Annotated in this window: 53 protein-coding genes (1 of these 53 running past the window's edge); all 53 read left to right on the top strand. The window is 51.7% G+C overall.

Translation table 11 applies throughout. The annotated features are described in order from the left end of the window. On the top strand, window positions 1-675 hold a 675-nt coding region (locus IM700_RS15630; protein WP_204801174.1), incomplete at its 5' end, for a CheB methylesterase domain-containing protein. 28 nt (window positions 676-703) lie between these two features. After that, window positions 704-2,782: a chemotaxis protein CheA gene (locus tag IM700_RS15635; RefSeq protein ID WP_193415225.1), complete on the top strand. Its 2,079-nt coding sequence runs from the start codon at window positions 704-706 to the stop codon at window positions 2,780-2,782. A 32-nt stretch (window positions 2,783-2,814) separates the two neighbouring features. Continuing rightward, window positions 2,815-3,276, top strand: coding sequence for a chemotaxis protein CheW (locus IM700_RS15640; protein ID WP_155608034.1), 462 nt, complete (start codon window positions 2,815-2,817; stop codon window positions 3,274-3,276). 36 nt (window positions 3,277-3,312) lie between these two features. Then, the gene (locus IM700_RS15645) at window positions 3,313-3,909 is read left to right on the top strand and encodes a chemotaxis protein CheC (protein ID WP_155608046.1); all 597 of its coding nucleotides are present in this window, start codon (window positions 3,313-3,315) and stop codon (window positions 3,907-3,909) included. After that, window positions 3,899-4,396 (top strand): chemotaxis protein CheD, encoded by a 498-nt coding sequence (locus IM700_RS15650; RefSeq protein ID WP_155608033.1) that lies wholly within the window; start codon window positions 3,899-3,901, stop codon window positions 4,394-4,396. The genes IM700_RS15645 and IM700_RS15650 overlap by 11 nt, the downstream gene beginning before the upstream one ends. Window positions 4,397-4,398: 2 nt before the next feature. Further along, entirely contained in the window at window positions 4,399-4,821 is a 423-nt protein-coding gene (locus IM700_RS15655; RefSeq protein ID WP_155608032.1) for a hypothetical protein, read from the top strand. A 15-nt stretch (window positions 4,822-4,836) separates the two neighbouring features. Continuing rightward, complete coding sequence (locus tag IM700_RS15660; protein ID WP_155608031.1) at window positions 4,837-5,625, top strand: FliA/WhiG family RNA polymerase sigma factor; 789 nt, start codon at window positions 4,837-4,839, stop codon at window positions 5,623-5,625. A gap of 45 nt (window positions 5,626-5,670) precedes the next feature. After that, window positions 5,671-7,080: a DUF342 domain-containing protein gene (locus tag IM700_RS15665; RefSeq protein WP_193415227.1), complete on the top strand. Its 1,410-nt coding sequence runs from the start codon at window positions 5,671-5,673 to the stop codon at window positions 7,078-7,080. Between the two features lie 65 nt (window positions 7,081-7,145). Then, window positions 7,146-7,466, top strand: coding sequence for a hypothetical protein (locus tag IM700_RS15670; protein ID WP_155608030.1), 321 nt, complete (start codon window positions 7,146-7,148; stop codon window positions 7,464-7,466). Window positions 7,467-7,501: 35 nt separating this feature from the next. Further along, window positions 7,502-8,122 carry a hypothetical protein gene (locus tag IM700_RS15675; protein WP_193415228.1) on the top strand — a complete coding sequence of 207 codons (621 nt, stop codon included), beginning with the start codon at window positions 7,502-7,504 and terminating at the stop codon, window positions 8,120-8,122. Further along, window positions 8,119-8,733, top strand: a complete 615-nt coding sequence (locus IM700_RS15680) for an MltG/YceG/YrrL family protein (RefSeq protein WP_193415229.1) — start codon at window positions 8,119-8,121, stop codon at window positions 8,731-8,733. Before IM700_RS15675 ends, IM700_RS15680 begins: the two co-directional genes overlap by 4 nt. A 224-nt stretch (window positions 8,734-8,957) precedes the next feature. Beyond that, window positions 8,958-9,656 (top strand): 30S ribosomal protein S2, encoded by a 699-nt coding sequence (gene rpsB / locus IM700_RS15685; RefSeq protein ID WP_155608027.1) that lies wholly within the window; start codon window positions 8,958-8,960, stop codon window positions 9,654-9,656. A gap of 200 nt (window positions 9,657-9,856) precedes the next feature. Then, window positions 9,857-10,507, top strand: coding sequence for a translation elongation factor Ts (gene tsf / locus IM700_RS15690; RefSeq protein WP_155608026.1), 651 nt, complete (start codon window positions 9,857-9,859; stop codon window positions 10,505-10,507). A 93-nt stretch (window positions 10,508-10,600) separates the two neighbouring features. Next, entirely contained in the window at window positions 10,601-11,329 is a 729-nt protein-coding gene (pyrH, locus tag IM700_RS15695) for a UMP kinase (RefSeq protein ID WP_155608025.1), read from the top strand. Further along, window positions 11,329-11,883 (top strand): ribosome recycling factor, encoded by a 555-nt coding sequence (frr, locus tag IM700_RS15700; RefSeq protein ID WP_155608024.1) that lies wholly within the window; start codon window positions 11,329-11,331, stop codon window positions 11,881-11,883. Before pyrH ends, frr begins: the two co-directional genes overlap by 1 nt. Window positions 11,884-11,954: 71 nt before the next feature. Beyond that, window positions 11,955-12,722: an isoprenyl transferase gene (locus tag IM700_RS15705; protein WP_193415230.1), complete on the top strand. Its 768-nt coding sequence runs from the start codon at window positions 11,955-11,957 to the stop codon at window positions 12,720-12,722. Between the two features lie 19 nt (window positions 12,723-12,741). Beyond that, window positions 12,742-13,539, top strand: coding sequence for a phosphatidate cytidylyltransferase (locus IM700_RS15710; RefSeq protein ID WP_193415231.1), 798 nt, complete (start codon window positions 12,742-12,744; stop codon window positions 13,537-13,539). 536 nt (window positions 13,540-14,075) lie between these two features. Then, entirely contained in the window at window positions 14,076-15,215 is a 1,140-nt protein-coding gene (locus IM700_RS15715; RefSeq protein ID WP_155608021.1) for a 1-deoxy-D-xylulose-5-phosphate reductoisomerase, read from the top strand. Between the two features lie 182 nt (window positions 15,216-15,397). After that, window positions 15,398-16,672: an RIP metalloprotease RseP gene (gene rseP / locus IM700_RS15720; RefSeq protein ID WP_155608020.1), complete on the top strand. Its 1,275-nt coding sequence runs from the start codon at window positions 15,398-15,400 to the stop codon at window positions 16,670-16,672. Window positions 16,673-16,746: 74 nt separating this feature from the next. Continuing rightward, complete coding sequence (gene proS, locus IM700_RS15725) at window positions 16,747-18,198, top strand: proline--tRNA ligase (RefSeq protein WP_155608019.1); 1,452 nt, start codon at window positions 16,747-16,749, stop codon at window positions 18,196-18,198. A 186-nt stretch (window positions 18,199-18,384) separates the two neighbouring features. After that, window positions 18,385-22,701, top strand: coding sequence for a PolC-type DNA polymerase III (locus tag IM700_RS15730; RefSeq protein ID WP_193415232.1), 4,317 nt, complete (start codon window positions 18,385-18,387; stop codon window positions 22,699-22,701). Between the two features lie 406 nt (window positions 22,702-23,107). Beyond that, window positions 23,108-23,569, top strand: a complete 462-nt coding sequence (rimP, locus tag IM700_RS15735) for a ribosome maturation factor RimP (RefSeq protein ID WP_193415233.1) — start codon at window positions 23,108-23,110, stop codon at window positions 23,567-23,569. 84 nt (window positions 23,570-23,653) lie between these two features. Next, complete coding sequence (nusA, locus tag IM700_RS15740) at window positions 23,654-24,751, top strand: transcription termination factor NusA (protein WP_155608016.1); 1,098 nt, start codon at window positions 23,654-23,656, stop codon at window positions 24,749-24,751. A gap of 16 nt (window positions 24,752-24,767) precedes the next feature. Then, window positions 24,768-25,088 carry an RNase P modulator RnpM gene (gene rnpM, locus IM700_RS15745; protein WP_193415234.1) on the top strand — a complete coding sequence of 107 codons (321 nt, stop codon included), beginning with the start codon at window positions 24,768-24,770 and terminating at the stop codon, window positions 25,086-25,088. After that, window positions 25,081-25,410, top strand: a complete 330-nt coding sequence (locus tag IM700_RS15750; RefSeq protein WP_155608014.1) for a L7Ae/L30e/S12e/Gadd45 family ribosomal protein — start codon at window positions 25,081-25,083, stop codon at window positions 25,408-25,410. Before rnpM ends, IM700_RS15750 begins: the two co-directional genes overlap by 8 nt. Beyond that, the gene (gene infB, locus IM700_RS15755; RefSeq protein WP_193415235.1) at window positions 25,403-28,039 is read left to right on the top strand and encodes a translation initiation factor IF-2; all 2,637 of its coding nucleotides are present in this window, start codon (window positions 25,403-25,405) and stop codon (window positions 28,037-28,039) included. Before IM700_RS15750 ends, infB begins: the two co-directional genes overlap by 8 nt. A 14-nt stretch (window positions 28,040-28,053) precedes the next feature. Next, window positions 28,054-28,407 carry a 30S ribosome-binding factor RbfA gene (rbfA, locus tag IM700_RS15760; protein WP_155608012.1) on the top strand — a complete coding sequence of 118 codons (354 nt, stop codon included), beginning with the start codon at window positions 28,054-28,056 and terminating at the stop codon, window positions 28,405-28,407. A gap of 216 nt (window positions 28,408-28,623) precedes the next feature. After that, on the top strand, window positions 28,624-29,604 hold the full coding sequence (locus tag IM700_RS15765) for a DHH family phosphoesterase (RefSeq protein WP_193415236.1): 981 nt from the start codon (window positions 28,624-28,626) through the stop codon (window positions 29,602-29,604). Next, a complete protein-coding gene (gene truB, locus IM700_RS15770; protein WP_155608010.1) occupies window positions 29,601-30,518 on the top strand; it encodes a tRNA pseudouridine(55) synthase TruB in 918 nt (305 codons plus the stop codon). Before IM700_RS15765 ends, truB begins: the two co-directional genes overlap by 4 nt. A gap of 46 nt (window positions 30,519-30,564) precedes the next feature. Then, the gene (locus IM700_RS15775; RefSeq protein ID WP_155608009.1) at window positions 30,565-31,512 is read left to right on the top strand and encodes a bifunctional riboflavin kinase/FAD synthetase; all 948 of its coding nucleotides are present in this window, start codon (window positions 30,565-30,567) and stop codon (window positions 31,510-31,512) included. A gap of 170 nt (window positions 31,513-31,682) precedes the next feature. Next, window positions 31,683-31,952: a 30S ribosomal protein S15 gene (gene rpsO, locus IM700_RS15780; RefSeq protein ID WP_018752384.1), complete on the top strand. Its 270-nt coding sequence runs from the start codon at window positions 31,683-31,685 to the stop codon at window positions 31,950-31,952. Window positions 31,953-32,197: 245 nt separating this feature from the next. After that, window positions 32,198-34,306 carry a polyribonucleotide nucleotidyltransferase gene (gene pnp / locus IM700_RS15785; RefSeq protein WP_193415237.1) on the top strand — a complete coding sequence of 703 codons (2,109 nt, stop codon included), beginning with the start codon at window positions 32,198-32,200 and terminating at the stop codon, window positions 34,304-34,306. A 154-nt stretch (window positions 34,307-34,460) separates the two neighbouring features. Then, window positions 34,461-35,507, top strand: coding sequence for a polysaccharide deacetylase family protein (locus IM700_RS15790; protein ID WP_193415238.1), 1,047 nt, complete (start codon window positions 34,461-34,463; stop codon window positions 35,505-35,507). A gap of 85 nt (window positions 35,508-35,592) precedes the next feature. Continuing rightward, the gene (locus IM700_RS15795; protein ID WP_193415239.1) at window positions 35,593-36,846 is read left to right on the top strand and encodes a M16 family metallopeptidase; all 1,254 of its coding nucleotides are present in this window, start codon (window positions 35,593-35,595) and stop codon (window positions 36,844-36,846) included. Beyond that, window positions 36,830-37,285, top strand: coding sequence for a dUTP diphosphatase (dut, locus tag IM700_RS15800; RefSeq protein ID WP_418888791.1), 456 nt, complete (start codon window positions 36,830-36,832; stop codon window positions 37,283-37,285). Before IM700_RS15795 ends, dut begins: the two co-directional genes overlap by 17 nt. 856 nt (window positions 37,286-38,141) lie before the next feature. Continuing rightward, window positions 38,142-39,041 (top strand): dipicolinate synthase subunit DpsA, encoded by a 900-nt coding sequence (gene dpsA / locus IM700_RS15805; protein ID WP_193415241.1) that lies wholly within the window; start codon window positions 38,142-38,144, stop codon window positions 39,039-39,041. Continuing rightward, window positions 39,038-39,631: a dipicolinate synthase subunit B gene (locus tag IM700_RS15810; RefSeq protein ID WP_193415242.1), complete on the top strand. Its 594-nt coding sequence runs from the start codon at window positions 39,038-39,040 to the stop codon at window positions 39,629-39,631. The genes dpsA and IM700_RS15810 overlap by 4 nt, the downstream gene beginning before the upstream one ends. A gap of 262 nt (window positions 39,632-39,893) precedes the next feature. After that, entirely contained in the window at window positions 39,894-41,114 is a 1,221-nt protein-coding gene (gene dapG / locus IM700_RS15815; RefSeq protein ID WP_155608006.1) for an aspartate kinase, read from the top strand. 97 nt (window positions 41,115-41,211) lie between these two features. Continuing rightward, the gene (gene dapA, locus IM700_RS15820) at window positions 41,212-42,072 is read left to right on the top strand and encodes a 4-hydroxy-tetrahydrodipicolinate synthase (protein WP_193415393.1); all 861 of its coding nucleotides are present in this window, start codon (window positions 41,212-41,214) and stop codon (window positions 42,070-42,072) included. A gap of 461 nt (window positions 42,073-42,533) precedes the next feature. Next, entirely contained in the window at window positions 42,534-44,213 is a 1,680-nt protein-coding gene (locus IM700_RS15825; RefSeq protein WP_155608005.1) for a ribonuclease J, read from the top strand. Between the two features lie 173 nt (window positions 44,214-44,386). Further along, window positions 44,387-45,136, top strand: a complete 750-nt coding sequence (locus IM700_RS15830; protein WP_239483948.1) for a ClpP family protease — start codon at window positions 44,387-44,389, stop codon at window positions 45,134-45,136. Next, window positions 45,133-45,357 carry a YlzJ-like family protein gene (locus IM700_RS15835; RefSeq protein ID WP_155608003.1) on the top strand — a complete coding sequence of 75 codons (225 nt, stop codon included), beginning with the start codon at window positions 45,133-45,135 and terminating at the stop codon, window positions 45,355-45,357. The genes IM700_RS15830 and IM700_RS15835 overlap by 4 nt, the downstream gene beginning before the upstream one ends. 80 nt (window positions 45,358-45,437) lie before the next feature. Beyond that, entirely contained in the window at window positions 45,438-48,092 is a 2,655-nt protein-coding gene (locus tag IM700_RS15840; RefSeq protein WP_193415243.1) for an FtsK/SpoIIIE family DNA translocase, read from the top strand. A 144-nt stretch (window positions 48,093-48,236) separates the two neighbouring features. Beyond that, window positions 48,237-49,085: a spore cortex-lytic enzyme gene (gene sleB, locus IM700_RS15845; RefSeq protein WP_155608001.1), complete on the top strand. Its 849-nt coding sequence runs from the start codon at window positions 48,237-48,239 to the stop codon at window positions 49,083-49,085. A gap of 100 nt (window positions 49,086-49,185) precedes the next feature. Next, window positions 49,186-50,466 (top strand): EF-P 5-aminopentanol modification-associated protein YfmF, encoded by a 1,281-nt coding sequence (yfmF, locus tag IM700_RS15850; RefSeq protein ID WP_193415244.1) that lies wholly within the window; start codon window positions 49,186-49,188, stop codon window positions 50,464-50,466. A 4-nt stretch (window positions 50,467-50,470) separates the two neighbouring features. Next, window positions 50,471-51,751 carry an EF-P 5-aminopentanol modification-associated protein YfmH gene (gene yfmH, locus IM700_RS15855; RefSeq protein WP_193415245.1) on the top strand — a complete coding sequence of 427 codons (1,281 nt, stop codon included), beginning with the start codon at window positions 50,471-50,473 and terminating at the stop codon, window positions 51,749-51,751. Beyond that, on the top strand, window positions 51,752-52,519 hold the full coding sequence (gene ymfI / locus IM700_RS15860) for an elongation factor P 5-aminopentanone reductase (protein ID WP_155607998.1): 768 nt from the start codon (window positions 51,752-51,754) through the stop codon (window positions 52,517-52,519). It begins immediately after the preceding gene. 121 nt (window positions 52,520-52,640) lie between these two features. After that, complete coding sequence (locus IM700_RS15865; RefSeq protein WP_155607997.1) at window positions 52,641-52,895, top strand: DUF3243 domain-containing protein; 255 nt, start codon at window positions 52,641-52,643, stop codon at window positions 52,893-52,895. Window positions 52,896-53,106: 211 nt separating this feature from the next. Beyond that, window positions 53,107-53,874 (top strand): DUF3388 domain-containing protein, encoded by a 768-nt coding sequence (locus tag IM700_RS15870; RefSeq protein ID WP_193415246.1) that lies wholly within the window; start codon window positions 53,107-53,109, stop codon window positions 53,872-53,874. 45 nt (window positions 53,875-53,919) lie between these two features. Further along, window positions 53,920-54,954, top strand: a complete 1,035-nt coding sequence (locus IM700_RS15875; RefSeq protein ID WP_193415247.1) for a helix-turn-helix domain-containing protein — start codon at window positions 53,920-53,922, stop codon at window positions 54,952-54,954. Window positions 54,955-55,137: 183 nt separating this feature from the next. Then, complete coding sequence (locus IM700_RS15880) at window positions 55,138-55,629, top strand: YajQ family cyclic di-GMP-binding protein (protein WP_155607994.1); 492 nt, start codon at window positions 55,138-55,140, stop codon at window positions 55,627-55,629. Window positions 55,630-55,797: 168 nt separating this feature from the next. Continuing rightward, on the top strand, window positions 55,798-57,126 hold the full coding sequence (gene rimO / locus IM700_RS15885; RefSeq protein WP_155607993.1) for a 30S ribosomal protein S12 methylthiotransferase RimO: 1,329 nt from the start codon (window positions 55,798-55,800) through the stop codon (window positions 57,124-57,126). Further along, on the top strand, window positions 57,123-57,671 hold the 5' portion of the coding sequence (gene pgsA, locus IM700_RS15890) for a CDP-diacylglycerol--glycerol-3-phosphate 3-phosphatidyltransferase (protein WP_193415248.1). It continues 39 nt past the right edge of the window; only the first 549 of its 588 coding nucleotides appear in the window; it begins with the start codon at window positions 57,123-57,125; its stop codon lies beyond the right edge, outside the window. Before rimO ends, pgsA begins: the two co-directional genes overlap by 4 nt.

Raw genomic sequence — 57,671 nt, forward strand, 5'->3', positions numbered from 1 at the left:
CCGCCGGCTTCTGCGGCGGCGGAAGTGGCCGCCGCCCGTGAAACGGCGGGCGGCGCTGCCGCCAGAGGGCGGCCAGAGCTCCGCCGCTCTCCGGCAGGGTTCACCGATCTGGTTGCGATCGGTACATCTACCGGCGGCCCCAAGGCGCTGAAAGCGGTCTTGGAGAAAATTCCGGGCGACTTTCCGTCCCCCATCGTCATCGTGCAGCATATGCCGCCGAACTTCACCAAGTCGCTCGCTCAACGACTCAACAGCTTATGTGAATTGAACGTCGTTGAGGCTGAGGAAGGCCAGGAATTGCAGAGTGGTACGGCATACATTGCTCCGGGAGGTTTCCATCTGAACGTTGTGCCTGGTTCTGCGGGCGGTTACCGCGTCCATCTGACGAGAACCGAACCCTGCAACGGACATCGACCTTCGGTGGACGTCTTGTATGAATCGCTGCTCCCGCTGCAAGCGCTAAAACGTCATATCGTACTGCTAACCGGGATGGGCAGCGACGGGGCGAAAGCCATGAAGCGGCTGTATGACGCTGGCGTGACTTCCACCATTGCCGAGAGCGAAGAGACCTGCGTCGTATTCGGAATGCCGCGCTCGGCAATCGAACAGAAATGCGTCAGTCATGTATTACCGCTATACGAAATCGGCCCCAAGCTTGTACAAGTTGTGAAATAACGGAATCTCTTGGAGGAGGTGCCTCACCATGGACATGAATCAGTATCTATCCATGTTTATCGATGAGTCGAACGATCATTTGCAATCATTAAACGAAAAAATGCTGGAGCTGGAGAGCAACCCTGACGATATCAGCATCGTTCAGGTGATTTTCCGGTCGGCCCATACGCTGAAAGGCATGGCGGCGACAATGGGCTTCGAGGATTTGTCATCGCTCACGCACCAGATGGAAAACGTGCTTGACCTGGTCCGGAACGAAAAGCTGAAAATGCAGGAGTTTATTTTCGATACCCTGTTCAAGAGTCTGGATGCCTTGCAAATGATGGTGCAGGACATTACCCAAGGCGGCGAAGGGAAAGCAGACGTAAGCGAGATCGTCGCTTCGCTGCAATCGATCGTGCGCGGGGACTTCGCAGGAGGCGGAAGCTCCGCTGCGAGCAAGCCAGCAGCGACGGGGACAGCTGCTTCCGGCCCATCGGCCATCCAGCTGGATCAATATCAATTCTCCGTATTGGAGCAGTCCATTACGGAAGGACATAAAGTGATGTACATCGATGTGGCGATTCGGGAAGATTGCCAATTGAAGGCAGCACGCGCTTACCTCGTCTTCGACCTCCTGGAAAGATACGGGGAAATCGTGAAATCTTCGCCATCCGTTCAAGATATCGAGCAAGAAAAATTCGAACGCAGCTTCTCTCTTTATTACATAACGCAAAAAGAGGCTGCCGAGATCCAAAGCATGATCCTAAATCTGTCGGAAATCGATTCCGCCCAGGTTGCCCCGCTGGACCATGAGACCTTGGCGCAGCTCACTTCCGGTGTGAAGGAGACGGCCGCGACTGCGGAGGCCGCAGCCCCTGCGCCTACCCCTTCTCCAAGCAAAGAGGCACCAGCCAAACCGACTGCGTCTGCTGAGGCGAAGAATAATGCCCGCCCTGCAGGGGGATCCTCAGCTCCTTCCCGGACGATCCGGGTCGATATCGATCGCCTGGACGTACTGATGAACCTGCTGAGTGAGTTGTTGATTGACCGTGCTCGATTAGAGCAGCTAGCCGACGAAGTGAAACGCGGCGATTTGACGGAAACGGTCGAGCATATGAGTCGTGTCGGCAGCGATTTGCAGAACATCGTATTGAAACTGCGGATGGTGCCGGTCGATACCGTGTTCAACCGCTTCCCGCGGATGGTTCGCGATTTGGCAAAATCGCTCGACAAGAAGATCGACCTTCAGATCGTTGGTGCGGAAACGGAGATGGATCGCACGGTCATCGACGAGATCGGCGATCCCTTGGTGCATTTACTTCGGAATGCGGTGGACCACGGGGTGGAATCTACGGAAGAACGAATTGCAGCAGGTAAGTCGGAAACCGGAACGGTTCAGCTTCGCGCTTTCCACAGCGGCAATCACGTGTTTATCGAAATCGAAGATGACGGACACGGCATCGATCGTAGCAAGGTTCTGCAAAAAGCGCTCAAAAATGGCGTTGTGAAAGAAAGCGAAGCCGCCTCGATGACGGATGAGCAGGTGTTTATGTTGTTGTTCGCTCCGGGATTTAGTACGGCGGAGGTCATCTCCGATATTTCCGGTCGTGGCGTTGGACTTGACGTCGTCAAATCCAAAATCGAATCCTTAAGCGGTGTCGTTTCTGTCGAATCGAAGTTAGGCTCAGGTACGAAGTTCTCGGTTCAACTCCCGCTGACCTTATCGATCATTTCGGCGATGCTGATCAAGGTTGGGACAGAAAAATATGCGATTCCGTTGTCCTCGATCGTCGAAACCGGCTTAATCCGACGCGACCAAGTTCGGGAAGTTCACGGCTATACGATGGTGGCTTATCGCGATACGCATATTCCTTTGATGTCGCTCGCCAAGTTGTTTGACATTCCAGGCTTCTCCGAGAACGACGAAGAGGAAACGGAAATCGTCGTCATTCGCAAAGGCGATCGGTTGGCTGCCTTAACGGTAGAAGATTTCATCGGTCAAAGCGAAATCGTTATTAAGAATCTCGGTAAGTACCTGCCATCGGTGCAAGGGGTTGCCGGAGCAACGATTTTGGGCGACGGCCAAGTTGCACTCATCATCGATCCGAATGCTTTCATTAAATAAGGCCAGTTTTACACTCTAAGGAGGGTTTCCACATGGGAGAGGAATTGAAAGTCATCGTATTTAAATTGGGTCATGAGGAATACGGTATCGACGTGGACAAGGTCCAAACGATTGAGCGCATGATGCCGATTACTCGCGTTCCCAAAACGTATGCGTTCGTCAAAGGGGTTATCAATTTGCGCGGCGTGGTTATTCCGGTGATCGACTTGCGCGGCCGGTTCGGACTTCCGGAGGCTGAATACAGCGATCAAACCCGGATTATTATCGTAGCGGCAAACGAGATGGAAGTGGGATTCATCGTGGATTCCGCCAATGACGTTATCGATCTGGATTCCGATCTGATCGACTCCCCACCGGATGTAGTCGGGGGCATCAAAGCCAAATATCTTCATGGGGTTGCCCGTATTTCCGAGGAACGCCTGCTCGTCATGTTGAATCTATCGGAAGTCTTAAGCCGGAAGGAAATCATTCAATTGGAAAGCTTAGAGGGCTAAACCGTGGATTTGTTCAAAGGGTTTGAAGACTTCAAAATGGACATTTTAAAGGAAGTAGGCAATATCGGAGCGGGAAACGCCGCTACCGCGCTGTCCAAGCTATTGGACAAGCCGATCGATATGGCCGTTCCCAAGGTCCAAATGCTACCGTTTGAAGCGATTGCGGATCGCGTCGGCGGTGCGGAGAACCTGGTGCTGGCGGTGTTCTTTCGCGTGGAAGGTGACGCGCCAGGCAATCTGTTCTTCATCCTAAGCCCAGAAGCGGCGAAGAAGCTGCTGCATCGTTTGGCCGGCATCACCGTGGAGAACGAAGAAACCTTCTCGGAGATGGAGTGGTCGGCGCTGTCGGAAATCGGGAATATTTTGGCCGGGTCGTATTTGTCTTCGCTGGCCGATTTCACTTCCTTGTCGATGTCGCCTACCGTTCCTGCCCTGGCCCTAGATATGGCGGGCGCAATCTTAAGTTACGGACTCCTGCAGTTTGGTGAAATGGGAGATTCCGCCCTGCTGATTGATACCACATTCATCGAAGGTCATCATGAGGTGGAGGGCCAGTTCTTCCTCATTCCTGATCCGGATTCATTCGCTAAAATCTTTGCTGCACTTGGGGTACCGATTGATCATGATCAATGAGCAATATATCGTTAAGGTAGGCATGGCCGAGTTGAATGTCATTACTCAGCAGGGACTGATACGAACAACCGGCCTAGGCTCTTGTGTAGGGCTGACTTTGTTTGACCCGCAGCTCAAGGTTGCCGGTCTTGCACATGTGATGCTGCCTTCCTCAGATATCGCCCGGGAAGGGGCGTTGAATATCGCTAAATATGCGGACACCGCAATTCCGGCGCTTTACCGGAAGTTGCTGGAGCTCGGTGCGGCGCCTGGCCGGCTCGTCGCTAAAATGGCCGGCGGTTCACAAATGTTTACCTTTGCCAGCAGCGGCGACTCGATGAGAATCGGTCCGCGAAATGTAGAATCTTGCAAGCAACAGCTGTCCGAGCTAAGCATCCCGTTGCTATCGGAAGATACGGGCGGCAATTATGGCCGAACCATCGAATTGGACAGCATGACGGGGATCTTATATGTGCGAAGTGTACAAATGGGGATAAAGGAATTGTAGCCATGCCAGGAAAATTGAGATATTACTTGTTGTCGGGCTTTATCGGATTTCTGATCACGTTTGCCGTTTCGGCGGGGAATAATTTGTTCATGACCAGCTTTATCCGGGGTCTCATTTCGTTTGCCGTCTGGTTTCTGCTTGCGTTTGCGGCAAGCTGGATGCTGGGTTTCCTGAAGGAAATGCCGGGAGATTATGCTCCGGTTCGCGAGGCAGGTTTGGTAGCCGAAGAGGGCATAGGCGGGAATCTCGACTTGTTGACACCTGATGAAAGTGAGCAGCTGGGCGATCTGTTAAAGCCTGCTCCGGCCGCTTCGGATGAGGAAATGCCATTTGCGCCACTGAATCCGCCAAAATTAGTAAAGACACCTGACGACAAAGATCCTGAAGAGCTGGTTAAGATCGTTCGTCACCTGACAGAACAATAAGGAGGGTGAAGGCAATTGAACGAGCGGAAGACATCCACTCTGAATCATGCCGACCTTTGGGAAAGTTGGAAAGAGCACGGCGATTTAGAGGCCAAGAAACAACTTATCGAGAAATATCTGTCAATTGTCGACTACGTTTCAGGACGTCTCGCTGTCGGCTTGCCCAAAAACGTATCCAAGGACGATCTCGCCAGTAACGGTGTCATGGGATTGATCGATGCGGTCGAAAAGTTTGATTACAAACGAGGACTTCAATTCGAAACCTATGCCTCTTGGCGGGTTCGGGGCGCAATTTTGGATGGCCTGCGGCAAGGGGACTGGGTTCCCCGATCCGTGAGAGAGAAAGCCAAGAAAATCGAAGAGGGATACCAGCATTTGGAACAGCAATATCTCCGCTCTGTCACTGATACCGAGATGAGTTCCTATTTAAATATCAGCGAGAAGGAATTTCAAAGCATGCTCCAAGATGTTGCCGTCATGACGCTTTGTTCCCTAGAGGATCCGATACGTGAAGAAGAATCGGAGACTCGTCTTACTTTACTCGTTGACGAAAAAGCAAAAAACCCGGATTATAAAGTCAGGGAGTTTTATCTGCGTGATTCCCTCGCGAAAGGGATCGAGAAATTGACCGAGAAAGAACGTACGGTCGTCTCCCTGTTGTATTACGAGGATTTATCCCTGAGCGAAATCGCCGAGGTCATGTCTTTATCACCCTCGCGGATTTCGCAGCTGCATTCCAAGGCGATATTGCGCCTGCGCGGCAGCTTGGAGAAGCAACGCGATCTGTTGATGCGTGAAGACTGACGGGTTATTTTTAAGCGAGTGTATGATGGAGGGAGGAACGGCTTCGTGGAGCTTCTGGATGATTTAAAGCAGATCCTGAGCGTGACGCTGAACGATGATAAGACGGTGGCCTATTTGCAGTTTTTAAAGAAGGAAGATGATTTTGCCTGTACGGCGGATGCGCTGCTTCAATTCCTGAAAAGCGAGGGTTTGAAGTTTGGAATTCAAGAGGATATCGTTAAGCGCTTTGCGGCGAATCCAAAAGAGTACTTTTTTAGCAAAACCCCGATCGCCATGGGTCAAGAACCGATTCACGGGGAGAACGGCTTTATCCGTCACGCGATTTCTCTGGATGATGACAATCAGCATCGACCGGTAGAATCCGAAGACGGTAAAGTGGATTTGAAGGATGTCACGCGGCTCAATAATATCCGTAAAGGACAACTGATCGCGGAGCTTGTGCCTCCTGTTCCGGGCCGCCCCGGCACGGCCGTGACGGGTGAACCGATCCCTTGCCGTGAAGGCAAAGAAGCCCGGTTCAAAATTGGTAAGAACGTCGTGTTGAACCCTGAACAAGTCGCGATGTATGCCGCAATTGACGGATTGGTGACGCGAACAGAGAAAGGCAAGCTGAATGTGTTCCCGGTGTATGAAATTAACGGGGACGTGGATTACAGTATCGGCAATATTGATTTCGTAGGAACGGTCGTTGTCCGCGGGAATGTGCTGACGGGTTTTCGTATCAGCGCTGCCGGGGACATTCGCGTCGTTGGCGGGGTTGAGGGGGCTGAATTGATCGCGGACGGTTCCATCGAGATTACCGGAGGCATTATCGGTTACAACAAAGGTCTGATCAAAGCGGGACATAACATTAAGAGCTCGTTCATCCAGGACGGTAACGTCCAAGCGGGTGAAGATGTGATCGTTTCACAGAGCATTATGCACTCCAATATCCGCGCTGGACGTGACGTGATCTGCAGCGGAGCTAAAGGCTTGATCGTTGGAGGAAACATACAGGCAGGCGAGAAGGTGGTCGCGCGGATCATCGGCAACCCGATGTCAACAACAACCTCGATCGAAGTAGGGGCTTTGCCGGAGCTGCGGGGCGAGTTGCAGGAACTTCGCCAACAGGTGAAGGATCAGCTTGCTAATTTGGACAAGACGGAGAAGGCGCTTACTTTGCTGGATCAGCTCGCTTCTATGGGGAAATTGACCCCGGATAAGGTAGAGATGCGGTCAAAGCTTAATATGACCAAGAAATCCAATATGCAGGAATTGAACCTGATGAAGGAGCGAATGCTCTCGATTGAAAAGGCTCTCGAGGATACCGGCAAAGCTCGGGTTGACGTCCTTAAAATGATTTACGGCGGTTCAAAAATCGTCATCGGGAGATATACCAAGTATATTAAGGAGCCCATCTCGCGAATGTCCTTTTATTTTAGCGAAGGGGATATTTCCATGTCGGCTTACATCTAGTAGCGGCACTCATAGGAACGATATTCGAATTATCCATTCCCTTCGTTTTTAAATGAGGTGATCCCATGAATATGAAATCCGTGGAAATGCAAATCGCGGTCCCTCGGACCAGTGAGGCGGGACGTGTTCAGCATGATCAGCAGCATCGACCTCTTCTCGACCAAAGTCTGTTATCGGCTCAAGCCTTAAAGGACAGCGAGATAGAGCGCCGGCGAAGTGCCGGCGTGGATGAGAGCGCCCATAATACGACCGTAAGGCGGGAAGGAAATGGTTCTTTCGCGCGGGAACAGGAACACGGAGGCTCCGGGGACAAGTCGGATGAGCAAGGACAGGAGCATAAAGCGGAACACCCTTATAAGGGCCGGCACATCGACCTGTCTTTATAGAAGAGATCACATCAACGCAAAAGGTGAGGATTACATTGTCATTTGGAGAGCCTTGGTTTTACATCGTATTGCTTGGAGCGGCGGCACTTGTCTATGCCCTGCTGCTTCCGGGGCGTCAATCTGCGGCACCTAAAGCGGATATGGCCAGAGAGCTGGAAGCCACTTTGGAGCAGTACATGGCGGAAATCGAAAATGAAAACCAAGAATTGATCGATATGGTCGCACAGATGAAGCAGGATTTCGTCTCGAAGCAGTTGGCCGGGCAGGAGCAAATCGCTGAGCTTCGACGTCGTCTGGGCGATACAGAAGCTTCCGCAAAGCAAGCCGAAACGCGACTTGCTCTCCTGGAAAGTGCCATGGAGAAGTCGGCCGTCGTTACTGACTTGGTGCCAGGGGGGACAACTCACGCGTTACCCGGCATGTTGCCACAGCTTGAAACTGCGGCTACCGTGACGTCCGAAAGCCTGCCCATATTTGAGTCGCCATTGCCGGAGGAAGCGGAGCCGCCGCAAGAACAGGTTAGGGATCGGTATCCCGAGCTGTTCGAGCTATATGGCAAGGGGAAATCGATCGATATGATCGCCAAAACGATGGGTCTTCAACGCGGTGAGGTTCAGCTGATTTTGCAGTTGGCCAAGAAGGAGGAGTCCCGATGATGAAGAACCGCCAGTTTATGCTAGGATTGGGGTGCGGACTCATCGCAGGAGCTTTGCTTCTCCAATTGATGTTGATTGGGCAAGGCAACAACAAAGAACTCTATACGAGAGAGCAGATTGAACGCGCTGCGGTGCTAGCGGGTTTAAAGGTCGTGGAAGTGGATCAAGAGCTCTTAACGGAAGAGGAATGGCAGGAGCGATCCGGTCAAGCATCGGATATGTCTGAGAACGGGACCGGGAATTCTCCGGTTACGCCGGTCGATCCAACGAAGCCTAATTCGCCAACGGCTCCCAATACTCCAAACGATCCTGGAGCCAGCGATGGACAAGCCTTGTCCGGCGCTAAGACTGGAGAAACGAGCCAACCCGTGGACCCGGAATCGCCTCAGCCGGCGACGGTGGAATACAAGATCGTCGGAGGCACGACGTTGGAAGGCGTAGCGCAAGGATTGGAGCAGGCTGGGGTCATCGCGGACAAGAGCGCGTTTTTGAAGACGGCCGTATCCAAGAAGATCAACTATAAGGTTCGAGCGGGTACGTATCGTTTTCAAGTTGGCGAGGACTTCGATTCCATCATTTCAAAGATCTCCCCGAAGGCTTCCGGGAGCTAAGGAATAATATATAGAGAGGCACCTAGCGTGCCTTTTTCTTTTGCCGTCAATTTACGCCAAACTTCGGTTGCATCCCCTTTTTACTTATGGTATAGTAATTGACGGTGTTATAACGCACGCGGGATGATTTCGCCAAGGGTGCTCGCTCTAACGAGGGAGTCTTGGCGGGAAATGAAACCTGCGGAGGAAGCATCAAAAAAACCAAACTTAGGAGGTGCGTGAAGATGGCAGTAATCTCCATGAAACAACTGCTTGAAGCAGGCGTTCACTTCGGTCACCAGACTCGTCGCTGGAACCCGAAAATGGATCGTTATATCTTCACTGAAAGAAACGGTATTTATATCATTGACCTGCAAAAGACGGTCAAGAAAGTGGAAGAAGCTTATAACTTCGTTAAGAGCGTAGCAGAAGAGAATGGTACGATTCTGTTCGTAGGCACGAAGAAACAAGCTCAAGACTCCGTGAAAGAAGAAGCAGAACGCGCGGGTCAATTCTACATCAACCAACGTTGGTTGGGCGGTACGCTGACCAACTTCCAAACGATTCAAAAACGGATCGACCGTTTGAAGAAGCTGGAAGCTTGGGAAGAAGACGGAACGTTCACCGTATTGCCGAAGAAAGAGGTTATCATTCTTCGCAAAGAGAAAGATCGTCTTGAGAAGTTCCTTGGCGGGATTAAGAACATGAAGGGCTTGCCTAGCGCTCTGTTCGTTATCGATCCTCGCAAAGAACGCATCGCGGTTGCCGAAGCCCGCAAATTGGGTATCCCAATTGTAGGTATCGTCGACACGAACTGCGATCCGGACGAAATCGACTATGTCATCCCAGGTAACGACGACGCGATTCGCGCGGTTAAACTGTTGACTGGTAAGATGGCTGATGCTGTGATCGAAGCTCATCAAGGCGAGCAAACGACGGCTTAATTGCAATAGCTTAGGCTAAATCGATAAATTAAATGAAAAGGGTGGTTGGTAGGTGTCAAACCTCTCACTACCCTTTTTTTAAAGTGAAGAAGACGGTATAAAATCGGCTGGCCCATAAGATGTTATTACATATGCGGATGGTTTTATATCTTTAGTTTGAAGGGGAAAACCCCTATATATCGATATGGAGGGAATTAAACATGGCTGTTGATGCAAAATCGGTTAAAGAACTACGTGAAAAAACCGGCGCGGGGATGCTGGATTGTAAAAAGGCGCTGGAAGAATCAAACGGCGATATGACGAAAGCAATTGAATTTTTGCGTGAAAAAGGACTTGCTGCCGCTGCTAATAAAGCGGGCCGTATCGCAACGGAAGGCGTAGTTGAATCTTATATCCACGCAGGGGGCCGCATCGGCGTTCTCGTTGAGATCAACAGTGAAACGGACTTTGTAGCCAAGAACGAACAATTCAAGGAGTTTGCTCGCGACGTTGCGATGCATATCGCGGCTATGAGCCCACGTTACGTACGTCGGGAAGAGGTTCCTCAAGAGGAAATCGAGAAAGAAAAGGAAATCTTGAAAGCTCAAGCCTTGAATGAAGGCAAGCCGGAAAAGATCGTCGAAAAAATGGTCGAAGGCCGTATCGGCAAGTACTACGAAGAGTTCTGTTTGTTGGAACAACCTTTCGTTAAAGACCCGGACAAAACGATCGCTCAGCTGTTGAATGAAAAAATCAGCACGATCGGTGAAAATATCACCATCCGTCGTTTCGCTCGTTATGAACTCGGCGAAGGCTTGGAGAAAAAGGTGGACAACTTCGTAGAAGAAGTGATGTCCCAAGTGAACAAATAAGCAAACCATCTCACATACATGTGAAGGAAAGTTGGAACACGCCGTGTTCCTTCTTTTTTAACCCGCGAATGAGTTCAATGTGGAGGTATACATTTGGAACAGCCAGTGTTTAAACGAGTTGTCTTAAAGGTCAGCGGAGAGTCGTTATCCGGTCAAAACGGTTACGGCATCGACGCCGAGACGATCGCATCCATCGCCGAGCAGGTGAAGGAAGTGGTAGAGCTGGGCGTGCAGGTGGCCATCGTTTGCGGCGGCGGCAACATTTGGCGCGGGATTGCCGGCAGTGCCAAAGGCATTGATCGTGCTACCGCGGACTATATGGGGATGCTTGCCACGGTGATGAATTCCCTGGCTTTGCAGGATGCGCTCGAGCAAATCGAGGTACCGACCCGAGTGCAAACTTCGATCGCGATGCAGCAAATCGCCGAACCGTACATCCGTCGCCGGGCGATTCGCCATTTGGAGAAAGGTCGGGTCGTGATTTTTGCGGCCGGCACGGGCAATCCGTTCTTTTCCACCGATACAACGGCAGCTCTTCGCGCCGCTGAAATCGAAGCGGAAGTTATCTTGATGGCGAAGAATAAAGTCGATGGCGTCTATTCCGCCGATCCGTTTGTTGATCCAAACGCGGTGAAGTATGAATCCCTCACTTATTTGGAAGTACTGAATAAAAACCTGGGTGTCATGGACTCGACAGCTTCCTCGCTGTGTATGGACAATGATATCCCGTTGATTGTTTTTGCCATTACGGAACAAGGGAACATTAAGCGCGTCGTTCTCGGTGAGAAAATCGGGACGATCGTCAAAGGGAGTGTAGATTAATGCCGCAAACGATTAAGAAACATGCCGAAGACCGTATGGACAAAGCGATCCAGGCCTTGAAGAGAGACCTGGCGACGCTGCGTGCCGGAAGAGCTACGCCTTCGCTGCTTGATCGGGTTCAGGTTGATTACTATGGTTCGCCGACACCGATCAACCAATTGGCTAATATTAACACGCCGGATTCTCGGACGTTGATGATCCAACCTTGGGACAAATCGTCGCTATCGGAGATCGAGCGGGCGATTCAGAAATCCGATCTCGGTTTAACCCCGGCGAACGATGGTACGATGATTCGCTTGTCGATCCCAGCCTTGACCGAAGAACGTCGGGTAGAACTCGTGAAGATGACGAAGAAATTCGGTGAAGAAGCGAAGGTTGCCATCCGCAACATCCGCCGCGACGCGAACGATGACATCAAGAAGCTGGAGAAAACCGATATTTCCGAGGATGAATCGCGCCGACATCAAGAAGATATTCAGAAAACGACGGATAAGTTTATCGCGGAAGTGGATAAGGTCCTCGCTGCGAAAGAAAAAGAGATCATGGAAGTTTAAGAGACAAAAAGCGGCCCCTCCTATTACGGTGGGGTTTTGTCTCTTTTTCATCATCGGCTGGAGGAAAAGGAATGATCAAGTTATTTCAACCCTGGCGGAAAAAGAAGAATCCTGGGGCATCCGTCAGCCTGTCCCCGGACAATATCCCGAAACACGTCGCTATTATTATGGACGGTAACGGAAGATGGGCACGCAGGCTGGGTTTGCCGCGAATTGTCGGTCATCGATCGGGGATGAAAGCCGTCAAGCGGGCCACGATTGCGGCGGACGAACTTGGCATTTCCATTTTGACCCTGTATGCTTTCTCGACGGAAAACTGGAAACGGCCGAAGGATGAAGTGGATTATCTGATGTCGCTCCCGCAGGAGTTTCTGGCGATCGAACTGGAAGAGTTGATCGAAAAAAATGTCCAGGTTCGCATGATGGGACATACGGATGAACTGCCCAAGCACACGATTGCCGCCATGGAGGAAGCGATTGAGCGGACGAAACAGAATACCGGCTTGATCTTAAATTTTGCTTTGAATTATGGCAGCCGCCGCGAGATAACGGAAAGTGTAAAGGATATAGCCCGGGCTGTTCAATCTGGTGAGCTGTCGGTGGAGGATATAACGACGGACACGATTGAATCCCGATTGCTTTCAGCTGGCTTGCCTGAACCCGACTTGCTGATTCGCACGAGCGGAGAACTGCGATTAAGTAATTTCATGCTCTGGCAAACGGCCTATAGCGAGTTATGGTTTACGGATATCTTGTGGCCGGATTTTGGCAAGTATCATTTGGTTGAAGCGGTAGCAGAGTATCAGCGCCGCACGCGGCGATACGGCGGATTAACCTAGCGATGGAAGGTGTAGACTGGTGAAACAGCGGTTGATTACGGGCATCATCGCCGGCGGCTTTTTCCTCGGAATGTGCTGGTTGGGCGGAACCCTCTACCATGTACTTATTTTGCTTATGGCTCTAATCGGATATTACGAATTTGTGCGAATGACCCGCATCCCGGCGTTCCAAGGTCCCGCTATCCTAGGTTACTTAGGCGTAATCTATCTTGCGTTTCCGTGGCGGCTGTTCGACATCGCTAGACCGCTCGGCGACTCCGCGGTGTTGTGGTTATTTATGCTACTCTTCTTGGCCGTTACGGTCATTAGCAAAAATGAGATGCCGATCGGTCAGGTTGCTCTGCTGTATTTAGGCATGGTTTACGTCGGCATCGGATTTGCGGCGATTGCGGAAACGCGTAATACCGCTGACGGTCACGGCTTGTTCTGGACGTTTCTGATGCTGGCGGCGATATGGAGCAGTGATGCGGGAGCTTATTTTACCGGTCGGCGCTTCGGTAAGCATAAGCTGTGGCCCGCAATCAGCCCGAACAAAACCGTGGAGGGGGCGCTGGGCGGCGTCTTGCTGGCCGTCATTGTTGCTGTGATCTTCGCGTTTGCTTCCGGCGGATTGCTAACGGTCGGACGAGCCGTGCTACTCGGGATATCCGCTGCAGTGGTCGGTCAATTTGGCGATCTGATTCAGTCGGCTTACAAACGCGTCTATGGGATTAAGGATTCGGGTAAGCTGCTGCCCGGCCATGGCGGGATTCTGGACCGGTGCGACAGTTGGATTGCGGTGTTCCCGTTCATACATATCCTAACCCTCCTCCCTTAACAAGGTAGATTTAAAATCGGCTTCCCATCACGAGGTGGATTCGGTGATGCAGACTCGGCGTCGAATCTTGTACTCAGCCGGGCCTTCCGCTGCTCACGTAGCTTCCAGCTACGCTGCGCTGCTCAGTCCCTAGCTTCATTCAACCTTCTCGGTGCTGAAAACCCGATTTTAAATCTTTATTGAAGAGGTAGATTAATAATCGGCTTCCCACCACGAGGTGGATTCGGTGATGCGGATTCGGCGTCGAATCTTGAACTCAGCCGGACCTTCCGCGGCTCAGATTCTCTTTTGCAGGTCTAACGGACTCCAGAGACCTTATTGGTGTGGCAAAGAAGGGTTTTGGAAGCTAACGGACCTGAGAGACCTTATTAGGGCCGAAGGCATCTAGTTGGCTGACTATTACTCTGAATAACGACTCTGGAGTCCGTTACAGCGGGAAATAGTCGGGAAATAGATCAATAACGGCGATACAGTCCGTTTGCAGGTTTATGGATATATTTAGATCTCTTTGAATCTCTGTGAACACGAGGTGCAACATGAAGAAAATAGCGTTGATCGGATCGACGGGTTCCATAGGTACGCAAACGCTAGATGTGATCCGGGCTTATCCCGAGGAATTCCGGCTGGAAGGTTTGGCAGCCGGCACCAACATCGAGTTGTTTGCTCGGCAGGTCCATGAGTTTCGACCCCGCAAAGCATCTGTGGCCACCAAGGAATTGGCTGATCGGATCCGTCCGCAGCTCCCAGAGGGTGTCGAGCTACACTATGGCGATCAGGGGCTGATTGAAGTTGCGGCGGGAACCGATGCCGATACGGTGGTGACGGCCATTGTCGGCAGCGCGGGGTTGCCTGCAACGTTGGCGGCCATCGAGGAAGGCAAGCATATTGCGTTGGCGAACAAGGAAACGCTGGTAACGGCCGGGCACTTGGTAACGGAACTGGCCCGGCGCAAAGGCGTCGCATTGCTACCTGTCGATAGCGAGCATTCCGCCATTTTTCAGTGTTTGAACGGCGAACACCCTGAAGAAGTAAGGCAAATAACGTTGACTGCTTCCGGCGGTTCGTTCCGCGATCTGACGCGAGAGCAACTGCGGGACGTCACAGTAGAGGACGCCTTAAAACATCCCAACTGGGCAATGGGTGCCAAAATCACTATCGATTCTGCCACGATGGTCAACAAAGGATTGGAAGTGATCGAAGCCCATTGGCTGTTCGGTCTTCCTTTTGAGCAAATCGGGGTTCTGTTGCACCCGGAAAGCATCATCCACTCCTTCGTTGAGTATCGTGACGGCAGCGTGATCGCCCAGCTCGGAACGCCCGATATGCGCGTACCGATCCAATATGCGTTGACCTATCCGCATCGCTGGACTTCCGCAGCGAAACGGTTGTCGCTGGCCGAGATCGGGAAGTTGCATTTTCGCGAGATGGACTTTGACCGGTTCCCTTGTTTAAGACTAGCCTTCGAGTGTGGTAAAATAGGAGGTACGGCAACCAGCGTTTATAATGCCGCGAATGAAGCGGCGGTCGCCCGATTTTTGAAGGGAGAAATTCCTTTCTTGCAGATCGAGACCATTATTGAAACGGCCTTAGCCAAACATGAAGTGCAGGCCCGCCCGGATCTGGAGGCGATTCGCGAGGCCGATCGCTGGGCACGAGCCTTGGCCGAGACGCTGTAAATCGGAAGAGCCAAGCTTGCTTCGTTGCATCGCTCCGTGATCAATAGCGTCAGCTAATCAGCGCGTAGTTTCACTTCGTGATCAAATGCTGAGGGTGGCGGTATTCTCTTGTGCCTGATCGGAGAATATATTAATCTAAAGTAACGTTGGACGATCCGTGGCCAGAAGGGGGATGCTTACGCTTGGAATTGCTGAAAATCATATTTTTAACGGTGCTCATGTTTTTCGTCATCGTTACAGTGCATGAATGGGGACATTACTTCTTTGCGAAGCGTGCCGGGATTTTGGTACGGGAATTTGCCATCGGGTTTGGCCCCAAGCTGCTGTCTTTCAAACGGGACGAGACCCAGTTCACTTTGCGTTTGCTACCTTTCGGCGGATATGCACGCATGGCGGGCGAGGATCCGGAGTTGATCCAGATTTCGGACGGACAAACCATCGCTTTGCGACTAGAGAACGATCAGGTCCGGAAGATTTATCTGGACCGATTGGATAGCCGGAAGAACGTGATCCGGGGCGAGGTACAGCATATCGACCTCGAAGACGATCTTGCGGTACGCTTGGACGTGGATGGCGAAACGTTAACCTACGAAGTGCATCCGCAGGCTATGATGGTGACGAAAGGCAAAGAGACGCAAATCGCGCCACGAGACCGGCAGTATGGAAGCAAAACCGTGGGACAGCGTGCCTTATCGATTTTTGCGGGTCCGCTGATGAACTTTATCCTGGCGTTCGTATTGTTTGCCCTGCATATTCAAATGGCGGGAATCCCGCTCGATCAACCCAGCCACCTGCAAATCGGCGAGGTGATGAAAGGGATGCCGGCCGAGGAAGTAGGGCTCCAAACCGGCGATATCGTCGAAACGATCAACGGAACTCCGGTGGGAACCGATGCGAATAAAATGATCGAAATGATTCAAGCTTCGAAAAACAAACCGATGACATGGGCGATCAAACGTGGCGAAGAAACGTTGAATCTGACGATCACTCCGAAAGGGGCAGAGAACGAAGACGGCAAAATCGGGAGTACGATTGTCACCGTGTTCCCGACGCGCAGCGCTTCCTTTGGCGAGACGTTCCAAGTCGCTGGAGAGGATATGGTCAACACGACCAAGGCGATTTTCCTCGGCTTCCAGCAGTTGATCAATCGCTTCAACATGGACGATTTGGGAGGCCCGGTTCGGACGTTTGAGGTTACCGGCCAAATCGCGAAGCAAGGGATCGTGCAATTGACGTATTGGGCAGCGATTTTGAGCCTTTATCTGGGGATTTTCAACCTGTTGCCGATTCCGGCGCTGGACGGAAGCCGACTTATATTCTTGGGGGTTGAGGCCCTGCGCGGCAAACCGATTGATCCAAACCGCGAAGGCATGGTGCATTTCATCGGTTTTGCGATGCTGTTCCTGCTGATGATCGCGGTCACGTATAATGATATTTTGCGTTTGATTCATGGCTGATCCTGGTAGGAGTGGCTTTGATCGACGCGTTGGAACATTAAACTTGTGGTTTTAACGGGAGGACAAAGGTTCTTATGGCAAACGAGGAGAAACAATTCGTCACGGAGATTACCCCGCAGGGAGTGGATTTTTCCCGCTGGTACATCGACGTCATCAAAAAAGCGGATCTCATGGATTACTCGCCGGTCCGCGGCTGTATCGTATTTAAGCCGGACGGCTACGAGATCTGGGAGCATATTCAGGCCGAGTTGGACCGCCGCTTTAAGGAAACGGGCCACCGTAACGCCTATTTCCCGCTGTTTATTCCGGAAAGCTTCTTCCAGAAGGAGAAAGAACATGTCGAGGGTTTCAACCCGGAACTGCCTTGGGTAACGGAAGCTGCCGGCGAGAAGCTGGAGGAGCGCCTGGCGATCCGTCCGACGTCGGAGACGATGATTGGGCATATGTACGAAAAATGGATCCAGTCCTATCGTGATCTGCCGGTGCTGATTAACCAGTGGGCAAACGTGGTCCGTTGGGAGAAACGTACGCTGCCATTCCTTCGCACGAGCGAATTCCTATGGCAGGAAGGCCATACCGCGCATGAAAATGAGCAGGAAGCGCGCGAAGAAACGATGCGGATGCTGGAAACTTACCGCGATTTCGTGGAAAACTACTTGGCGATTCCGGTCATCGTTGGCCAAAAAACACCATCCGAGAAATTTGCCGGAGCCGTCGATACCTACTCCATCGAAGCGATGATGAAGGATGGACGAGCCGTCCAAGCAGGGACTTCCCACTATCTCGGAACCAACTTTGCTACGGCGTTTGATATTCAATATTTGAACCGCGAAAACGTTCGCGAATATGTTCACACGACCTCTTGGGGCGTCAGCACCCGGTTGATCGGTTCACTGATCATGGTTCACGGGGATGACCGCGGATTGGCACTGCCGCCGAAGGTTGCACCGAAGCAAGTCATGATCATTCCGATCGGCCCGCCAAAAACATGGGAAGCGGTCGTAGGTCGTGCGGACGAACTGTTCGCCGAGCTGAAGAAAGCCGGTATTCGCGTCGGCATCGACGATCGTTCCGATTTCCGCCCAGGCTGGAAGTTTAACGAATACGAGATGCGCGGCGTTCCGGTTCGTCTGGAGATCGGGCCTCGGGATATGGAGAACGGCGTTTGCGTACTCGTCTCTCGTATCAGTGGCGAGAAGAAGGTCATCCAGCAGGACCGTTTGGTCGAAGAGGTTCAGGCTATGTTGGAACAGGTTCATCAGGAAATGTACGAACGGGCCAAAGCGTTCCGTGAAGAGCATTTCTACAGCGTCGACACGCTGGATGAAATGAAGGCGAGCATTGAAGAGAAACGCGGCTTTACTTTAGCCGGTTGGTGCGGTTCGGAGGCTTGCGAACGCCAGGTAAAAGAAGAGACGGGAGCGACTAGCCGCAATATCCCGTTCCATCCACAAACGGTAAAAGGCACTTGTCTCGTTTGCGGGGAAGAAGCGAAACATACCGTCGTTTTTGCCAGAGCCTATTAAGAAGAACTTTCGCGTTATTGTCCCGCTAGAGTTCCGGGGAACTAGGGATGCGAGGCGAACGGTACAACCACAAGAGGGCTTTCGGCAGTCAGCGCCTGCAGGCTTTTTACGCCGCTGGCCAATTGCTGGAGGCCCTTTTTTTCGATTCATGGGAATAAGTCAGCTAGCAAGGTGAGGGGAGAGGACATGACCGAGACGCAAGACAAGAGAAACCGGCTGGAGCTGTTGATGAAGCAGGCAGACGTACCCGCTTCACTGATCGACCCGTATTTTCTTGACGGGCATATCGAAAAGGTGGAGGTCAGCCGCAGCAATCGGGAATGGAGAATCACCATTCAGAAGGACACATTGGTTCCGGCCCAGGCCTATCGTACATTTTGCCTGCGTGTGAGAGAACGGATGGAGCATATTGCGATCATTACTTTCGAATTTCACTACGGAGCCAATCTGTCTGCCAATGACATCGTCGGCGAATATTGGTCGCTATTTCTCGAATGGGTGAAACGCCAAATCCCATCGGTAAACGGTTGGATGGCCCGAGCCGGGTTTGACGTGGACGGAGACATGGTGACGGTGACGCTGGGGGACGCCATGGCGCTGGAATTGGCCCGCAAGAAACAAATCGATAAAGCGATCACCGCTTATTACGAAACGTATTTTGCCCTGCCGTTAAGGGTCAAGCTGCAAACCGGCGAACCTGACGTCGAAGCGTTTGAAGAGTTCCAACAACGGATTGTAGAGGAAGAACGCGAGGTCATTCAACAGATGATGGAGAGCGTCGCGGTCGAAGCTCCTCCGGAAGAAGTTGAAGGAGAAGTCATCAAGCTGCAGCTCGGAAACGACATCAAGGAGCAGCCCGTTCCGATTCAGCAAGTTCAAGACGAAGAGAAGAAAATTACGATTCAAGGAACGATCTTTGGCCTGGACCGCAAGGAGTTGCGGAACGGCAACACGTTATTTGTGTTTTTCTTAACCGATTTCTCCGATTCCCTTCAGCTGAAATTGTTCGCCAAGAATAAAGAAGATTTGAAGGTCATGGGCCAGCTCGCTAACGGCAAGTGGATCAAAGCGAGGGGCAAAGTAGAAATGGATCGCTTTATGCCGGTACCCGAGTTAGTGATGATCCCGTCGGATCTATGCGAAGTATCTGCGCCGCCGGGACGCAAGGACAATGCTCCAGAGAAACGCGTCGAGTTCCATCTGCATACGTCCATGAGCACGATGGACGCCGTAACGCCAATTGGCGATTATGTGAAGATGGCTGCCAAGTGGGGGCATAAGGCGATTGCCGTAACGGATCACGGCGGCGTGCAAAGCTATCCGGATGCGGCGAAGGCAGCGAAGAAAAACGGCATCAAAATGATCTATGGCGTCGAAGCCAATGTGGTAAACGACAATGTCGCAGTCGTGCTGAACCCGCGAGGGGATGATCTGAAGACGGCGACCTACATCGTATTTGACATCGAGACCACCGGCTTATCGGTAACGCAGAACAAAATCATCGAAATTGCGGCCGTGAAGATGCAGGAAGGCAAGGAGATCGATCGCTATGCGACCTTTGTCAATCCGCATGAACGGATACCCTACCATATCCAACAACTGACGAATATTAACGACGATATGGTGAAGGACGCACCCGATGTGGAGCCGGTGTTGAAACGGTTCGTCGAGTTTGCGGGGGACTCGATTCTGGTCGCTCATAACGCCCGGTTTGACTATGATTTCGTTAATGCCAAGCTGAAGGAACTGGGGCTTCCGATCATGGAAAATCCAGTGCTGGATACGCTGGAGTTAGCCCGGATGCTATTCCCTTCCATGAAGAATCACCGGCTGAATACGTTGGCCGCCAAATATAAAGTTTCGCTGGAGAACCATCACCGGGCGATCGATGATACATTGGCGCTTGGCGAGATTTTGAACGGTCTGTTGGAAGACGCTGCCAAAATCGAAGGGTATAAATCCCTAGATCGTCTGAACGACAAGGTGGGGAAGGACTTGTCTAATTCCCGTCCGTTCCACTGCGGGATATATGCGTTGAATCAGGTCGGTAAGAAAAACCTGTTTAAGCTCATTTCGATGTCGCATACCGAATATTTCAAGCGGGTACCGTGCATCCCGAAATCTAAGCTGGTGGAGATGCGCGAGGGACTATTGATCCTGTCCGGCTGTGAGAAGGGCGAGTTTTTCGAGGCCGTGTTGAACAAGTCGGTTGAGGAAGCGGAAACGGTCGCTGAATTTTATGACGTGCTTGAAATCCAGCCGCTTACGATGTACATGCATTTGGTGGAAAAAGGGTTGGTCGGCAGCACAGCAGAACTCGAAACGGCCATCCGCAAAGTTGTCGAGATTGGCATGAAGCTGGATAGACCGGTTGTCGCTACTGGAAACGTGCATTACCTGGATCCGAAAGACAAGCTGTACCGCGACATTACGATACATGGGATCACCGGCTTCAGTCCATTAAAAGATATTCGCAAGCCGGACGCGCATTTCCGGACGACGGAAGAGATGTTGGAGGAGTTCGCTTTTCTCGGGAAGGAGAAAGCTTTCGAGGTGGTCGTGACTAACACGGCGGCGCTAGCCGACAGGTTTGAAGAGCTGGAGTTGTTCCCGGACAAGCTGTTTACCCCGATTATCGAAGGGGCGGACGATGAAATTCGCCGAACCTGCTACGATACGGCCAAATCGGTTTACGGCGAGGATTTGCCGGAAGTGATCATTAAACGGTTGGAGAAGGAATTGGAGCCGATCATCAAATATGGGTTCTCGGCCAACTATCTGATCTCCGAGCGGCTGGTGAAAAAGTCGAACCAAGACGGTTATCTCGTCGGCTCCCGGGGGTCGGTTGGTTCGTCAGTGGTCGCACTATTCCTTGGCATTTCCGAGGTGAATCCGTTGCCGGCCCACTATATTTGCTTAAACCACGAATGCAAATACAGCGAGTGGTTCCTGGACGGCAGCGTGCCCAGCGGCTTTGACCTTCCCGACAAGAGCTGCCCGAAATGCGGCGGCAAGCTGAAGGGCGAAGGCCAGGACATCCCGTTTGAGACGTTCCTGGGCTTTAAAGGCGATAAAGTACCGGATATTGACCTTAACTTCTCCGGCGAATATCAGCCGGTGGCCCACAATTACACCAAAGTGCTATTCGGGGAGAAGAATGTTTTCCGCGCGGGTACCATTGGTACGGTTGCGGAGAAAACGGCATTCGGATTCGCCAAGAAATACGAAGAGGAACATAACAAGAGTTGGCGCGGAGCGGAATTGAACCGCTTGGCGACGGGGTGTACCGGCGTTAAGCGCAGTACCGGTCAGCATCCCGGCGGGATTGTTGTCGTTCCGGATTACATCGAAGTCGAGGACATCACTCCGGTGCAATATCCGGCCGATGATACGGGGGCGGAGTGGAAAACAACCCATTTCGATTACCACGCCTTTGACGCCAACCTATTGAAGCTCGATATTCTAGGGCACGACGATCCGACGATGATGCGGATGCTGCAGGATTTAACCGGAATTGATCCGCAAACGATCCCGATGAACGATCCGAAAGTCATGAGCATGTTCAACTCGACGGAATCGCTCGGAGTTGCGCCGGAACAGATCCGCACACCGGTCGCGACCTATGGCATTCCGGAAATGGGAACGAAATTCGTTCGTCAGATGCTGGTTGAATCGCAGCCTTCTTCTTTTGCGGACTTGCTGCAAATTTCCGGTCTATCACACGGAACTGGGGTATGGCTTGGGAACGCGCAGGAGCTGATCAAGAACGGAACCTGCAACATCAAAACCGTAATTGGTTGTCGGGACGATATTATGTTGTTCCTGATCTATAAAGCGGGGATGGATGCAGGATTGGCCTTTAAAATTACGGAGAGCGTTCGTAAGGGGAAAGGGCTGACACCGGAATGGATCGAGGAAATGAAGAAATGCAAAGTGCCGCAATGGTACATCGACTCTTGCCTGAAGATCCAATACATGTTCCCGAAGGCCCATGCCGCCGCATACGTTATTTCCGCGGTGCGGACCGCTTATTTCAAACTGTATCACCCGATCGAATATTATGCGACGTATTTCTCGGTCCGCGGCGAGGACTTCGATATCGAGCTGTATTGTCAAGGGTATGAAGCGATTTATCGCAAAATCGAAGAGATCGAGCAGAAGGGTTTCCAGGCATTGCCGAAAGAGAAAAATATGTTGCCAATCCTGGAGATGGCGCTCGAAATGACGGCTCGCGGCTTCCATTTCAAACCGATCGACCTGTATCGCTCGGACGCTACCAAATTCATCGTGGACGGCGATTCGTTGATTCCTCCTTTCTCGGCGCTTGCCGGCATCGGGGAGAATGCGGCTAAAAATATCGCCGCCGCGAAGGAGCAAGGCGAGTTTCTCTCGATCGAGGACTTCCAGCAGAAATCCAAAGCGAGCAAAACGATCGTCGAGCTTCTGAATTCCATGGGCTGCTTCCGCGGCTTGCCGGAAAGCAACCAGCTGTCATTATTTTAATTATAAGATTCGACGCCGGATATACTCCTGGCCTCCCCTTCGTGATCGAAAGATGGCTCTTTAAACAACGACTACAAGCAAGGTTTAAAAAGACAGGTTTGGAGCACCGAGAAGGTTGGAAGAAACTAGGGACTGAGTAGCGGAACGTACGCATTGGGTACGTGAGCAACGGAAGGCCCGGTTGAATCCAAGATTCGACGCCGGATATACTCCTGGCCTCCCCTTCGTGATCGAAAGATGGCTTTTTAAACAACCTTACACAGTAAAGGTGTTTTACTTGTCACTTGGTATGTACTATGTTATAATTTTTTTGGCAATCATGAAGATAGAACCGTTGTTAAAGAGTGGGGAAACCCACTCTTTAATCTTTGGTATATAGGATTGAATTATTGGAGGTAATGTACGCTTGAGCACACCAAAGATCAAAGCGACCGTCGAGCAAATGGTCACGCCTTATTTGGAGGAGAACGGCTTTGAACTGGTTGACGTGGAATACGTCAAGGAGGGAAGTAACTGGTTCCTCCGCGTATTCGTCGACAAAGACGGCGGCATCGATATCGATGACTGCGGCCGGATCAGCGAATACCTTAGCGAGAAGCTCGACGAGAACGATCCGATTCCGTCGGCTTATTTTCTAGAAGTGTCTTCGCCGGGAGCGGAACGTCCCCTGAAGAAAGCCGAGGATGTATCCAAGGCGGTCGGCAAAGACGTATTTGTTACTACATACGAACCGGTAGACGGCCTGAAAGAATTTCAAGGCCGACTTCTTTCCTTCGAGGACGGCGAATTGGTCGTCGAAGTCGGTAAGAAGGGTCACGCCATTCCATATAACAAAGTAGCCAGCGCAAGATTGGCCATTATTTTCTAGAGGTAGTTCAAAAAGTCACCTGACTTTTTGAATTTTACTTCTAGTGTGACCTACGGGAATCATGAAAGGGGGAACTCGAGGCAAATGAGCATGGATTTTATCGAAGCCTTGAATGAATTGGAAAGGGACAAAGGGATCAGCAAGGATATCTTGTTCGAAGCGATCGAAGCGGCGCTGATTTCAAGCTACAAGCGAAACTTTAATACGGCGCAAAACGTGCGTGTGGATATGAATCGCCATACCGGCGCGATTAAGGTGTACGCCCGCAAACTCGTAGTTGAGGAGGTCCTCGATCCGCGCACGGAAATTTCGCTGCCTGCGGCACGCGAGATTAATCCCAACTATCATCTTGACGACATTACCGAAATCGAGGTAACTCCTCGCGACTTCGGCCGGATTGCGGCACAAACCGCCAAACAGGTCGTCACGCAGCGCATTCGCGAAGCGGAACGCGGACTTATCTATAATGCGTTCGTAGAGAAGGAAGAGGATATTGTAACCGGGATCGTGCAGCGTCAGGATCTGCGCAACATTTACGTTGATCTCGGCAAGATCGAAGCCCATTTACCGTTGAATGAATTGATGCCTAACGAGAAGTTCAAGCACGGCGATCGGATTAAAGCGTACATTACCAAGGTGGAAAACACGACGAAAGGACCGCAAATTTTGCTGTCCCGTACGCATCCGGGCTTACTGAAGCGGTTGTTCGAGCTGGAGGTTCCGGAAATTTTCGACGGTGTGGTAGAGATTCGTTCCGTGGCTCGCGAAGCCGGCTTCCGTTCCAAGATTGCGGTATTCTCGCGCAATAGCGAAGTCGATCCTGTGGGCTCTTGCGTTGGACCCAAAGGCACACGCGTACAAACAATCGTGAATGAACTTCGCGGTGAGAAGATTGACATCGTTCGTTACTCGGAGAGCGTCGAGGAGTATGTTGCGAATGCGCTGAGCCCATCCAAAGTGCTCGAAGTTCAGGTGTTTGAGGCGGAGAAAATGGCTCGCGTCATTGTGCCGGATTACCAGCTGTCGCTGGCGATTGGCATTAAAGGACAAAACGCTCGCCTTGCAGCCAAATTGACCGGTTGGAAAATCGACATTAAGAGCGAAACCCAAGCGGAAGAGGAATTCGGCAGAGAAAAAACCGATCTAGGCGAATTGCCTCAGGATTCCATCTCCGTGGACTAATCGGGGGGTGGCAAGGATGAAGCAAAGAAAAGTACCGCTACGCAAATGCGTGGCTTGCCAGGAAATGATGCCCAAGAAGGCGTTGATCCGCATCGTGCGTTCTCCAGAGGGTGAAGTATCCATCGACCTGACGGGCAAAAAATCGGGTCGAGGCGCCTATCTCTGCGGCAAAACCGCCTGTTTCAAGCTTGCCCATAAGTCGCGAGCGCTTGACCGTGCTTTGAAAGCTCCGGTCGGGGCCGAGGTTTATGAGCAGCTGGCTCGCGATTTCCTGGCTGTGGAGGACGAATTCCTCGCTGCTCAGGCGCGGGCGGAGGAAGAGGACGAAGATGAATAAGGCCCAGCCGTTGTCGGGACTTGGCCTCGCGATGCGGGCGGGTAAACTGGTGACAGGTGACGAAATCGTCCTGAAAGCGATTCGATCGGGAGAAGCTAAGCTTGTGATCTTAGCAGGGGATGCTTCAGCCAATACGCAGAAGAAATTCCGCGACAAATGCGGGACCTACAAGATCCCGCTCATGATTGGTTTCGACCGGGAAACGCTCGGGGGGAGTGTCGGCAAGCCGGAACGGGTCGTTCTGGCTCTCATCGATCAGGGGTTTACCGAGTTGATACGCAAAGCGATCTTGAAAACATCGGAGGTGGAGTATATTGAGTAAACAAGAAAAACAAGATAAGCTCAGGGTGTACGAATACGCCAAATCGCTCAACATGAGCAGCAAAGAAATTATTACGATTCTTAAGCGTCTTAATATCCCGGTCAACAATCACATGAGCGTGATGGAGAACGATACCGTTGGCCGTGTGGAACAGTTTTTCAAGGATATTAAGAGCAATGCGGCAGCGAAACGAGAAAACTCGGGACGAAACGATTCTCCTGCCAAATCGCCGGCACCGGCTTCCGCAGGAGGAAGCCAAACACCGAAAGCCTCATCCGGAGAACCTTCCGGTCATCGCGGAGATCATGGACGCCAAGTACAAAGCAGCGCAAACGCACCCGTTAAAAACCAAAATCAACAGGAAAAGCAGGTAAGCATGAATAATAAACCAAAAACAAACCCAAACAATACAAGCGGCAGCACAGCTGTTCAGGAAAGATCGAGCCGTCCGAACGGCGGTAATCATCAAAGTTCTCGTCCACAAGGCCAAGGCGGGACGAATTCATCCGGTGCGAACCGGAGCCCGCAAGGCAACCGGGGACCAGGTCAAGGTGGCCAGCCACGTAATGATGGCGGACAACGCCAAGGCCAAGGCCAAGGTGGCGGAAATCGCGGACCGCAGCAGCAAAACCGCAGCTTTACGCCAAGTAATAACAATAATGGCGGCGGGAACGGCGGAGGCCAGCGCCAAGGCCAAGGTCAAGGCCAAAGCCAGGGGCAAGGTCAGAGAAGAGGTAATAACAACAATAATGGCGGCAGAAACCAAAGAGGTTTTGACGATAACCGAAACGGCGGCAATTATAGAAATAGCCGCGGTGGCAAGGGCGGACGCGGCAAAGGCCCGCAGCAGCCACCACGTGAGAAGATCGACAATACGCCGAAGAAGATTATCGTACGCGGTACGATGACGGTTGGCGAAGCCGCCAAATTGTTGCACAAGGACGCTTCCGAAGTTATTAAAAAACTGATCTTGCTTGGTGTGATGGCAACGATCAACCAAGAGCTCGACATCGATACCATCTTGCTGCTTGCGGGAGATTTCGGCGTTGAGGTCGAAGTGAAGATTCCGGTTGAAGAAGACCGTTTCGAAACGCTGGAAGAGGTTGACGAGGAAGCAGATTTGAAGGAACGTCCGCCTGTCGTGACCATTATGGGCCACGTCGACCATGGTAAAACCACATTGCTTGACGCCATCCGTTCGACGAACGTGACCGGCGGCGAAGCCGGCGGGATTACGCAGCATATCGGTGCTTACCAAGTTGAGATCAACAACAAGAAGATCACGTTCCTAGATACCCCGGGCCACGAGGCGTTTACGGCGATGCGTGCTCGCGGTGCGCAGTTAACTGATATTACGATCATTGTGGTTGCTGCAGACGACGGTGTGATGCCGCAGACGGTCGAAGCGGTAAACCATGCCAAGGCGGCGGGATTGCCAATCATCGTTGCTGTAAACAAGATCGACAAACCGGACGCCAATCCGGATAAAGTGAAACAGGAATTGACAGAATATGGACTAGTGCCGGAAGAATGGGGCGGCGACACGATCTTCGTCAATGTCTCGGCGAAGCAAAAACTTGGATTGGAAGGCTTACTTGAAATGATTCTGCTCGTAGCGGAAGTCAATGAGTACAAAGCCAACCCGGATAAACGCGCTCGGGGCGCGGTCATCGAAGCCGAACTTGATAAATCCCGCGGTCCGGTTGCTCGCATACTGGTTCAGCACGGGACGCTGAAAGTCGGCGACGCCTTCGTCGCAGGTAATTGCTTCGGCCGTGTTCGTGCGATGGTTAACGATCGTGGACGTCGTTTAAAGGAAGCTGGCCCATCAACGCCGGTGGAAATTACCGGTCTTAACGAAGTGCCTCAAGCCGGCGATCCGTTTATGGTATTCGAAGACGAACGCAAGGCTCGTTCAATTGCTGACAAGCGGGCTATTACGCAGCGTCAGTCCGATCTGGGCTCGAATACGCGCGTCACACTGGATGATCTGTTCCGCCACATCAAGGAAGGCGAAATTAAAGATCTTAACGTGATCATCAAAGCCGACGTGCAAGGTTCGGTTGAAGCGCTCAAAAGTTCACTCGAGAAAATCGAAGTCGAAGGTGTTCGTGTCAAGATCATCCATAGCGGTGCCGGTGCCATTACCGAATCCGACATTATCTTGGCGGCGGCTTCGAACGCGATCGTGATCGGTTTCAACGTTCGTCCGGACAACCAAACGAAAGCGACGGCCGAGCAAGAGAAGGTCGATATCCGACTGCATCGCGTCATTTACAATGCGATCGAAGAGATCGAGCAAGCCATGAAAGGGATGCTTGATCCGGTTTACAAGGAAACCGTTATCGGCCACGCTGAGGTCCGCAATACGTTCAAGATCAGCAAAGTCGGGACCATCGCCGGCTGTATGGTGACTTCCGGCAAAATAACCCGCTCTGCGGAAATGCGTTTGGTTCGCGACGGGATTGTGGTATTCGAAGGAAAAATCGATTCACTGAAACGTTTCAAGGACGACGCCAAGGAAGTCGCCCAAGGTTACGAGTGCGGGATTACCCTGGACAATTACAATGACCTTAAAGAAGGCGACGTCATTGAGGCGTTCATCATGGAAAAGGTTGAACCGAAGTAAGGTGGGTGTCTAAAATGGCCAAAAATCGTACCGGCCGCGTAGGCGAACAGATTAAGAAAGAACTTAGCGTGCTCATCCAGAGTGAACTGAAAGATCCGCGCATCGGTTTTGTCACGGTGACCGGGGTCGATGTGACAAGCGATTTGTCACAGGCCAAAGTTTATCTCAGTGTGTTTGGCGACGAAGAGAAGAAAAACGAATCCTTAAAAGCGATAGAGAAAGCAACTGGCTTCTTACGCACTGAAATCGGAAAACGAATTCGGCTGCGTCACACGCCGGAGTTGATCTTCAAGATCGACGAATCCATCGCTTACGGCAGCCGGATCGAGAAGATTCTCGGCGAAATCACGCACGAGCACGAAGAATGATATGTAACATGAAGAATGATATTTCAAATGGAATCAAAAACTCAGCTTCTCAGTACCGAGAAGGTTGGATGAACCGGGGACCGAGTAGCGGAGCGTAGGTAAGCCTACGTGAGCAACGGAGGGACCTGGTGAGTTCAAGATTCGATGTCGAATGGCTACATGAAATACATCGTGATCCAAAGATGAGTTTTTGATGTCCTCTAGAAGGAGACGGCTATGCAGACGACCTATGAACGGGAGCTGAGTCAGAGCAAGGAGTTTTTGACTCAGAATGATCATTTCCTCATCGTGTCGCATGTTCAGCCGGACGGTGACGCAGTCAGTTCCACCCTTGTGGTGGGCTGGCTTCTGTCATGTCTGGGCAAAAAATTCGTGATGGTCAACGAAGGGTCGATCCCCAAGCGGATGCGTTACCTTTGGCATGCGGAGGAAATTCTCGACTTGTCGGTCACGCCGCTTGACCGTAAATTTGATCATGTGATTTGCGTGGATTGCGCCGATTTCAAACGAGTAGGTACCACGCACGAATGGTTTGCCGAAGGCGCGCAGCTGCTGAATATTGATCATCATCCGACCAATGATCTTTACGGTTCGGTCAATCTCGTCGTACCGAGCGCGGCAGCCACTGCCGAGATCTTATTCGATCTTCTTGCTTATATGAGACTCGAATTGGACGAGTCGGCTGCAACAGCGCTTTATACAGGTTTGTTGACGGATACCGGTGGGTTTCGGTATTCCAACACGTCGCCGAAGGTCATGGCGGCCGCATCCAAACTGTTGGAATACGGCGTAGACGGTCCCGGATTATCCGAGCTGTTGCTGGAGCAAATGACGTTGCCGCAGCTGCGCTTACTGACCCGGGCACTAAATGGTCTTGAGCTTACGGAAGACGGGAAGATTGGCTGGGTATCCGTAGATGACGAAGATTTGAAAGCGACCGGTGCGGTTCACGAGGATATGGAAGGCATCGTCAATTATCCGCGGAATATTCAAGGGGTCGAAGTAGGGCTGCTGTTTAAAGTCATTAACGAACATGCCGTTAAGGTGAGCATGCGATCCGCCGGGACCGTCGATGTGGCAAGGGTCGCCCAAAGCTTTGGTGGAGGCGGACATGTCCGTGCTGCGGGTGCTCGCATCGAGGGTACCTTGGAGACGATCATCCCAAGGGTTCTGGAACAAGTGAGGCTGCAGTTATGAATGCATACGAAGGCATTTTGCCTATCCACAAGCCGGCTGGGTTTACTTCTCATGATGTGGTCGCCAAATGCCGCGGCATTCTGAAGATGAAACGGATCGGTCATACCGGCACGCTAGACCCGGCAGTCACAGGCGTGTTGCCGTTATGTCTAGGTCGCGCAACGCGAATGGTTGAATATTTGCAAGAATTGCCGAAGGAATATGAGGCGACTCTAGTGCTTGGCGTTGCTACGGATACGGAGGACATGACGGGCGAAATCATCGAACAAGTGGAAGAAGTTCGGGTCACGGAAGAGGAAGTTCGACAGGTATTGTCCCGTTTCATTGGAACGATCTCACAGATTCCGCCGATGTATTCCGCACTGAAGCAAGACGGCAAGCGATTGTATGAGTTGGCGCGGGAAGGTAAAACCGTGGAGCGTAAGCCCCGCGAAGTGACGATTCATGAATTGGAGCTGCTGGCTTTCCATCCGGAAGGTCCTCATCCTCGGATTTCTTTCCGGGCGTTATGTTCCAAAGGGACTTACATCCGCACACTGTGCGTCGATATCGGGCGAGCTCTAGGCGTCCCTGCTGCGATGACCGAGTTAAAGCGGACAATGTCGGCCGGCATCGCGGAGTCGCACTGTCTGACGCTGGACGAGGTAGCGAGGCATGTCGCGGGCGGAACGCTGCAAGAGCATTTACTGCCGGTTGATAGAGCTGTGGAGCATTTGCCGGCCCATATCGTCGAGGCCGATAAGGTTAAAGCGGCATTGCAAGGTCAACGGCTGTCTTCTACCGTCGTATCTCCAGCGGTCAAACGCGGTGAAACCGTACGGCTTTACAGCCCAGAACATCAATTTTTAGGCATTTTCCGGGTGGAAGAGGAGACGATGGCTGTGAAGGCAGTCAAAGTGTTTTTACCCGAATAGGACTCATGAAATGCGCATTCCGAGGGAAATTGCAGGTGACACGATCATGGAAACGATAAGATTATCATATCCACTAACCGAACGATTTATTGAACAAAATGCTCGCCCGCAAGTGCTGGCGATCGGTCAATTTGATGGGCTTCACCTGGGGCATGCCAGCGTGATTGATTCTGCTGTCAGGCTGGCTGGCGAACTAGGCCTTCCCGCCTCCGTCATGACGTTCCATCCGCATCCGAAGGAGGTCATGAAGAAAGGCGATTATGACGGCTACTTGACGCCCCCGGAGGAGAAGGAGCGAATTTTACGGGAAATGGGCGTGGATTTCGTATATATCGTCGAGTTTAACGATGCCTTCTCCCGGGTGAGTCCGCAAAATTTCGTATCCGGGATCTTGGTGCCGCTTAAGGTACACACGGCGGTTGTTGGCTTTGACTTCCGCTATGGTTACCGGGGTGAAGGAGACGCAGGGATGCTTCGCGAGTTGAGCGGCAATGTTCTGGACGTGAACACGGTGCCGCCGTTCCTGATCGATGGGGAGAAGGTCAGCAGCTCGGGTATTCGTAAGGCACTGCAGGAGGGCGAAATCGAGTTAGCCAATCGCTGGTTTGGTCGGACGTACTCGCTGAGAGGGACGGTCATGCACGGTGAAAAGCGTGGGCGCCAGCTCGGTTTTCCGACAGCGAACCTTAAACTGGCGGAACACTATGTCGTGCCGGCCAGCGGGGTATACGCCGTGCGGGTTACCCACAACGGCACCACCTACACCGGTGTGATGAACGTTGGGGTCAAGCCAACCTTTCATGAGGATGGGAAGATCTTTTGGCTCGAAGCTCATCTATTTGAGTTTTCCGGTGAGATTTATGATGAGAGCTTGTCCGTGGAATTGGTTCATTATATCCGTGAGGAGCGCAAGTTCACTTCGCTGGATGAGTTGATCGCCCAAATCGGACGGGATGCAGATACCGCTAAACGTCTGCTGAAGACTTCCCCGTAATCAAGCCGGACTTGGCATTTACTTTGCCTATCGGCTATGATATACTATGTAACGTTGTCATGCGGAAGAACATGTTTTTTCCAAGCGGCAGCAAGAACCTTGGCTTGGTTGCGCGGTTTCACCGCCGGCGACGAGGCTAACGGCGATTTGAGATAAAGGAGGTGAACAGGATGGCATTGACTCAAGAACGTAAACAACAATTGATCCAAGAGCACAAAACTCATGAGTCCGATACCGGATCCCCTGAGGTGCAAATTGCTATCCTTACGGAGAACATCGTGAATTTGACGGACCACTTGCGTACGCACAAGAAGGACCATCATTCCCGTCGCGGTCTTCTGAAGATGGTTGGTCAACGTCGTAAGTTGTTGGCTTACCTGAAGAACAAAGACGTGAGACGTTACTCCGCTTTGATCGAGAAACTTGGATTGCGTCGTTAATTCGAAAGTTTGATAAAAGCAGCCTAGTTGCATGGCGGACGCTGGCGAAGCGTGCGTGTGCGGCCGGGTTGCTTTTTACCCATTTAGGGGCTTGTTACGATAAGCTTCCACGATCAGCTCCTTCAGGAGCTTTTGTTATGAGGACATCTTTCTATTGCTAGACAGCCGTTCATCTTATGAATTGCCGAAAAGCAGGAAATAATGAACTCAGTACCGAACTTGTAATGGTGATAAGGAGGGATTTCATGCAGAATCAAGTGAAAATGAATTTGGGGGGGAGACCTCTCATTTTGGAAACCGGCCGATTGGCCAAGCAAGCAAACGCGGCCGTCATGGTCCGCTACGGAGATACGGCGGTGCTTTGTACGGTTACGGCCTCTTCGGAGCCCAAGGACTTGGACTTTTTCCCGTTGACGGTCAATTATGAAGAGAAACTTTATGCAGTCGGTAAAATTCCCGGTGGCTTCATTAAACGGGAAGGACGTCCGAGCGAAAAGGCCATTTTGGCTAGCCGCTTGACCGACCGTCCGATTCGCCCGCTGTTCCCGGAAGGATTCCGTAACGACGTGCAAATCGTAAACCTGGTCATGAGCGTGGATCAAGACTGCGAGCCGGAAATTGCGGCAATGATTGGGACTTCTGCAGCGCTGAGCATTTCCGATGTTCCGTTTAACGGGCCGATCGGCGGCGTAGCGGTTGGACGGGTTAACGGGCAATTCGTGATTAATCCGGACGTGGCTGAGCAAGAAGCCAGTGACATTTACGTGGTTGTAGCCGGTACCAAAGACGCCATCATGATGGTGGAGGCGGAAGCCAACGAAGTGCCTGAAGAGGTGATGCTCGAGGCGATCATGTTCGGCCATGATGAAATCAAGAATATCGTTGCCGTCATCGAAGAGCTCGTGAAAGTAGCCGGCAAAGAGAAGATGCAAGTGAAGCTCCATAAAGTGAATGAAGATGTGAACCGGGAAGTTCGCGCTTTGGCCCAGGATCGTCTGGTTGAAGCCGTGAAAATTGCCGAGAAGCATGCACGTCAGGATGCGATTGATGCCATCAACGATGAAACGGTGGCTCATTTCGAAGAGAAATACATAGAATCGCCGGAATTGCTTGCCGATGTGAAGGAAGTCTTGCATGACATCGTTAAGGAAGAAGTACGCCGGTTGATTACCCATGATAAAGTGCGTCCTGACGGTCGTAAATTGGAAGAAATTCGTCCGATCGAATGCGATATTAATCTGTTGCCACGTACGCATGGCTCCGGTCTGTTTACCCGCGGTCAAACGCAAGCGTTGAGCGTATGTACGCTGGGGGCACTGGGTGACGTTCAAATTCTTGACGGCATCGATCTGGAAGAATCCAAGCGCTTTATGCACCATTATAACTTCCCGCCGTTCAGCGTTGGTGAAGCTCGTCCACTCCGGGCTCCGGGCCGCCGCGAAATCGGTCACGGCGCTCTAGGCGAACGCGCGTTGTCGAAGGTGATTCCGCCGGAAACCGAATTCCCGTATACGATTCGTCTTGTATCGGAAGTATTGGAATCCAACGGTTCGACGTCCCAAGCGAGCATCTGCGCCAGCACGCTGGCCATGATGGATGCGGGCGTTCCGATCAAAGCTCCGGTTGCCGGGGTGGCGATGGGTCTGATTAAAGACGGCGAGCACGTGTCTATCCTGACTGACATTCAAGGGATGGAAGATCATCTCGGCGACATGGACTTCAAAGTGGCAGGCACTTCGGAAGGCGTTACGGCTATTCAAATGGATATCAAGATCGACGGAATCGACCGGCAGATTTTGACCGATGCTTTGAAACAAGCCCGAGAAGGTCGGATGTTTATCCTGTCCAAAATGATGGAGCGCATTCAAAAGCCGAAGGAGCATTTGTCCCCTTACGCGCCGAAGATCGTTATCATGCACATCAATCCGGACAAGATCCGCGATGTCATCGGGGCAGGCGGCAAGATCATCAACAAGATCATCGAGGAAACCGGCGTGAAAATCGATATCGAACAAGACGGCCGCGTATTTATCGCTTCTACGAACGAAGAGATGAACAGCAAAGCGCGTTCGATTATCGAAGGGATCGTCAAGGAAGTCGTGGTCGGTGAAATTTATGTAGGTACCGTCAAACGGATTGAAAAATTCGGCGCTTTCGTCGAGATTTTGCCGGGGAAAGACGGTTTGGTGCATATTTCCCAGTTGTCCACGGAACGCGTAGCTAAAGTGGAGGACGTCGTGGCGATCGGTGATACGGTAACTGTCAAGGTAACCGAGATCGACAACCAAGGACGGATCAATCTTTCCCGCAAAGCGGTACTAACCGCAGAAACGGAAAAATCCTCTTCCAACTAAATAACGCAGCTTGACGACGCAGGCCATCCTTGCGGGAAAAGAGACAGAATGAATCAATTCTGGCTCTTTTTTAATGCTTCCGGAAAGGAAGCATATCTACGGGCTTGTCAACATATGATGGGGACAAAAACCGTTTGAGGGGATGAGCTTCAGCATGGGTCGGAACAAGTTTGCGGTCATCGCGATATGCATTGCCTTTGTCATGATACTGGGGCAGTTTGCTGGCATTCGGGCTTTTGTCGCGGAAAGCTCAGAGGGAGAGGGCGGCAGCTTCGCCTTCCGCCTGATTAACGACCTGGCCGGAGGCCCTGGCGCTAAAGGCTTGCAAGATCAAGAAAGCGGCGGGGCTACGAAGGCTCCAGATCCACTTCTGGCTCAAATCCGAGATGAGGCCGCAAAGCGGCGGATTGCGCCGGTGGACGCCGTCGTCGACCGGGTCTGGAAAGCCATTCCCGGTTATAACGGCCGTGAGGTGGATATTGAACTCACCTACGCCAAGGCCAAGCAGCAACCAGAAGGTGCTGAAATCGAATACGTATATCGCGAGCTGAAACCGAAGGTGAATCTGGATGATCTGGGTGCCCAGCCGATATACCGGGGGAATCCGAATAAGCCGATGGCGGCGCTGATGATCAATGTCGCCTGGGGCAACGAATATCTTGTGCCTATGCTTGATACGTTGGATAAGTCGAAGGTGAAAGCTACCTTCTTCCTCGATGGCAGCTGGTTAAAGAAGAATGAAGAGATGGCCGCTGAAATCAAGCGGCGGGGTCATCAAATTGAAAATCATGCCTACTCGCATCCGAATATGAGCGAGTTGGAAGTAACCCGGGCTCGTCTCGAGATCTCCAAGACGAAAGACCTGTTGAAGGAGAAGCTGGGCGTGGAGAACCGCTGGTTTGCTCCGCCTTCGGGCGATTATAATATGCAAACCGTTAAACTGGCAGCAGAACAAGGGCTCAAGACGGTCTTGTGGACCTTGGATACAGTGGATTGGAGAAACCCGCCGGCATCCAGCATCATCAGTAAGATCGGCAGCAAGGTGGAGCCGGGAACGCTCATTCTGATGCATCCGACGGCATCCAGCCGGGATGCGATTGAGGGGATGATTCAGGCCATCCGAAGTAAAGGGCTGACGCTAGGCACGGTAGAGCAGACGTTGTCGCCGGACCGGATCGAAGCCGAGGTTCCTCAGAGTTGAGCTTGCCGCCTTTTTTTGGTAGGATAGGGATGCATTTATTAACGATGCACAGAAATGCTTTGCAAAACATTTAGGAGGGCCTCTCGTGAAGAAAACGCAATTGAAAAACGGCCTTCGGGTGGTTATGGAGAAAATACCGACTTGTCGTTCTGTCTCGTTCGGTATTTGGGTCAAAACCGGCTCCCGCAATGAGAGCCCTGAACGGGGCGGAATTTCACATTTCATCGAACACATGTTATTTAAAGGTACGGAGCGGTACAGCGCCAAGGATATCGCAGAGCAATTTGATGCGATCGGCGGGAATGTAAACGCATTTACGTCAAAGGAATATACCTGTTATTATGCCAAAGTGCTGGATGAGCATTTACCGATCGCGGTTGACGTGTTGTCGGACATGTTTTTCCGTTCCTTGTTCGATGCGGAAGAGTTGCGGAAAGAGAAGAACGTGATCGTCGAAGAAATCTCCATGTACGAAGATACGCCAGACGATATGGTGCACGACCTCGTGTCACAGGCGGCTTACGGGGAACATCCGCTGGCGCTGCCGATTTTAGGAACCGAGGAGCAGCTTCGCGCAATGGAATCCGAGCATCTTCGGGAATATATGCGGGAGCACTACACGATCGAGAACACGGTCATCAGCGTTGCCGGCAACATAGACGATCACGTGATCGATCTGCTAGAGAAATATTTCGGAGACTTTTCGAACCGAGGAAGTTCCAGCGCGTTGGAATCACCCGATTTTCTTGGTGGACTCCGATTTCATCGCAAGAAAACAGAGCAGAACCATATTTGCTTATCTTTTCCGGGATTATCGGTTGGCGAAGAGAAGCAGTACGCCATGGTGCTGCTTAACAATGCGATTGGCGGTGGCATGAGTTCGCGCCTCTTCCAGGAGATTCGCGAGAAACGCGGTTTGGCGTATTCCGTGTACTCCTATCATAGCTCGCATGCAGACAGCGGATTATTTACGGTTTACGCAGGAACCGCGCCTCGCCAGACCAAGGAAGTGCTGGACTTGACCAAGGAGATCCTGCACGACGTATCGGTCAACGGGATTACCGTCGGTGAGCTGAGTAAAGGCAAGGAACAATTGAAGGGGAGCTTGATCTTGAGCCTGGAGAGCACCGGAAGCCGGATGAATCGACTCGGCAAGAACGAGTTGATGCTCGGCAGACATTATACCTTGGATGAAATGATCGCCCGGATCGAGGCGGTGACGATGGACGATGTCAATCAGGTGATGAAGGCTATGTTTAGCCAACCGTTTTCGCTTGCGATGGTGGGTTCCTCGGATCGTGTGATTTCGGGAGTAAGGAGAGATGAACTTGTCGTTTGAAGTACAAATTAACCGTTTAGCGGGAAATGAAGATATTGAACTGCCTCGCAAAATGTCGGAGCTAGCCTCCGGCTTTGACCTCTATGCTGCCGTTACGGAGCAACTGACGCTCCAGCCGGGGCAACGTGCCCTCGTGCCGACCGGGATCGCCATTGCGATGCCCGGCGGCCTAGAGGCGCAAATCCGTCCGCGCAGCGGTCTGGCCTTTAAGCACGGGATTACGTGTCTAAACACGCCGGGTACGATCGATGCCGATTATCGCGGCGAAATTAAGGTACTGCTGATCAACCTCGGGCAGGAGCCGTTTGTGATTCAGCGGAATGAACGGATTGCACAGATGGTGTTCCAGATCGTTCCTGAGGTGAATCTCGTTCAAGTGGACGAGCTGTCTGAGACCGTTCGCGGCGACGGTGGATTTGGCCATACGGGAACGAAGTAAAGCGTAGGAGCAAAGGGCATATTTGAACCTGCATTTCTTCTGTAGGTAACTAGTGGATAAGGGTAAAAAAGGTTCTTATTTTCGGTTAAGCAGGGGTTATAGCCGAAATAAAGGACTTTTTTACCCTTATTTTCATTCATCGCTCTTAAAAGTTGCTTAATAGGCCCAGTTCAGCTCAGAATTAAGCCCTAAATGTCCTCTATTATTGAGATTTAGAGGGATTTGGTTGAAATAGCGACCTAAATGTCCCTTGTTTTCTCCAGGACTAGTACATGAGAGAAACCGCCCAACACCGCACGATCTTATACTATTGTGGCTATTCCCTTGAACTGCAGCAGATGCGATCTCCTTTAACTTCTCCATTTGGGCGTCTCGTTCTTCAATAATGTCTTGGCGCCGAACTAACCCTCCGTATGGTCTCGTAAATCTACAGCTACATTCCGAATGTTCTTCTTCTCCTGCACCCCATCATTTTTAACCAATGTTCATTTTTCACAGCAGGTACTCCCTTGGAAAGCGCGATTAATAGCTGTGAAGGCGTAAGCCCACCCAACTCGACAACAAGATCACCTCGTTGTAATGACGCCATTGTCCTTATAACAACCGGGCCTTGGGGCGTCCAATATAAAGGTAAATCCAAGTATAGCAGGGAGGGTAAATAAGAGCTGATACCGGTGTGAGGATCTTGAAGTTACACCATAAGTTCTTCAAAAGCAAAGAAAAAGCGGCTTGATAAACGGGAGTCATCGTGCTGCGATGACGATTTACATATCCTGGATCCTCCCTTTTCACCACTTCGTGGGCAACGGCATAAGATGCTCTATACTGTGTTGCTTGGAAGGAGTGCCGTCTAAGAATGCTGACTGGAATAACGATTGTATTCCTCGGTGGTGACGCCAGGCAGGTGGAGGTCATCAACAAATGTCTGGAACTAGACGCAACGGTACGGGTTGTTGGCTTTGATCGGTTGGAGACCCCGCTGAAGGGAGTATCGCAGGAGACGTTAAGTCCAGGATTGCTGGCCGGTGCCGACGTCATCATCCTTCCGGTAATCGGTTGCGATGACCACGGCGTTGTCCCAGCGCCGTTCTCTGCGGAACAACTGGTCATCAAACACGAATGGTTCGCAGCTATTCGAAAAAGCACACTGGTCTATACCGGGATTGCCAAAAGCTTCTTGAAGCAAATGAGCACGGATCACGGTTTCCAGATCATCGAGGTGCTCGATCGTGACGACGTCGCCATCTATAACTCGATTCCGACAGCGGAAGGCGCCGTGATGATGGCGATCCAGAATACGGACATTACCATTCACGGTTCGACTTGCATCGTGCTGGGGATTGGGCGAACAGGTTTTACGCTGGCGGCTACGCTGCAGGGTTTGGGAGCGAATGTAAGGGTAGGGGTACGCCGGGAAGACGACGTGGCCAGAGCGGTGCAAATGGGCTGGAAGCCTTTTGCCACAAGGGATTTGGCCGCTAACGTAGCGGATGTTGACTTGATTTTTAATACGATTCCGACTATGATAGTCACAGCGCAAATCATCTCGAAACTGCCCCGCACGGCGGTGATCATCGACCTTGCTTCGGCGCCTGGTGGGACGGATTTCCGTTTCGCCGAGAAGCGCGGAGTCAAGGCGATTTTAGCCCCTGGCATCCCCGGTATCGTCGCTCCCAAAACGGCTGGAATTATTATGGCAAATACGATTTGTCAGTCGATTTTGGATGAGTATTTATTACGGGGGGATGAACAGTGAATTGGCAGGGAAAAACGGTAGGTTACGCCATTACGGGCTCGCATTGTACGTTTGCTGAGGTGATGCCTCAGATTCAGCGTTTTGTTGACGGAGGGGCGAAGGTTGTGCCGATCATATCCCAGTCGGTGCTTACGACCGACACCCGTTTCGGTAAATCAGAAGATTGGCGTAAACAGTTGAAAGATATTACAGGGAATGATATTATTTCTTCAATTGTCGAAGCTGAACCGCTGGGTCCAAGCAAGCTGCTCGACGTTTTGGTTATCGCGCCCTGCACGGGAACGAGCACGAGCAAGTTGGCTAACGCCGTTACGGACAGTCCCGTGCTTATGGCGGCGAAAGCCCAACTGCGAAACGGGCGTCCACTCGTCATCGCGGTGTCGACTAATGACGGTTTAGGTTTTAATTTGGCGAACATCGCTAAATTAATCGTGGCTAAAAACGTGTATTTCGTTCCATTCGGTCAAGATAATCCGATCGGTAAACCGAATTCGCTGGTAGCCAATATGGAACTGGTACCTGAAGCTTGCTATGCTGCGCTTGAAGGCAAACAGCTGCAACCGCTGATTATCGAACGCTTTCATGGGTAATCGGCAGCAGAGGGCATGCCAGGTGCTCAAGTAACCCATGCAGGCCGTTACACGCCGCGATTTTCTCAGGACGGACTCAACAACAAAGGTAGAAAGTATCGGAACAATTTGCTCAAAGGCGCAGCATGGAATGCCGTTTACAATCGCGGAGATCATTGCGGCGAAGGGGTATGTTTTCGAAGCTCTGGGTTCGTTAATCTTACTAAATCTTACGGAATGAAGTCATCGCTTTACTCCGCACTTATTAACTGGAGGAATATCCATGCGCATTTTGGTGCAAAAATTTGGTGGCACGTCTCTTTCAACGAAGGAAGCAAGAGACCATGTCATCTCACACGTACGCCGGGAACTGGATAACGGTTTCCGGCTCGTCGTGGTGGTTTCGGCCATGGGCCGCAAAGGCGATCCTTACGCGACAGATACTTTGCTTGATTTGGTTGCCGAGGGGGATGGCTATTTGCCGCCTCGCGAACAAGATTTGTTAATGGCTTGTGGTGAAATTATTTCCGCAGCCAAACTATGCAGTCTGTTAACCGAGCGGAACATTTCCTCCGTCGTGTTAACCGGAGCCCAAGCCGGTTTCCGAACGGACAGCCAGTACGGCAATGCAAGAATTCTGGATATCGTCCCTACAAGGGTGCTGGAAGAACTGCAGCAGAAGGATGTCGTAATCGTGACGGGATTTCAGGGTCAAAATCAGGGCGGCGATTTCACGACGTTGGGACGCGGAGGTAGCGATACATCCGCAACGGCCTTGGGAGCTGCGTTGCACGCTGAGATGGTCGACATATACACGGACGTGAATGGGATATTAACCGCGGATCCGCGGATCGTCGAGGATGCGAAGCCGCTGGAATACGTCAGCTACGCAGAAATCTGCAACATGGCGCATCAGGGCGCGAAGGTCATTCACCCCCGTGCGGTGGAAATCGCGATGCAATCAGGGATCCCTGTTCGCGTGCGATCGACTTTTTCGCAGGGAGAAGGAACGCTGGTCGCTAACCCCGAAGGGTTTAAGGATGTCCAGATCGGGATCGTAGACCGTTACGTGACTGGGATCGCTTACGTGGCGAACGTGACGCAGATTCGGGTGGAATCGGCTGGAAAGGGCCCGGATAACCTGCAATTGCAAGTGTTTAAGACGATGGCGGAGAATGACATCAGCGTTGATTTTATTAATGTGACCCCGACAGGCGTCGTTTATACCGTGTTTGACAAAGATTCGGCCAAGGCTGAAGCGGTATTGAAGTCGTTGGAGCTTTCACCTCAAATCTGCACCGGCTGTGCCAAGGTTTCGGTCATCGGCGGCGGGATTAACGGGGTACCGGGGATTATGGCAAAGATTGTCGAAGCATTGACCGAGCATGGGATTCAAATTCTGCAATCGGCAGATTCGAATACCACGATTTGGGTGCTGGTGCATAAGGACGATATGGTGCAAGCGCTGCGGGCGTTGCATGCCAAATTCGAACTGGGTCGTTAACCCTCGAAATCGTTGGATCGCATAGGGAAAAGGCAGGGAATGCTGATAGGGCAGTAATAATAAAGCGAAGCGGGAGACGGGAGGAGGAAATGGCGTGATTGATTTCGGAAGAGTAATTACAGCCATGGTAACGCCTTTTAATGATCAAGGGAAAATTGACTGGGACCAGACCGCAAGCCTGATCGACTATTTGGTGGAGGAGCAACAGTCCGACAGCCTTGTCGTAAGCGGAACAACGGGAGAGTCCCCTACGCTAACGGACGAAGAAAAGCTTGAATTATTTGCCTTTACGGTGAAGCATGTGGCCGGGCGCTGCAAAATCATCGCTGGCACAGGCAGCAACGATACTGCTCACTCCGTAAATTTGACGCGTGAAGCCGAAAAATGCGGCGTTGACGGAATCCTGCTGGTCGCCCCGTACTATAATAAGCCGAATCAGGAAGGCCTTTTCCGCCATTTTGAAGCGATCGCGGCCGTTACGAGCTTGCCGATCATTCTGTATAACGTACCGAGCCGTACGGTGGTCAGTTTAAGCGTAGATACGACGCTGCGGCTGGCGAAGATTCCTAACATTGTGGCTACCAAGGAATGCGCGCCGCTCGATCAAATTGCCACGATCGTATCTCAGGCACCAGACCATTTTAGAGTATACTCGGGGGATGATGCTTCTGCACTGCCGGCGATGGCAGTGGGGGCTTACGGCGTCATCAGCGTCGCCAGCCATGTTGCTGGCCGCACGATTAAAGAGATGGTCGTTCAATTCTTCAACGGACATGTCGATGAAGCAAGTCGTTTGCATCGGGAGCTCCTGCCGTTATTCAAGGTTTTGTTCGAGTGCCCGAATCCGGTTGCGGTGAAATATGCGTTAAACGAGACCGGTCATCCCGTTGGTTCAGTGCGGCTGCCGCTTGTACCGCCGAATGAAGAAGAAGCGTTGCGGATTCGCAGCATGCTCTAAACGGTTCCATCTTGCTTTTTAACCAAAAATGTGCTGCATTTCCATAAACCGATGCCTTCAACGAAGGCATCGGTTTTTTTGTCATGGTGCAAGGTAACGTTAAACGTAGGTAAAGCATCTGACTTGTTTTTTGCCAATTTAATCATGTATAATGATTTCAAGTGACTGGGTGCGGTGAATTTTTAAATTAAATGGCTCGTTCAAGAGAATGGCTTACATCAGCAAGCGAAGGCGGAGTTCGTTATGCTAAATCGCTGTAAGCTGGATGAAGCAATGTGGCATTACCATAGCTTGATTGAACAACCATTTAGATGATGATTTGGAGACACGACCAGACCGTCTTGATCGAGGCGGTTGTTTATTCCTGCAATCAAAGATTGGTAATCAAACGCAGTGGTCGGAGCCATTTCCATAGGAATTTTCGATACAACGTCCAAAATAATTAGGAGGGTTAGATTCACTTGTCTAAAAAAATGAATAATGAAAAATTGACGATTTTCGCATTGGGCGGCGTCGCAGAAATTGGGAAGAACATGTATGTCGTTCAATATGCCAATGACATCGTGGTCATCGACTCCGGGCTTAAGTTTCCGGAAGAGGACATGCTTGGCATCGACATCGTCATTCCCGATATCACTTACTTGACGGAGAACCGCGATAAAGTAAGAGGCATCGTGCTGACGCACGGACACGAAGACCATATCGGCGGTTTGCCATATGTGTTGAAGAACTTAAACGTTCCGGTTTACGGAACAAAACTGACTTTAGGGCTTGTCGAGAATAAGCTGAAGGAAGCGGGGCTGCTTGGCGAAACGAAACGCGTGCTGATCAACGCCGATTCCGTGATCGAGCTCGGAACGACGATGAAAGCTTCGTTCTTCCGGACAAATCATAGTATTCCGGATTCGGTTGGCGTATGCATCGAAACCCCGGAAGGCAACGTGGTTCATACCGGCGACTTCAAATTTGATCATACCCCAGTCAATGATCAATATGCGGACTTGCACCGGATGGGCGAAATCGGGAAAAATGGGGTTTTAGCACTTTTATCGGATAGCACCAATGCGGAGAGACCGGGCTTCACGCCTTCGGAGAAGAATGTCGGCATCGTTCTTAGCGATATTTTTCATAAAGCGAAGCAACGCGTCGTTGTGGCGACTTTCGCCTCCAACGTGCACCGCATTCAACAAGTCATCGACGCGGCGTACGCAACGAACCGGAAGCTGACGATTATCGGACGCAGCATGGTTAACGTCGTAACGATTGCAGAAGAACTTGGTTATTTGAACGTTCCGGACGGAATCATCATCGAGCCGGAGGAAGTTAACAAGATGGCGGCGGACCGCGTAGTCATTCTGTGCACGGGCAGCCAAGGGGAACCGATGTCCGCTTTAACGCGGATGGCTCGCTCGACGCACCGGAAGGTCGATATCCTTCCCGGGGATACGGTTATCATCGCGGCAACTCCAGTACCGGGCAATGAGAAGTATGTTGGACGGACGATCGACGAGCTGTTCCGCCTCGGCGCGGAAGTCATTTACAGCGGATCGAACTCCGGCGTGCACGTATCGGGTCACGGCAGCCAAGAAGAATTGAAGCTGATGCTGAATTTGATGCGGCCTAAATATTTCATTCCGATCCACGGGGAATACCGGATGCTGCGCAGACACGCGCTACTCGGCGAGTCGGTTGGCGTGGAGCCGGATAACATTTTCCTGGTTGATATCGGGGATACCATCGAGATTCAGAACGGCGTAGCCCGTAAAGCAGGGAAAGTGCCTGCCGGCAACGTGCTGATCGATGGACTTGGCGTTGGCGACGTCGGCAATATCGTTTTGCGCGACCGCAAGCTGTTGTCCCAAGACGGCATCCTGGTTGTCGTCGTTACGCTTAGCAAGCAGGACGGTACGATCGTGTCCGGTCCGGATATCATTTCCCGTGGCTTCGTTTATGTCCGTGAATCGGAAGGGCTTCTGGATGAGGCGAATCGGATCGTATCCAGCACGCTCGAGAAGCTGATGAGCGAGAACGTGAACGAGTGGGCATCGTTGAAAACCAACGTCAAGGATGCGCTCGGCCGATTCTTGTATGAGCAAACGCGCCGTAGACCGATGATCTTGCCGATCATTATGGAAGTATAACAATCGTATAGCACACAGTCGCCTCTTTTCCTGCCGGTAATTGGACGGTTCCTTGCAGGAGAGGAGGCTTTTTCATGTTTTGTATAGAGTGAAGAAGGTTGTCGGCATACTAAGGGCTGCGTAGCGTAACGAGACTTCGTCGGATATGCCGACACCGAAAGGAAGGCTTGACCATGAACAAGGACCTGAGCAAATCAACCGTTCGCAGCGAATCCGAGCTGCCGCCAAACGAGGCCGAGAAGAAAGAGGCCACGGTACCGGAAATGATTCAACAGCTGGGACAAACAGCGGTACCAACACCAGGTGAATCCAATGTTTATTGCTTGACGATCATCGGTCAGATCGAAGGGCATTTGGTATTGCCGCCGCAAAATAAAACAACCAAATACGAGCATTTGATTCCTCAATTGGTTGCGGCTGAACAGAATCCACGGATCGAAGGACTGTTAATTATTCTCAATACGGTAGGGGGCGATGTGGAGGCGGGGCTTGCGATCGCGGAGATGATCGCTTCCTTGTCCAAACCGACCGTTACTGTCGTCATCGGAGGGGGACATAGCATCGGGGTTCCGATTGCGGTGGCTTCCGATTATTCGCTAATTGCCGAAAGCGCGACGATGACCATTCATCCCATTCGCATGACGGGGCTTGTCATCGGGGTACCCCAGACGTTCGAATATATCGAGAAAATGCAGGAGCGTGTCGTGCGGTTCGTCACGACACACTCGCATATCACAGAGGAGTTGTTCAAGGAGCTGATGTTCAAAACCGGAGAATTAAATCGGGACATCGGAACTGCAGTTGGAGGCAATGATGCCGTGAAGTATGGGCTTATCGATGCGATCGGAGGTATCGGCGAGGGGTTGACCCAGCTGAATTCGTTGATCGAATCCCGGAGACAAGCGGGAGGGATCACACAATGACCCATTACACCATTCTTCCGGAAGAAGCCTACTGGGAAAATGCAGAGAATCAAGAGGCGTACGGAGAAATCGAGTTGAACGGCGTACTGATGCAGGTGCGGATGGAAGCCGGTAACCGGGCGACGATCGTACGGTTGCTGCGCTGCCAACTGGAGGATTATTTGAACCCGGAGCTGGCGCCCGGGCGGCAAATCGCTTTTTTTCCAACTTTATTGAAATGAGATAAATGCCGTCAACGGTATCTTCTCTAGGTCCCCCCTCGGTGATTATGGTATAATATTCATCTAGGGGGTGTTTTCGTTTGCCACGGAAACGGAAGAAGAAGAAGGCTGCCATTGGCAGCATGCTCAAATACGAAATATACGGAATCATCCTGATTACCTTATCCATTATCGCATTGTCCGGGGAGGCTGCCGTAGGAAGAACGTTATCGAAAATGGCCGCGTTGATCCTCGGCAAATTTTATTTTGTGATCCCTGTGATCGGCATTTACATAGGACTAGCTGTCATGATTAATCGAAAATGGCCTAATCGCTGGAACGCCCGCCGCAGCGGCGTGCTGCTGGCAGTGCTGTCGCTGACGTTGATGAGTACGATTTCGGCCATGCAGCATAAACTGGCTCCGGCAGTCCCTTTGTCTACGGGCAACGTTCTCGGCCAGATTCATCGCGATTTGCAAGCGGCGCTGTTTCAGCCCGCTGTGAGCGATTCTGGGATGAGCTTGCTGGGGCTGGATATCAGCGGCGGTTATGTCGGCGCCCTGGAATTCGCCTTGCTTTACTCTCTGTTTGGCATGGCCGGTGCCAAGCTGATTATGATCGTGCTGCTGGCCATCAGCTTTATGCTGGTCACAGGACTGTCCTACGTTGATCTATTCCGAATATTGCGTTCTAAATTGGCCGTGTTAGGCGAGAGTCTTGGGAAGAAAATGCGGATGCTGCGTCCTGTACCGGTACGCGGCAAAGCCAAGCGGGTAGAGAAATCGACCCCGGCGGTAACCTCTTACGATGATCCGGAGGAGGAACCTCACGATAATGACGAGGCTGTAATTGCTTCAACTCGGAAGAAGCCGGTATTTTTCCAATTGCTGAATTTTAAGGGAAGACCGGATGAACCAGGGATAGAACCGCCAAATCCGGATGAACAGGGAGATGTCGAGGCTGCCGAACATACCGCTGAAGCGGAAATCAATTGGAATGAGCTGAATTACATCGGCAAGGAAGAAGGGACGGAGAGAGGTCAACTGGAGGATCATCGCGGCAACGACACCGGCCCGATCATCCGCGATTTCTTCGATCATATTCAACGGGAAGGCCTGCACCACGATGAGGATGGAGAAGAAGCCGAGCGAGGTATCCCCGACCTCCATGACGATTCCTTAGCAGAGCGGGAAGCTGACGATGCGTTTGACGACGCATTAGCAGGGAACGCCGATGCTGTGAACCGTGGCGAGTCAGGACTCGAAGGAGAGGGTGGCGTTGTTAGCCCTAGCGAAGAAATAGCTCCGCCCCCTCCGCCTAAACCGGCACCGAAGCCGTATAAAATGCCTTCCTTCCGGCTTCTCTCCAAACCGGCCGGAGCGGGCAAATCCGGTGATCAAGCCGATTACATGCAGACCGCCCGCAAGCTGGAGGCCACGCTCGAAAGCTTTGGCGTTCGAGCTCGGGTGCTGGAGGTTGTGCGCGGACCGGCGGTGACGCGCTACGAAATTCAGCCGGATATCGGCGTGAAGGTCAGCCGAATCGTCAATTTGACGGACGATATTGCCTTGGCCTTAGCCGCTAAAGATATCCGTATGGAAGCGCCGATTCCGGGCAAATCCGCAATCGGCATCGAGGTGCCGAACAACGAGGTATCGCTGGTCACGATGCGTGAGGTGATGGAGACACCGACGTTTATGGATGCGGAATCGAAGCTGAGCATTGCTTTCGGGCGCGATATTTCCGGTCAGACGATCGTCGGAAACCTGGCGAAAATGCCTCACCTTCTGGTAGCCGGAGCGACGGGCTCAGGGAAATCGGTATGCATTAACGGCATTATCACCAGCATCTTGTTCAAAGCAAAGCCGGATGAAGTGAAATTTATGATGGTCGACCCCAAAATGGTCGAGCTCAATGTCTATAACGGGATTCCTCATCTGTTGACCCCTGTTGTCACGGATCCCCGGCGAGCTTCGTTGGCACTTAAGAAAATCGTCGTTGAGATGGAGAAACGTTATGAGTTGTTCTCCAAATCGGGAGCACGGAACATTGAAGGCTACAATCACATGATGGCGGATCGACCGGAGGCCATCTTGCCTTACATCGTGGTCATCGTGGACGAGCTGGCGGACTTGATGATGGTCGCGGCCAGCGATGTCGAAGATGCCATCGCGCGGCTGGCACAAATGGCCCGTGCTGCCGGCATCCATCTGATTATTGCCACGCAGCGGCCGTCGGTCGACGTCATTACCGGCGTCATCAAAGCCAACATCCCGTCGCGGATCGCGTTTGGGGTATCCTCTCAGGTGGATTCACGGACGATCCTCGATATGGCGGGCGCCGAGAAGCTGCTAGGTCGCGGGGACATGCTCTATATGCCGATGGGCGCCTCTAAGCCGATACGGGTGCAAGGCGCGTTTATGAGCGACCAGGAAGTTGAGACCATCGTAGGTTTTGTGCGGGGGCAAGGTCAAGCCGAATATGACGAAAGCTTGGTTCCCGAGGTCGACGATGAAGTGCACGAGGCGGAAGAGGTGTTGGACGAGCTTTATGATCAAGCCGTCCAGATCGTGCTAGAAGCGAAGCAAGCCTCCGTTTCGCTGTTACAGCGGCGGATGCGCGTCGGCTATACCCGGGCTGCGCGACTGATCGATTCCATGGAAGCGCGAGGGATCGTCGGACCTTATGAAGGCAGTAAACCAAGAGAAGTATTAATGTCAATGGAGCAATACAAAATGGGAAGGATCTCCTCCTGATCTGTCAGGATTAGGGGAATCCTTCCCCTTTCTTTTTTTAGGAGTACTCGAAACTTAGGGTGCATAGGAAGGGACGACGCTTGTCATACTAAAGTCACCCATCCTTGTTGAACAACTTCTAAAAAGAGAGGTAGAGCTAAACATATGAAGAAAGCGAAGATCTGGTTTGCCTCCGGTTTAGTGCTGCTTTTGTTCGGAATCGGATACGGAGCGAACGTACTCCGGCATACGCTTGACGAAGGCAAAGTCAATACCTATAAAGCACAGCCCGCGTTCAGTGAGCAGGTTATCGATTATGGGGCATTCGGGAAAGACGTGTATGAGCTGCAGGGGAGGCTTTCTTATCTTGGTTTTTACCACGGTAAGTTAGACAGCTACTTTGGTCCCAAGACGCGTGACGCCCTCAAATGGTTCCAGTCGGAGTTTGGGATGGAGGCGGATGGCCTCGCTGGCCCAAAAACGAAGTTAAAGCTTTACAACGCCACGAAAAACTGGAAGCCAGGCATGGAATACGCCAATGCCGGTGGGGCGGCGAAACCTCAAACCGGAACGGGAAATAAAACCGGTGGAGAGGGTGGCGGTGCAGGTAAAGTGAAAGCGGAATCCGCGGATCTATCCGCCTCCAACGCCATGGGATTGTCGGAGAACGATTTGCGGATTATGGCTAACGCCGTTTACGGGGAGTCGCGCGGCGAGCCGTTTGAAGGCCAGGTTGCCGTAGCGGCGGTGATCTTGAACCGGGTGAAGTCGCCGAGTTTTCCTAACACCGTGTCCGGCGTCATCTTTCAGCCTGGCGCATTTACGGCTGTTGCGGACGGTCAAATCTGGCTGGAGCCTAACGAACAAGCCCGCAAAGCCGTACAGCAGGCGCTAAATGGCTGGGATCCGTCGGGAGGCTGCATTTACTATTTCAACCCAAGAACGGCGACCTCGAAATGGATCTGGTCGCGACCGCAGGTCAAGACGATCGGAGAGCATATTTTCTGTATGTAAATAGTTGATTATCGAAGGAGCAGCCGCTTGTCGTCAGGTTGCTTCTTTCCTTTGAATTGGTATAGAATGGAACTGACTTTCTAGTAAAGGAGTTTTGGGTTTGAACAAAACGCGATTTGAGCGCGGCTCCGTAGGCCATATCCGGCTTCACGTCCTGCCGACCAACCGATTCAAAACATTTGCCATTTCCCTCTACGCGGGATTGCCGCTGCAAGAGCAAACGGTAACCGCTACCGCCCTCACTCCGTTCGTGCTGCGCCGAGGTACGGAATCCTACCCGGAAACCACGCAGTTCCGCGAGCAGCTCGAGCATATGTATGGGGCGGGCTTCGGCTTTGATGTATATAAACGTGGCAACTACCAGATGGTTCAGTTCCGGATGGATACGATCAACGATTCTTTCGTGAAGAGCAACCATTCGCTCCTCGGCCAAAGCTTCGCTTTCCTTGGCGAAGTCGTGACCAAACCGGCCAAGGAAAACGGTGCCTTCCGCTCGACATACGTCAATTCGGAACGGGAGTCGGTCCGCAAGAAGCTGGAAGGGATCATCAACGATAAAATTCGTTACGCCGCTGAACGCTGCACAGAAGAGATGTTTAAGGACGATCCGTACCGTCTTCACCCGCTTGGAGAGCGGAGCCAATTGGACGGAATTACGCCGGAGTCTTTGTACGCCTCCTACCAGAACTGGCTGCAGCAGGCTCACATGGACTTGTATGTGGTTGGCGATACGACATTAGCCGAGGTAGAGGAGCTGGTCTCCAAGCATTTCAGCTTGAGTCGATCGATCTCGCCGGAATATGAGCCGGAGCAGGTCCATATCCGAGGCGGTGAAGTTCGGACGGTCAAGGAAGTTCTTGATGTTAATCAAGGCAAATTAAACTTGGGCCTCCGCACGCCGATCACTTACGGAGATGAGCGATACGCTTCTTTGCTGCTGTATAACGGCATTCTCGGTAGCTACCCGCATTCCAAACTGTTTATCAATGTCCGTGAAAAAGAGAGCTTGGCCTATTACGCAGCCTCGCGTTACGACGGGCATAAAGGCATCGTTGCCATTCAATCGGGGATTGAAATCGCCAACTATGAAAAGGCGCTTCGCATTATCGAAGCCCAGCTGGCGAGCATGCGCGACGGAGAAATCAGCGAGCTGGAAATGTCCCAGACCAAGGCGATGATCCGCAACAGCTTACTGGAGATGCAGGATTCCGCTTTTGAAATGATCGCCTATGATTTCAACCGCGTCTTATCCGGCAAAGACCGGCCGGCGGAGGAACTGCTCCGTCAAGTGGAACAGGTGCAGCCGAAGGATGTTGTGGCGGCCGCGGAAACCGTCCAGCTCGATACGATATACTTTTTGACAGGCCAGAAGGAGGGGTAGGCGGATGGAAACGATACGTTACGACGCTTTGCAGGAAACGCTGTATCGCGAAACGATGGAGAACGGACTGCAGGTCTACGTGCTTCCCAAACCGGGCTTCCAAAAAACATACGCCACGTTCTCGACCAAATACGGATCGATCGATAATCATTTCCGGGTAGAAGGGCAGGAAGACATCGCGGTTCCAGATGGCATCGCGCATTTTCTGGAGCATAAGATGTTCGAGGAGCCGGAGGGGGACATTTTTGCCACTTTTGCTTCTCAAGGCGCTTCCGCTAATGCCTTTACCAGCTTCGACCAAACGGTATACCTGTTCTCCGCGACGGAGAACATTCCGGCTAACCTGGAAACGCTGGTCAATTTCGTGCAGCACCCTTACTTTACCGACCAGAACGTCGAGAAGGAAAAAGGGATTATCGGTCAGGAGATCGGCATGTATCGGGATAACCCGGATTGGCGGGTGTATTTCGGCTTGATCGAGGCGATGTATAAGGTGCACCCCGTTCATATCGATATTGCCGGCACGGTGGAATCGATTGGAACGATCACCAAGGAGACGCTGTATACGTGCTACAATGCCTTTTATCACCCTAGCAATATGCTGCTGTTCGTCGTTGGCGGGGTCGATCCCGAAGAAGTGTTTAAGCTGGTCCGGGACAATCAGGAGAAGAAAGAATATAAGCCGCAGGGAACGATTAATCGTCTATTTGAGGCGGAGCCGCAGGGAGTATCCGAGAAACGGCGGGAATCCCGCTTGCCGGTGTCGCAGCCGAAATGCTTGTTCGGTTTTAAGGAGACGCGGCTTGGCTTGACCGGCGAGGAGTTGCTGCGCCGAGACCTCGCCACGAAGCTGGCGCTCGATCTGTTGTTTGGGGCCAGTACGAAGCTGTATCAAAAGCTGTATGACATGGATCTGATCTCCGACAGCTTTGGCCATGAATACAACAGCAATCCCAATTACGCTTTCTCAGCGATCGGTGGAGACACCAAGGATCCGGACCGGATGTTGGCCGTGATTAAAGAAGAGACCGAAGCTCTGCTGGCTTCCGGATTCCATCAAGAAGATTTCGAACGGGCGCGCAAGAAGAAAATCGGCGGTTATTTACGCATGCTGAATTCGCCGGAGAACATCGCTCACGAGTTCACCCGTTACAACTTCCGGGGCGGCGACCTCTTCGCGGTACTGCCGCTTTACGAATCGCTTACTCTGGAAGACATCAATGCACGGTTGCGCGAGCATATCGATTGGGAACAGCTGGCCGTATCGATCGTGGTGAGTCCGTAAATGGCGGTTGATCATGGGTTAGGAAAGAATATCGCGGACATGACCGTACTGATCACCGGGGCAAGCCGAGGGATCGGCGCCGAGGTGGCGCTGCGGTTTGCTTCGGTCGGCATGAACGTGGTCATTCACTATATGAACTCGCACGAGGCGGCGAATGAAGTGGCTCGCAAATGCCTAGAGCTTGGAGCCAAGGCTTATACAGTCGCTGCTGATTTGCGGAGCAAGGAGCAAATTTTGCGGATGAAGGAAAGGCTCGAGAATTACGGGCTGTATCCCGACATTTTGGTTAACAATGCGGGGATCTCGCATTACGCGCTGTTGTCCGATGTAACTGAAGAGGAATGGGACGACGTGATGAACGTCAATTTAAAAAGCGTGTTTCTGTGCAGCCAGATGTTCATGCCGTATATGATCAGTCAGCGCTTTGGGCGGATAATCAACGTGTCCTCGGTTTGGGGAATATCAGGAGGCTCCTGCGAAGCGGTGTACTCAGCGGCAAAGGGCGGAGTTAATTCGTTCACCAAAGCGTTAGCCAAAGAACTGGCCCCCTCCGGCGTCACCGTGAATGCGGTGGCTCCGGGCGCGGTCAAGACGGAGATGATGGAACGCTTTGACGAGGAAGAACTCCGCCAGCTGGAGGAGGATATCCCGGCTGGACGGCTGGGTTCGCCGCAGGAGGTTTCGTCACTTGTTTATTTTTTGGCGTTACCGGAATCGGGTTATATCACGGGACAGATCATTAGCCCGAATGGCGGCTGGATTACCTGATCGCCCCTTGATTCGCAGGTTTTGCTATCCGCATGATTCCGCGGCTCGCGTATAAAACCCACGGGATTTTCGCATATTACGACTGTTGATTTTAAATCGCCAAGCGAAGGAGGATTTAATCATGTCAACGGTACTCAAAAATTTTGATACATGGAAGAAATTCCTGGGTGAACGCGTCGAGCATGCGGAAAAAGCCGGTTTCAGCGAAGAGGCGATCGCCAACCTTGCTTATGAAATCGGTGGTTTTCTGGACGACAAAGTCGATCCGCAAAACGAATCCAACCGTGCCCTCAAAGAAATTTGGGATGTCGGTAGTGAAGAAGAGCGGAAAACCATCGCCCGTTTGATGGTGAAGTTGGCCAAGAAAAACGCATAGTTTGGCACTTGAAAAGCTCCCGTTCCGGGAGCTTTTCCCCCATTTTTCCCACCCGCTTGCCTTTCATTTTCATTTTATATATCATAAAACACATATGAACATGTAATATCAATATTGGTAAGAAATGTTTTGCAAATTGTTTTTGCAAAACAGCAGGAATTAAGACCTATTTTGTCGAATGATGCATGAGGATATGGAGAAGGTGTCTGGGATGGTAGAGAAACAATGGTATCTGGAATACAAAATACATAAGAATCGTCCGGGACTTTTGGGGGATATCGCTTCCATGTTAGGGATGCTGGAGATCAATATATTGACGATCAACGGCGTTGAAGGTAAGACTCGAGGACTACTTCTGGAAACGGACGATGACGGCAAAATCGATCAAGTCAGCCAGTTGTTGAACAAGGTGGACAGCATTACGGTGACCGCTTTACGCAATCCACGGCTTGTCGACTTGTTGGCCGTGCGCCATGGCCGATACATCGACCGGGATTCCGATGACCGTAAGACGTTTCGGTTTACTCGGGATGAACTAGGGATATTGGTTGATTTTCTCGGAGAGGTGTTTAAGCGGGAAGGACATCAGGTGATTGGACTCCGAGGCATGCCTCGCGTTGGCAAGACGGAATCGATTATTGCCGGCAGCGTCTGCGCCATGAAGCGATGGACGTTTGTATCTTCAACGCTCTTACGGCAAACGGTACGCAGCCAATTGTCTGAGAACGAAATGGATCCCCACAATGTATTTATTATAGACGGTATCATCAGTACGTTACGTTCCAATGAAAAGCATCATCAGCTCTTACAGGAGTTGATGTCCATGCCTTCGACCAAAGTCATAGAGCATCCGGATGTATTTGTTAAAGAGTCTGAATACAGTTATGACAATTTTGACATTATTATAGAATTGCGTAACAATCCGGAGGAGCAAATCGTTTACGATACGTTCACGACAATTTATACGGACGATCTGTAAGGGTTTGCCGCATAATTAATCATAGCATAGCAGGAGGTGATGGTCGTGTCGGAATTGGGCCAGCAGTTAAGGGAAGCCCGCCTTGCCAGAGGTTTGTCGCTGGATGATGTACAGGAAATGACGAAGATTCGCAAACGATATTTGGAAGCCATCGAAATGGGTGATTATAAGGTTCTGCCTGGAAGCTTCTATGTTCGGGCTTTTATTAAAACGTATGCGGAAACCGTTGGCTTGGATGCGGACGAACTGCTTGCCGAACATCGGCAAAATGTGCCTTCTTCAGCTCCGGAACCCACGATGGAACCGGTCATTCAAAAACGACGCAGCCGGCAGCACAACGAGCGCAACTCGAAATGGTTGTCCACCACGCTGATGTGGTCGTTTGCCGTGCTGATTTTAATCGTTATTTATATGTATTTCTCGGTCTGGGGCAACAACAAGGATGAAGCCGAGGGGAATAAGGAGCCGGATCCTACACCGGTGACTCAAGGGAAAACGCCAACAAATGGGAATCAAAATGGCACGAATGCGGGGAACGGAACGGCCGGCGATGCCGTGGGCGGAAACAAGGGCGCCGGAAACGGGACGGATACTGTAACGGATCCGGGGACGAACAACGGCACCAATGCAGGTAATATGGGGAATGGGGGCAATGAAACCCCGGGTAATGAACCCGGCAATCAAATTACCGTCGTCCCGGATGGAACAGAAGGCAGCACAACGAAATACAAGATTCAAAATCCCGGAACCCAGCCGGTACAGGTCGTTATAACGGCAAGCGGCGAAAGCTGGGTAGAAGTTCGCAAAGGAAGCAAAAGCGGGGAAAAGCTGTATTTCGGAAAAACCAAAGACGGCGACGTGCTGACGTATGACGTTGTACCGGAAGGTTTGTACATTTTGTCGGGGAATTCGGCTAAGACCGCGATTGCGGTAGCGGAACAACCGATCGAGGACGGCAAGACGACATCCCGTTTCTTCCTGAGTTTGGATGACGGGACTGGCGGCAGTACAGCAGGTAATACGGGGACCGAAACCGACGGCACCGTTACCAACAACGAAACAACGACAGGGAGCGAATAAGCCTAGGCGGGAACCCGGCCAACTGCTTGTTCGAGAACGAAGAGCGCGGTTGAGACCGGTCCGGTCTAACGGCGCTTTTTTGGCTGTCAGGAGACCGCAATGACAGGGATACTCGACTTTGCGAATTTTTTTACATATAATTTAATTATGAAAAGATTGGAAACCGAGAAAGGAATGTGACTTATGGCTTCGGAAAATTCTTTCGACATCGTTTCAAAAATGGACATGCAGGAATTGACCAACGCGATCGATCAAACCGAACGGGAAATCGCAAACCGGTTTGATTTTAAAGGGAGTAAAAGCGAGCTTAAGCTGGAGAAGGACGTGCTGGTGATCGTTTCCGACGATGATTATAAGCTGGGCGCCGTCATCGACATCCTGCAATCGAAAATGATCAAGCGAGGCTTGCCGATCAAGAATCTGGATTATGGCAAGATTGAACCGGCTTCGCTCGGCACGGTACGGCAGCGGATTAACCTGAAGCAGGGGATCGACCAGGAGAATGCCAAGAAAATCAACATCTTGATCCGCGACTCCAAGCTGAAGGTCAAAAGCCAGATCCAAGGCGACCAAATTCGCGTTACCGGCAAAAGCAGAGATGATTTGCAGGAGATCATGCAGATGTTACGCAAAGCCGATTTGACGGTGGATTTGCAGTTCACCAACTTTAAATAGAGCGTAAAGTGCACAACCTCTTAAAGGTCTCTTGCGGCGCCGGTTTTGAGCTGCGGAGGCCATTTTCATATTTTTGACAGCATCGGTACTGGAATATTATACTTGTAGAGGTTGTTCAATCGTTCGATGACGGGAACTTTGGCTTTTAGGCGATGGGGGAAATGGTTCATGACAGAAAAGGTAAAAATCGTGACGCTCGGCTGCGAGAAAAATCTGGTTGACTCGGAAATTATGTCGGGCCTGATTGATCAGCGTGGCTACTCTTTGGTGGATAATCGCGAAGACGCAACCGTAATAATCGTCAACACCTGCGGGTTTATCGATGCAGCCAAAGAAGAGTCGGTCAACACGATTCTTGAGCTCGCCGATCTAAAGGAAAGCGGGCGGCTTAAGGCGCTGATCGTTTCCGGATGTTTGACGCAGCGATATAAGCAAACATTAATGGATGAAATGCCGGAGATCGACGGAATCGTCGGTACGGGGGATTTTCACCACATCAACCGGATCGTCGACGAGGCGCTTAAGGGCAAGAAGCCGGCGCTGGTTGGCAATCCTGTCTTTAATTATGAACAGGCGCTGCCACGCAAACTGACCACGGCACGGTATACGACTTACGTGAAAATTGCCGAAGGCTGTGACAACAATTGTACGTTCTGCAGCATTCCGATCATGCGCGGGAAGTTCCGCAGTCGCTCAATGGAATCCGTCCTTGAGGAAGTGCGAAGCATGGCCGCCCAAGGCGTGAAGGAAATCAGCCTTATCGCGCAGGACTCGACCAATTACGGTACCGATTTATATGGGGAGTTTAAACTGGCTGAGCTGATGGACCGGGTGACCCAGGTGGAGGGGATTGAGTGGGTGCGTCTGCATTACGCTTACCCCGGCTTTTTTACGGACGAGCTGATCGAGATGATGGCGACGAATCCGAAAATTTGCAAATATGTAGATATGCCGTTGCAACACAGCGAAGACGCAATTCTGAAGCGTATGCGCCGCCCTGGACGGAACCGTGATATCCGTGAGCTAGTTGCCAAGATTCGTGCACGGATTCCTAATGTTTCGCTGCGCACTTCCTTGATCGTCGGGTTCCCCGGGGAAACCGAGGAGGATTTCGAGCGGTTATGTGAGTTTGTGCGCGAGGTGAAGTTCGATCGGCTTGGCGTTTTTACCTATTCCAAGGAAGAGGATACGCCGGCGTCGCGTTTACCGGACCAAGTAGACGAGGCTGTGAAGGAGTGGCGAGCCAACACGTTGATGGAGATTCAGCGAGAGGTTGCTAATGCGAACAGCGGCAAGTTTGTCGGCGAGGTGCTGGACGTCTTGATCGAGCGTTACGACGGCCGCAGCGACGTTTACGTGGGCCGCTCGCAATACGATGCTCCTGAAATTGACGGCGAGGTATTCGTTACGAATTGCCCCGTCGGGCTCGGGGAACTGACCAAGGTGCGGATTACGCATGCTTTTGACTATGATCTATCCGGGGAGGCCGTCCTGTGAATTTGCCCAACCGTATCACATTAACCCGTATTTTTATGATTCCGGTGATGCTGGTCTTCTTGCTGGTCGACGCCGGGTGGCTGTCCCATGAGATTACGCTCGGCGTTTACTCGCTGCCGGTCCATCAGTTGATCGCAGCGGTTCTGTTTATCGTCGCGGCCAGTACGGATGGGATCGACGGCTACATCGCCCGCAAATATAATCTGGTCACCAATCTAGGCAAGCTGCTTGATCCTCTAGCCGATAAGCTGCTTGTTGGCACCGTGCTGATCGGACTTGTGGCGATGGGCAAATGTGACGCCTGGATCGCGGTCGTCATCATCAGCCGCGAATTCGCCGTAACCGGCCTACGTGAAGTCGCACTGTTGGAGGGCTCCGTGATTGCAGCCAGCAAGTGGGGGAAGGCGAAGACCATTACGCAAATCATCGCGATTTCCGCGTTGTTGCTGAACAACTTTCCATTCGAATGGCTTTCGTTCCCGTTCGACGATGTTGCGATGTGGTTGGCGGCCGTCATCACGCTCTATTCGGGCATCGATTATTTC

Origin of the sequence: Paenibacillus rhizolycopersici, from assembly GCF_014947195.2 — a bacterium.
GTDB lineage: Bacteria > Bacillota > Bacilli > Paenibacillales > Paenibacillaceae > Fontibacillus > Fontibacillus rhizolycopersici.

Coding starts and splice junctions, on each gene's coding strand:
- IM700_RS15635 (WP_193415225.1), top strand. CDS start 704: ATGGACATGAATCAGTATCTATCCATGTTTATCGATGAGTCGAACGAT.
- IM700_RS15640 (WP_155608034.1), top strand. CDS start 2,815: ATGGGAGAGGAATTGAAAGTCATCGTATTTAAATTGGGTCATGAGGAA.
- IM700_RS15645 (WP_155608046.1), top strand. CDS start 3,313: ATGGACATTTTAAAGGAAGTAGGCAATATCGGAGCGGGAAACGCCGCT.
- IM700_RS15650 (WP_155608033.1), top strand. CDS start 3,899: ATGATCAATGAGCAATATATCGTTAAGGTAGGCATGGCCGAGTTGAAT.
- IM700_RS15655 (WP_155608032.1), top strand. CDS start 4,399: ATGCCAGGAAAATTGAGATATTACTTGTTGTCGGGCTTTATCGGATTT.
- IM700_RS15670 (WP_155608030.1), top strand. CDS start 7,146: ATGAATATGAAATCCGTGGAAATGCAAATCGCGGTCCCTCGGACCAGT.
- IM700_RS15680 (WP_193415229.1), top strand. CDS start 8,119: ATGATGAAGAACCGCCAGTTTATGCTAGGATTGGGGTGCGGACTCATC.
- rpsB (WP_155608027.1), top strand. CDS start 8,958: ATGGCAGTAATCTCCATGAAACAACTGCTTGAAGCAGGCGTTCACTTC.
- tsf (WP_155608026.1), top strand. CDS start 9,857: ATGGCTGTTGATGCAAAATCGGTTAAAGAACTACGTGAAAAAACCGGC.
- frr (WP_155608024.1), top strand. CDS start 11,329: ATGCCGCAAACGATTAAGAAACATGCCGAAGACCGTATGGACAAAGCG.
- IM700_RS15705 (WP_193415230.1), top strand. CDS start 11,955: ATGATCAAGTTATTTCAACCCTGGCGGAAAAAGAAGAATCCTGGGGCA.
- IM700_RS15715 (WP_155608021.1), top strand. CDS start 14,076: ATGAAGAAAATAGCGTTGATCGGATCGACGGGTTCCATAGGTACGCAA.
- proS (WP_155608019.1), top strand. CDS start 16,747: ATGGCAAACGAGGAGAAACAATTCGTCACGGAGATTACCCCGCAGGGA.
- IM700_RS15730 (WP_193415232.1), top strand. CDS start 18,385: ATGACCGAGACGCAAGACAAGAGAAACCGGCTGGAGCTGTTGATGAAG.
- nusA (WP_155608016.1), top strand. CDS start 23,654: ATGAGCATGGATTTTATCGAAGCCTTGAATGAATTGGAAAGGGACAAA.
- rnpM (WP_193415234.1), top strand. CDS start 24,768: ATGAAGCAAAGAAAAGTACCGCTACGCAAATGCGTGGCTTGCCAGGAA.
- IM700_RS15750 (WP_155608014.1), top strand. CDS start 25,081: ATGAATAAGGCCCAGCCGTTGTCGGGACTTGGCCTCGCGATGCGGGCG.
- rbfA (WP_155608012.1), top strand. CDS start 28,054: ATGGCCAAAAATCGTACCGGCCGCGTAGGCGAACAGATTAAGAAAGAA.
- IM700_RS15765 (WP_193415236.1), top strand. CDS start 28,624: ATGCAGACGACCTATGAACGGGAGCTGAGTCAGAGCAAGGAGTTTTTG.
- truB (WP_155608010.1), top strand. CDS start 29,601: ATGAATGCATACGAAGGCATTTTGCCTATCCACAAGCCGGCTGGGTTT.
- IM700_RS15775 (WP_155608009.1), top strand. CDS start 30,565: ATGGAAACGATAAGATTATCATATCCACTAACCGAACGATTTATTGAA.
- rpsO (WP_018752384.1), top strand. CDS start 31,683: ATGGCATTGACTCAAGAACGTAAACAACAATTGATCCAAGAGCACAAA.
- pnp (WP_193415237.1), top strand. CDS start 32,198: ATGCAGAATCAAGTGAAAATGAATTTGGGGGGGAGACCTCTCATTTTG.
- IM700_RS15790 (WP_193415238.1), top strand. CDS start 34,461: ATGGGTCGGAACAAGTTTGCGGTCATCGCGATATGCATTGCCTTTGTC.
- dut (WP_418888791.1), top strand. CDS start 36,830: ATGAACTTGTCGTTTGAAGTACAAATTAACCGTTTAGCGGGAAATGAA.
- dpsA (WP_193415241.1), top strand. CDS start 38,142: ATGCTGACTGGAATAACGATTGTATTCCTCGGTGGTGACGCCAGGCAG.
- dapG (WP_155608006.1), top strand. CDS start 39,894: ATGCGCATTTTGGTGCAAAAATTTGGTGGCACGTCTCTTTCAACGAAG.
- IM700_RS15830 (WP_239483948.1), top strand. CDS start 44,387: ATGAACAAGGACCTGAGCAAATCAACCGTTCGCAGCGAATCCGAGCTG.
- IM700_RS15835 (WP_155608003.1), top strand. CDS start 45,133: ATGACCCATTACACCATTCTTCCGGAAGAAGCCTACTGGGAAAATGCA.
- sleB (WP_155608001.1), top strand. CDS start 48,237: ATGAAGAAAGCGAAGATCTGGTTTGCCTCCGGTTTAGTGCTGCTTTTG.
- yfmH (WP_193415245.1), top strand. CDS start 50,471: ATGGAAACGATACGTTACGACGCTTTGCAGGAAACGCTGTATCGCGAA.
- ymfI (WP_155607998.1), top strand. CDS start 51,752: ATGGCGGTTGATCATGGGTTAGGAAAGAATATCGCGGACATGACCGTA.
- IM700_RS15865 (WP_155607997.1), top strand. CDS start 52,641: ATGTCAACGGTACTCAAAAATTTTGATACATGGAAGAAATTCCTGGGT.
- IM700_RS15870 (WP_193415246.1), top strand. CDS start 53,107: ATGGTAGAGAAACAATGGTATCTGGAATACAAAATACATAAGAATCGT.
- IM700_RS15880 (WP_155607994.1), top strand. CDS start 55,138: ATGGCTTCGGAAAATTCTTTCGACATCGTTTCAAAAATGGACATGCAG.
- rimO (WP_155607993.1), top strand. CDS start 55,798: ATGACAGAAAAGGTAAAAATCGTGACGCTCGGCTGCGAGAAAAATCTG.